Annotated in this window: 61 protein-coding genes and 1 pseudogene (1 of these 62 only partly in view); 28 read left to right on the forward strand and 34 right to left on the reverse strand. The window is 50.7% G+C overall.

The window, feature by feature from the left end:
- Positions 1–134 precede the first annotated feature (134 nt).
- On the reverse strand, positions 135–305 hold the full coding sequence (locus REH51_RS18080) for a hypothetical protein (RefSeq protein WP_009724357.1): 171 nt from the start codon (positions 303–305) through the stop codon (positions 135–137).
- A 91-nt stretch (positions 306–396) separates the two neighbouring features.
- Between REH51_RS18080 and REH51_RS18085 the strand changes: the two genes are divergently transcribed.
- A complete protein-coding gene (locus tag REH51_RS18085; RefSeq protein WP_143759774.1) occupies positions 397–693 on the forward strand; it encodes a hypothetical protein in 297 nt (98 codons plus the stop codon).
- Here REH51_RS18085 and REH51_RS18090 read toward each other — a convergent pair.
- From REH51_RS18090 to REH51_RS18115, 6 genes are all read right to left on the reverse strand, one after another.
- Complete coding sequence (locus REH51_RS18090; protein ID WP_009724358.1) at positions 668–1,168, reverse strand: hypothetical protein; 501 nt, start codon at positions 1,166–1,168, stop codon at positions 668–670. The genes REH51_RS18085 and REH51_RS18090 overlap by 26 nt on opposite strands.
- Before the next feature lie 249 nt (positions 1,169–1,417).
- Positions 1,418–1,969, reverse strand: a complete 552-nt coding sequence (gene ssb / locus REH51_RS18095; protein WP_009724359.1) for a single-stranded DNA-binding protein — start codon at positions 1,967–1,969, stop codon at positions 1,418–1,420.
- Between the two features lie 52 nt (positions 1,970–2,021).
- Positions 2,022–2,816 carry a DUF2303 family protein gene (locus REH51_RS18100; RefSeq protein WP_009724360.1) on the reverse strand — a complete coding sequence of 265 codons (795 nt, stop codon included), beginning with the start codon at positions 2,814–2,816 and terminating at the stop codon, positions 2,022–2,024.
- On the reverse strand, positions 2,816–3,181 hold the full coding sequence (locus REH51_RS18105; RefSeq protein WP_009724361.1) for a YfdP family phage-associated protein: 366 nt from the start codon (positions 3,179–3,181) through the stop codon (positions 2,816–2,818). The genes REH51_RS18100 and REH51_RS18105 overlap by 1 nt, the downstream gene beginning before the upstream one ends.
- 60 nt (positions 3,182–3,241) lie before the next feature.
- Positions 3,242–3,835, reverse strand: coding sequence for a 3'-5' exonuclease (locus REH51_RS18110; RefSeq protein ID WP_009724362.1), 594 nt, complete (start codon positions 3,833–3,835; stop codon positions 3,242–3,244).
- Between the two features lie 57 nt (positions 3,836–3,892).
- Positions 3,893–4,552, reverse strand: a complete 660-nt coding sequence (locus REH51_RS18115) for a hypothetical protein (protein WP_009724363.1) — start codon at positions 4,550–4,552, stop codon at positions 3,893–3,895.
- A 220-nt stretch (positions 4,553–4,772) separates the two neighbouring features.
- On the opposite strand from REH51_RS18115, the gene REH51_RS18120 reads away from it, so the two are divergent.
- The 6 genes from REH51_RS18120 to REH51_RS18145 all read left to right on the forward strand — a co-directional run bounded on the left by REH51_RS18120 (position 4,773) and on the right by REH51_RS18145 (position 7,213).
- Positions 4,773–5,114 (forward strand): type II toxin-antitoxin system RelE/ParE family toxin, encoded by a 342-nt coding sequence (locus REH51_RS18120; RefSeq protein ID WP_009724364.1) that lies wholly within the window; start codon positions 4,773–4,775, stop codon positions 5,112–5,114.
- A complete protein-coding gene (locus tag REH51_RS18125) occupies positions 5,101–5,412 on the forward strand; it encodes an addiction module antidote protein (RefSeq protein WP_009724365.1) in 312 nt (103 codons plus the stop codon). The genes REH51_RS18120 and REH51_RS18125 overlap by 14 nt, the downstream gene beginning before the upstream one ends.
- A 327-nt stretch (positions 5,413–5,739) precedes the next feature.
- Positions 5,740–5,982, forward strand: coding sequence for a hypothetical protein (locus tag REH51_RS18130; RefSeq protein WP_009724366.1), 243 nt, complete (start codon positions 5,740–5,742; stop codon positions 5,980–5,982).
- A gap of 169 nt (positions 5,983–6,151) precedes the next feature.
- On the forward strand, positions 6,152–6,370 hold the full coding sequence (locus REH51_RS18135) for a hypothetical protein (protein WP_009724368.1): 219 nt from the start codon (positions 6,152–6,154) through the stop codon (positions 6,368–6,370).
- 99 nt (positions 6,371–6,469) lie between these two features.
- Positions 6,470–6,727 carry a hypothetical protein gene (locus REH51_RS18140; RefSeq protein ID WP_009724369.1) on the forward strand — a complete coding sequence of 86 codons (258 nt, stop codon included), beginning with the start codon at positions 6,470–6,472 and terminating at the stop codon, positions 6,725–6,727.
- 99 nt (positions 6,728–6,826) lie between these two features.
- On the forward strand, positions 6,827–7,213 hold the full coding sequence (locus REH51_RS18145; RefSeq protein WP_498932447.1) for an abortive infection family protein: 387 nt from the start codon (positions 6,827–6,829) through the stop codon (positions 7,211–7,213).
- Here REH51_RS18145 and REH51_RS18150 read toward each other — a convergent pair.
- A complete protein-coding gene (locus REH51_RS18150) occupies positions 7,185–8,072 on the reverse strand; it encodes an FRG domain-containing protein (RefSeq protein ID WP_009724371.1) in 888 nt (295 codons plus the stop codon). The genes REH51_RS18145 and REH51_RS18150 overlap by 29 nt on opposite strands.
- A gap of 431 nt (positions 8,073–8,503) precedes the next feature.
- Here REH51_RS18150 and REH51_RS18155 point away from each other — a divergent pair, with 431 nt between their 5' ends.
- Entirely contained in the window at positions 8,504–8,941 is a 438-nt protein-coding gene (locus REH51_RS18155) for a LysR substrate-binding domain-containing protein (RefSeq protein WP_009724372.1), read from the forward strand.
- Positions 8,942–9,328: 387 nt separating this feature from the next.
- Complete coding sequence (locus tag REH51_RS18160; RefSeq protein WP_498936506.1) at positions 9,329–9,502, forward strand: YHYH domain-containing protein; 174 nt, start codon at positions 9,329–9,331, stop codon at positions 9,500–9,502.
- A gap of 165 nt (positions 9,503–9,667) precedes the next feature.
- Here the strand turns inward: REH51_RS18160 and REH51_RS18165 are convergent, their stop codons facing one another.
- Positions 9,668–10,447 (reverse strand): transporter substrate-binding domain-containing protein, encoded by a 780-nt coding sequence (locus tag REH51_RS18165; RefSeq protein WP_009724373.1) that lies wholly within the window; start codon positions 10,445–10,447, stop codon positions 9,668–9,670.
- Between the two features lie 124 nt (positions 10,448–10,571).
- Positions 10,572–10,919 carry a hypothetical protein gene (locus tag REH51_RS18170; RefSeq protein ID WP_009724374.1) on the reverse strand — a complete coding sequence of 116 codons (348 nt, stop codon included), beginning with the start codon at positions 10,917–10,919 and terminating at the stop codon, positions 10,572–10,574.
- Positions 10,920–11,066: 147 nt separating this feature from the next.
- On the opposite strand from REH51_RS18170, the gene REH51_RS18175 reads away from it, so the two are divergent.
- Entirely contained in the window at positions 11,067–12,413 is a 1,347-nt protein-coding gene (locus tag REH51_RS18175) for a type II toxin-antitoxin system HipA family toxin (RefSeq protein WP_039869607.1), read from the forward strand.
- A complete protein-coding gene (locus tag REH51_RS18180) occupies positions 12,410–12,715 on the forward strand; it encodes a helix-turn-helix domain-containing protein (protein WP_009724376.1) in 306 nt (101 codons plus the stop codon). Before REH51_RS18175 ends, REH51_RS18180 begins: the two co-directional genes overlap by 4 nt.
- Positions 12,716–12,745: 30 nt before the next feature.
- On the opposite strand, the gene REH51_RS18185 is transcribed toward REH51_RS18180, so the two are convergent.
- From REH51_RS18185 to REH51_RS18200, 4 genes are all read right to left on the reverse strand, one after another.
- Positions 12,746–14,479 carry a PilZ domain-containing protein gene (locus REH51_RS18185; RefSeq protein WP_009724377.1) on the reverse strand — a complete coding sequence of 578 codons (1,734 nt, stop codon included), beginning with the start codon at positions 14,477–14,479 and terminating at the stop codon, positions 12,746–12,748.
- Positions 14,480–14,770: 291 nt separating this feature from the next.
- The gene (locus tag REH51_RS18190) at positions 14,771–15,979 is read right to left on the reverse strand and encodes a lipocalin-like domain-containing protein (protein ID WP_009724378.1); all 1,209 of its coding nucleotides are present in this window, start codon (positions 15,977–15,979) and stop codon (positions 14,771–14,773) included.
- Entirely contained in the window at positions 15,976–18,504 is a 2,529-nt protein-coding gene (locus REH51_RS18195; RefSeq protein ID WP_009724379.1) for an ABC transporter permease, read from the reverse strand. The genes REH51_RS18190 and REH51_RS18195 overlap by 4 nt, the downstream gene beginning before the upstream one ends.
- The gene (locus tag REH51_RS18200) at positions 18,501–19,166 is read right to left on the reverse strand and encodes an ABC transporter ATP-binding protein (RefSeq protein ID WP_009724380.1); all 666 of its coding nucleotides are present in this window, start codon (positions 19,164–19,166) and stop codon (positions 18,501–18,503) included. Before REH51_RS18200 ends, REH51_RS18195 begins: the two co-directional genes overlap by 4 nt.
- Before the next feature lie 279 nt (positions 19,167–19,445).
- Between REH51_RS18200 and REH51_RS18205 the strand changes: the two genes are divergently transcribed.
- A complete protein-coding gene (locus REH51_RS18205) occupies positions 19,446–20,615 on the forward strand; it encodes an alpha-hydroxy acid oxidase (RefSeq protein WP_498936508.1) in 1,170 nt (389 codons plus the stop codon).
- A 102-nt stretch (positions 20,616–20,717) separates the two neighbouring features.
- Here REH51_RS18205 and cydB read toward each other — a convergent pair whose 3' ends face one another.
- Both cydB and REH51_RS18215 read right to left on the reverse strand, forming a co-directional pair.
- The gene (gene cydB / locus REH51_RS18210) at positions 20,718–21,716 is read right to left on the reverse strand and encodes a cytochrome d ubiquinol oxidase subunit II (RefSeq protein WP_498936510.1); all 999 of its coding nucleotides are present in this window, start codon (positions 21,714–21,716) and stop codon (positions 20,718–20,720) included.
- Positions 21,713–23,122, reverse strand: coding sequence for a cytochrome ubiquinol oxidase subunit I (locus tag REH51_RS18215; protein WP_009724383.1), 1,410 nt, complete (start codon positions 23,120–23,122; stop codon positions 21,713–21,715). Before REH51_RS18215 ends, cydB begins: the two co-directional genes overlap by 4 nt.
- A gap of 316 nt (positions 23,123–23,438) precedes the next feature.
- On the opposite strand from REH51_RS18215, the gene REH51_RS18220 reads away from it, so the two are divergent.
- The 4 genes from REH51_RS18220 to REH51_RS18235 all read left to right on the forward strand — a co-directional run bounded on the left by REH51_RS18220 (position 23,439) and on the right by REH51_RS18235 (position 26,335).
- The gene (locus REH51_RS18220) at positions 23,439–23,813 is read left to right on the forward strand and encodes a DUF6746 family protein (RefSeq protein ID WP_009724384.1); all 375 of its coding nucleotides are present in this window, start codon (positions 23,439–23,441) and stop codon (positions 23,811–23,813) included.
- Positions 23,814–23,978: 165 nt separating this feature from the next.
- Positions 23,979–25,037, forward strand: coding sequence for a hydrolase (locus tag REH51_RS18225; RefSeq protein WP_050801108.1), 1,059 nt, complete (start codon positions 23,979–23,981; stop codon positions 25,035–25,037).
- A gap of 26 nt (positions 25,038–25,063) precedes the next feature.
- Positions 25,064–26,068, forward strand: a complete 1,005-nt coding sequence (locus REH51_RS18230) for an aldo/keto reductase (protein WP_039869611.1) — start codon at positions 25,064–25,066, stop codon at positions 26,066–26,068.
- A gap of 102 nt (positions 26,069–26,170) precedes the next feature.
- Entirely contained in the window at positions 26,171–26,335 is a 165-nt protein-coding gene (locus tag REH51_RS18235; protein WP_009724387.1) for a hypothetical protein, read from the forward strand.
- 55 nt (positions 26,336–26,390) lie between these two features.
- On the opposite strand, the gene REH51_RS18240 is transcribed toward REH51_RS18235, so the two are convergent.
- On the reverse strand, positions 26,391–27,152 hold the full coding sequence (locus tag REH51_RS18240) for a dienelactone hydrolase family protein (RefSeq protein ID WP_009724388.1): 762 nt from the start codon (positions 27,150–27,152) through the stop codon (positions 26,391–26,393).
- A gap of 160 nt (positions 27,153–27,312) precedes the next feature.
- On the opposite strand from REH51_RS18240, the gene REH51_RS18245 reads away from it, so the two are divergent.
- The 5 genes from REH51_RS18245 to REH51_RS18265 all read left to right on the forward strand — a co-directional run bounded on the left by REH51_RS18245 (position 27,313) and on the right by REH51_RS18265 (position 29,541).
- On the forward strand, positions 27,313–27,993 hold the full coding sequence (locus REH51_RS18245; protein WP_009724389.1) for a Bax inhibitor-1/YccA family protein: 681 nt from the start codon (positions 27,313–27,315) through the stop codon (positions 27,991–27,993).
- An 80-nt stretch (positions 27,994–28,073) separates the two neighbouring features.
- Positions 28,074–28,463 carry a sulfurtransferase complex subunit TusD gene (gene tusD / locus REH51_RS18250; RefSeq protein WP_009724390.1) on the forward strand — a complete coding sequence of 130 codons (390 nt, stop codon included), beginning with the start codon at positions 28,074–28,076 and terminating at the stop codon, positions 28,461–28,463.
- 56 nt (positions 28,464–28,519) lie between these two features.
- On the forward strand, positions 28,520–28,885 hold the full coding sequence (gene tusC / locus REH51_RS18255) for a sulfurtransferase complex subunit TusC (RefSeq protein WP_009724391.1): 366 nt from the start codon (positions 28,520–28,522) through the stop codon (positions 28,883–28,885).
- A gap of 15 nt (positions 28,886–28,900) precedes the next feature.
- Positions 28,901–29,188 (forward strand): sulfurtransferase complex subunit TusB, encoded by a 288-nt coding sequence (gene tusB, locus REH51_RS18260; protein ID WP_009724392.1) that lies wholly within the window; start codon positions 28,901–28,903, stop codon positions 29,186–29,188.
- Between the two features lie 2 nt (positions 29,189–29,190).
- A complete protein-coding gene (locus REH51_RS18265; RefSeq protein ID WP_009724393.1) occupies positions 29,191–29,541 on the forward strand; it encodes a TusE/DsrC/DsvC family sulfur relay protein in 351 nt (116 codons plus the stop codon).
- Positions 29,542–29,581: 40 nt separating this feature from the next.
- On the opposite strand, the gene REH51_RS18270 is transcribed toward REH51_RS18265, so the two are convergent.
- On the reverse strand, positions 29,582–30,214 hold the full coding sequence (locus tag REH51_RS18270; protein WP_009724394.1) for a helix-turn-helix domain-containing protein: 633 nt from the start codon (positions 30,212–30,214) through the stop codon (positions 29,582–29,584).
- Between the two features lie 89 nt (positions 30,215–30,303).
- Positions 30,304–31,245: pseudogene (locus tag REH51_RS18275) on the reverse strand (histone deacetylase family protein).
- Between the two features lie 106 nt (positions 31,246–31,351).
- On the opposite strand from REH51_RS18275, the gene REH51_RS18280 reads away from it, so the two are divergent.
- Positions 31,352–34,099, forward strand: a complete 2,748-nt coding sequence (locus REH51_RS18280) for a bifunctional acetate--CoA ligase family protein/GNAT family N-acetyltransferase (RefSeq protein ID WP_498936512.1) — start codon at positions 31,352–31,354, stop codon at positions 34,097–34,099.
- Between the two features lie 117 nt (positions 34,100–34,216).
- Here the strand turns inward: REH51_RS18280 and pdxH are convergent, their stop codons facing one another.
- Positions 34,217–34,861 (reverse strand): pyridoxamine 5'-phosphate oxidase, encoded by a 645-nt coding sequence (gene pdxH / locus REH51_RS18285; protein ID WP_009724397.1) that lies wholly within the window; start codon positions 34,859–34,861, stop codon positions 34,217–34,219.
- 237 nt (positions 34,862–35,098) lie between these two features.
- Here pdxH and REH51_RS18290 point away from each other — a divergent pair, with 237 nt between their 5' ends.
- Positions 35,099–35,791 (forward strand): cytochrome b/b6 domain-containing protein, encoded by a 693-nt coding sequence (locus REH51_RS18290; protein ID WP_009724398.1) that lies wholly within the window; start codon positions 35,099–35,101, stop codon positions 35,789–35,791.
- Between the two features lie 22 nt (positions 35,792–35,813).
- On the opposite strand, the gene REH51_RS18295 is transcribed toward REH51_RS18290, so the two are convergent.
- From REH51_RS18295 to REH51_RS18305, 3 genes are read right to left on the reverse strand one after another with little or no spacing between them, the layout of a single operon-like run.
- Positions 35,814–36,206, reverse strand: coding sequence for a DUF2069 domain-containing protein (locus REH51_RS18295; protein ID WP_009724399.1), 393 nt, complete (start codon positions 36,204–36,206; stop codon positions 35,814–35,816).
- Positions 36,203–36,829, reverse strand: a complete 627-nt coding sequence (gene wrbA / locus REH51_RS18300; protein ID WP_498936514.1) for an NAD(P)H:quinone oxidoreductase — start codon at positions 36,827–36,829, stop codon at positions 36,203–36,205. The genes REH51_RS18295 and wrbA overlap by 4 nt, the downstream gene beginning before the upstream one ends.
- Positions 36,830–36,876: 47 nt before the next feature.
- Positions 36,877–37,347, reverse strand: coding sequence for a gamma-glutamylcyclotransferase family protein (locus tag REH51_RS18305; protein WP_009724401.1), 471 nt, complete (start codon positions 37,345–37,347; stop codon positions 36,877–36,879).
- A gap of 135 nt (positions 37,348–37,482) precedes the next feature.
- Between REH51_RS18305 and smrA the strand changes: the two genes are divergently transcribed.
- Complete coding sequence (gene smrA, locus REH51_RS18310) at positions 37,483–38,073, forward strand: DNA endonuclease SmrA (protein ID WP_009724402.1); 591 nt, start codon at positions 37,483–37,485, stop codon at positions 38,071–38,073.
- A gap of 84 nt (positions 38,074–38,157) precedes the next feature.
- Here smrA and REH51_RS18315 read toward each other — a convergent pair whose 3' ends face one another.
- The 4 genes from REH51_RS18315 to metH all read right to left on the reverse strand — a co-directional run bounded on the left by REH51_RS18315 (position 38,158) and on the right by metH (position 45,498).
- On the reverse strand, positions 38,158–38,703 hold the full coding sequence (locus REH51_RS18315; RefSeq protein ID WP_009724403.1) for a DUF934 domain-containing protein: 546 nt from the start codon (positions 38,701–38,703) through the stop codon (positions 38,158–38,160).
- Positions 38,690–40,348, reverse strand: coding sequence for a nitrite/sulfite reductase (locus REH51_RS18320; RefSeq protein WP_498936517.1), 1,659 nt, complete (start codon positions 40,346–40,348; stop codon positions 38,690–38,692). The genes REH51_RS18315 and REH51_RS18320 overlap by 14 nt, the downstream gene beginning before the upstream one ends.
- Positions 40,349–40,486: 138 nt before the next feature.
- Positions 40,487–41,803, reverse strand: coding sequence for an MATE family efflux transporter (locus REH51_RS18325; RefSeq protein ID WP_009724405.1), 1,317 nt, complete (start codon positions 41,801–41,803; stop codon positions 40,487–40,489).
- Positions 41,803–45,498 carry a methionine synthase gene (gene metH / locus REH51_RS18330; protein WP_009724406.1) on the reverse strand — a complete coding sequence of 1,232 codons (3,696 nt, stop codon included), beginning with the start codon at positions 45,496–45,498 and terminating at the stop codon, positions 41,803–41,805. The genes REH51_RS18325 and metH overlap by 1 nt, the downstream gene beginning before the upstream one ends.
- Before the next feature lie 286 nt (positions 45,499–45,784).
- On the opposite strand from metH, the gene nfuA reads away from it, so the two are divergent.
- On the forward strand, positions 45,785–46,396 hold the full coding sequence (nfuA, locus tag REH51_RS18335) for a Fe-S biogenesis protein NfuA (protein ID WP_009724407.1): 612 nt from the start codon (positions 45,785–45,787) through the stop codon (positions 46,394–46,396).
- A 74-nt stretch (positions 46,397–46,470) separates the two neighbouring features.
- Here nfuA and REH51_RS18340 read toward each other — a convergent pair whose 3' ends face one another.
- Complete coding sequence (locus REH51_RS18340; RefSeq protein WP_498936519.1) at positions 46,471–47,505, reverse strand: DNA-binding protein; 1,035 nt, start codon at positions 47,503–47,505, stop codon at positions 46,471–46,473.
- Positions 47,506–47,709: 204 nt separating this feature from the next.
- On the opposite strand from REH51_RS18340, the gene REH51_RS18345 reads away from it, so the two are divergent.
- Complete coding sequence (locus tag REH51_RS18345) at positions 47,710–48,906, forward strand: tyrosine-type recombinase/integrase (protein WP_498936521.1); 1,197 nt, start codon at positions 47,710–47,712, stop codon at positions 48,904–48,906.
- A 38-nt stretch (positions 48,907–48,944) separates the two neighbouring features.
- The gene (locus REH51_RS18350; RefSeq protein ID WP_498936522.1) at positions 48,945–49,361 is read left to right on the forward strand and encodes a SufE family protein; all 417 of its coding nucleotides are present in this window, start codon (positions 48,945–48,947) and stop codon (positions 49,359–49,361) included.
- 33 nt (positions 49,362–49,394) lie between these two features.
- Here REH51_RS18350 and yidD read toward each other — a convergent pair whose 3' ends face one another.
- From yidD to REH51_RS18380, 6 genes are read right to left on the reverse strand one after another with little or no spacing between them, the layout of a single operon-like run.
- A complete protein-coding gene (gene yidD, locus REH51_RS18355; protein WP_143759776.1) occupies positions 49,395–49,691 on the reverse strand; it encodes a membrane protein insertion efficiency factor YidD in 297 nt (98 codons plus the stop codon).
- Positions 49,692–49,726: 35 nt separating this feature from the next.
- On the reverse strand, positions 49,727–50,194 hold the full coding sequence (gene hisI, locus REH51_RS18360) for a phosphoribosyl-AMP cyclohydrolase (protein WP_009724413.1): 468 nt from the start codon (positions 50,192–50,194) through the stop codon (positions 49,727–49,729).
- Complete coding sequence (locus tag REH51_RS18365; RefSeq protein WP_009724414.1) at positions 50,194–50,643, reverse strand: transcriptional repressor; 450 nt, start codon at positions 50,641–50,643, stop codon at positions 50,194–50,196. Before REH51_RS18365 ends, hisI begins: the two co-directional genes overlap by 1 nt.
- 31 nt (positions 50,644–50,674) lie before the next feature.
- Entirely contained in the window at positions 50,675–51,673 is a 999-nt protein-coding gene (locus tag REH51_RS18370; protein ID WP_498936524.1) for an alpha-L-glutamate ligase-like protein, read from the reverse strand.
- The gene (locus REH51_RS18375) at positions 51,670–53,193 is read right to left on the reverse strand and encodes an inactive transglutaminase family protein (RefSeq protein WP_009724416.1); all 1,524 of its coding nucleotides are present in this window, start codon (positions 53,191–53,193) and stop codon (positions 51,670–51,672) included. The genes REH51_RS18370 and REH51_RS18375 overlap by 4 nt, the downstream gene beginning before the upstream one ends.
- Positions 53,194–53,231: 38 nt before the next feature.
- Positions 53,232–54,077, reverse strand: a complete 846-nt coding sequence (locus REH51_RS18380) for an ATP-dependent zinc protease family protein (protein ID WP_039869625.1) — start codon at positions 54,075–54,077, stop codon at positions 53,232–53,234.
- A gap of 862 nt (positions 54,078–54,939) precedes the next feature.
- On the opposite strand from REH51_RS18380, the gene REH51_RS18385 reads away from it, so the two are divergent.
- Positions 54,940–55,748 carry the start of a PgaA family protein gene (locus REH51_RS18385; RefSeq protein ID WP_039869627.1) on the forward strand. The gene runs 1,252 nt beyond the window's last position, so only the first 809 of its 2,061 coding nucleotides appear in the window; its start codon is at positions 54,940–54,942; the stop codon falls past the right edge of the window.

Here is a 55,748-nt window from a genome sequence, read left to right on the forward strand (position 1 = left end):
CAGCTGACGATAATGAGGTGTTTGCTTTTGCTCAGTATGGGCATGGTGGAAAAGGTTAGGTTGCCACAGTCGGCGATAACATGTCGGCAGGAGATGCACTCTGCGTGGGCTTTGGGTAATAGGTCATGTCTCTCCTAGGCCACCATCGACCAAGTTGCTTTGATTTTAGGTAAAGCGACGATACCGCTCAGACATTGGAATTTGGCTTCGATGTTGCCAGCACGGGCATAGCCTCGGTTGAAGCACAGAGCGCCGCCACCGAGGCCGCAGAATAGGTGAAAATGCTTAATATTTCGAAGTTTCATACACTTATCTCGATTAATATTTGTCTTGAATATGAAAAAAAGTTATTGACATTTGGGGCGTGTATTGATATTTGCGAAATATTGTGGTAATATGGGTTTAGCTGCTTTAGGGATGTGGGTGGGTCTTATCTCCACTTGTCCTTGGCCTTTCCTCTTGCTGATTTTTATCTGCTTCTTGCTCCACTTGGTTAAAAATTGGCTACTAAGCAACACTGGTTCGGGCAAACATCCCGATGAGGAGGGTACCGTCATGCTTAAAAATTTCGGCATCACAATTGCTACATTTTGTGAAGTATCAGCAAACGTCGGTTGGGCCAGTTTGGGTGCGATGCTCGGCTCCATCCCTAAAGCAGCTTCAGAAGTTAATCATTACTACTCAACGCCTTAATGTCCTCATCACTCAGGCCCGCCGCCTTAGCGCGCCCCAGTGCGTCATGCTTTTTCTTTTCCGCAGCCCGCTGATGCTGTAGCTCCCTTTCTGCCGCTCTGTCTTCGGCGTTAGGTTCATAAATCCGGCACGGTGCCAGCCAAGAGCAGGGGGTGGCATAGGCTTGGTTGCCGATCCGAATAGCTACTGTCGGCACAATGCCGCAATCAGAGCCTTGAACGTCTTTGCCTTTACCCAAGCGGCGAGCTGTTGATTCAGCTTCGCATACCGCCATCACATAATTTGGCCCACGTCCTTCTGTACCATCGGCGTTTTGGATGACGGCAAACACTTGCTTGGTGTCAATGATGGCGGGATTCTCAAGCAGCTCTAGCACTGCCTCGCTAAGTTCGTGCACCTCAGACATGCTGAGGTGCTGGCATTTGCTGCCTGGCTCTGTCAGCCGTTCTGCTAACTCTTTCAGTCGCTCATTCATAGATGCCTCCTAAATTTGAAAGGCCCCGTATCGTGGGGCTTACGGCTTTGCCTATGCCTACTGATTAACAGTCAGCTCGGCCCGCGCAGGCTGACCCCATGCCAGCAGTTGCAGGTTAGAGCTAAGGAGGGGCGGCATATCTCCGCTGCACTGGCTTATTGGTACAAATAAACCACGCGCCTCCCGAACCGATGTGCAAGCGGTTAGGCGCGATGTGTGTATTCGGTATTTGAGCGCCCCGATAAGGCGTCAGTTAAAAGGTATTTCGTCGTCAAAGTCGTCGTACTGCGCAGAGTTGGGAGCGCCGTATGCCTGTTGCTGGTTATGTTGCGGTGGGTGTTGGCCCTGGGACTGCAGTGGAGCGCCATAGCCTGAGTTATTCGGCGGCGGCTGTTGATAGCCACTGCGCTGCTGATTCTGAGGCGGTTGCTGGTACCCGCTTTGTTGTGGCGCTTGCTGCTGCCCGACGCCATCCAGCATTTGCATATCGTTAGCGACGACTTCCGTGGTGTAGCGATCTTGCCCGCTTTGGTCTTGCCATTTGCGTGTCTGCAGTCGGCCTTCGATATAGACCTTTGAGCCTTTTTTCAAATACTGCTGGGCAATTTCTGCCGTTTTCTTGAACAAGATGACGCGATGCCACTCGGTTCGCTCTTGGCGTTGGCCGCTATTGCGATCCATCCAGCTGTCACTGGTGGCAATGTTGAGATTGGCGACGGCGGTGCTGCCTTTAGTGAAGCGTACTTCTGGGTCTTGGCCCAGGTTGCCAATCAATATGACTTTGTTAATGCCTCGGGCCATGTGACCTCCAAATGAAAAGGGCCCGAAGGCCCTGTGTGGTTGGGTGCTTCCGTTAAGGCTGAAAGGTACCCAGTAGGCACTCGCTTTCCGGCAGGCCGTCAGTGACTAGTGCAGCGAACTCGGCGGCGATCTCTTCTTTGGCGGCATCCAGCGCGATAGCGCGCAACCCAAACGATGGCCCGCCTTTGGTCTTGCTGGAAACGCGCATCGCCAGTGTGCGCTCTGTTAAGCCCTCGTAGGGTGTTAGCTTCCAGTAGATAACGGCAGGCAAGCGTTCGGCGTTCTTTACGGTGACGCTGTTCATGACGCCAACTCGGCTGGAATGCTCTTGCTTTTCGCTCTCAATGTTGGTGAGATCTTCTAGGCTGACTTTCCGGAAAGCGTGAATTACCTTGGTACGCTCCAGAGGTTCGCCTTTGCTGTTTTCAAACTCCAATAGATGGCCCCAATCTTCTACCAGCTCGACCATTTCCTCCTGATCGAAGGTGCTGCCGTCGGCGTGCAGGTAAGCTGTGAACTCTGGCGTTTTGGGTAGGTTCAGGGTGGCGGAATGATCGCAGTGGCCAGGGCGCTCTGGAATGCCGATATCCAGATATGAGCATGCCGCCATAGCGTCGCGGTCGATGAATACGGGCGCTTCGCTCTTGCGGCCCGCCACGTAGGAAATAAAATCTTTCAGCCCTTTGGTTCTGAATTGCCCACGAAAGCGGCGGCGCTGGTCTTGGTACTTCTCCATATCCACCAGTTTGAAATTATCACCGACGATCAACGCGTGACCTTCGGCGGCTTCGGTGCCAGTTTTGTGGCTGGCTTCAATGTGCTGCAGGGCTTCTTTGGTCAATGACATTAGTGCTGTTCTCCTTGTTGTTGAATGGTGCCTTTACGATGCGGGTGGCCAAGCATGTCGAACTGGTTCTTGGGCTCCAGCGTCATTTCGCCGCCCGTGTTCACACACATGACCGTTTCGGTGGTGTGTTCTTCCGACTGCGTGCCGTGCTCGGTCGGGATCTTGAAGGCCAGCTTATGAGTAACGCCGACCCGGGCGCCGGATCCGATATTCTCGATAGTGAGATCTATCGAAACCTTGCCTTTCTTCTTTGGGTTGTCCGTTGCGGCTGCTGCTGCATGGCTAAGGACTTTACCCAGGCGTTCAGCCAATACGCCGCCGTCCAGGTCTTCAAGGAACCTGGTCACATCGGTGGGATGAGACATTGCGAGTTACCTCATTGAGGTGTGGTGAGTAGGGCCAGAGGCCCAAGGGTGGGGAATGAGTTAAGCGGCTTTCGCTTCGTGATCGAGCAGGTGCCAGTAAACCTCCATGCAGGCGCGGGTATCGGCCATAGCGCTGTGCGCATTTTCCAACTGCTTACCGGTGAAGAACTCGTAGGCTTCAGATAGCTTTGGTGACTTGTAGCCATACCGGCCTTTGGGTGGCATCTGCATAATGGGTTTGGCCAGAAGCATAGTGTCGGCAAACTCTTCTTTATCGGCCCACGCCTCTGCGTCGCCTTCGCTCATATAGCGTTTGGCGGCGATGCGGATAATGCGCTGATCAAAGGTGCGGTTGTGAGCGACCCGTGGGTACCGGCCCCAAAGCTGAAAGAAGAGGTTGAGGGCTAGTGATTCATCTACACCGACAGCGGCAGCATGCTCATGTGTGATGCCGTGAATATCAGATACCTCGGTAGGAATTTCCCAGCCGTCAGGAGCAATGATCAAATCTAGTGTGGCGATTTCCTTACGTGCATCGGTGTCAGCCAGAATGGCGGCTAGTTGCACCAGGTGCGGTTGGTGTTCGCTTTCGCTGGGAGATTTCCAGTCAGGAAGACCAGTGGTTTCAGTGTCGAAGAAAAGAACAGGGTTCATAGTAGGCTCCAAAGAAAAGGGGCCTTGCGGCCCCTGATGGTGGGAAGTATTAATCGGTTAGGCGGCTAGTTGATCCATCGCAGCGGAATAGCCAGACCAGTTATCGACGCCCATGGCTTCCAAGGCGTGTAGCTTGGCTTGGTCGGCTAGCAGCTGGTCATACTCGCCGCGGCTGATGGTGACTGTTTCAGGTTTTGGAGCCGGTACCGTGGCCTTGGTGAAGGAGTCAGCGGCGGCACTCAAGCGGCTAGTGTTCAGCGGCTTATGCTCAGCAGCGGCGGGCATTGGCTCAGGTTCAGGCGCTGGCTCTGGCTCTGGTTGAGCCTTACGCTTCTCTGCCGCTTCGCGTTCAGCTTTCTCACGGCGCAATTCTTCAAGCTCACGTTGATCAGCTGCGCGCTTCTCTTCTTCTTCACGCAGGCGCTTACGATCTGCTTCCACCTGGGCTTGCTCTGCCGCAAGCCGTTCACGTTCCAACGTTTGTCCGTGTTGTTCGCTGATGCGCTTTAGCACTTCGGCTTTGGCGTCTTCGGCTTCCGCAGTCACATCAAAGTAGCCGTCTACGTCGATGGCCACGACGGCATCGTGAAGGTCTGCAAGGCCGCTTGAATCGAGCCCTACAGCGGTATCCAGAAAGCTCCAGATTTCCACGTTAATACGTTCGCGCAGCTTGGCGATACGAGCTTGTTTCGCCCGCTCGGCGCGCTCATTTCCCACTATTGCACCGGTAACTTGAGAGGGTAGGGGCTATTCCAATCCCTCCACAGTTCACTTGAACGGACACCGTCCCTCCAATGAAATTCTCATACCCGCGAAATTGAAAAATCAGCTACTAAGAATTCGTTGGTAAAAAAGGCCATTGTCGCTTGAGTTTTTTTCAATCGCTTAAAGTCACGCTATCTCTTTTAATTTGTAGCTTTTAAGCTACAATAGCCATATGACTGAACTTACCCACTACCTTACCGCTGATGGCTATGACCCTTTTCAAGCTTGGCTGGATGCTACTAAGGCTAAAGATCGTCAAGCCGCTATGCGGGTACTAACACGCCTTAACAGGCTGGCAGCGGGTAATGCAGGCGACACCAAGACAGTAGGTGATGGAGTATGGGAGCTACGCATTACCTATGGCCCTGGCTACCGCGTTTACTACGCCAAGGTAGGGGCGCGCTTGGTAATGTTGTTAATAGGTGGTACCAAACAGCGTCAGCAGTCTGACATCGAACAGGCAAAAGCGTTTTTGGCCGACCACAAAAGGAGAATACGTCATGAAAAGTCATGATGAAGCAGTTATTGAGATGCTGCGCACTGACCCCAGTATGGCTCTGGACTACCTGCGAACAGCGTTTGATGAGCTGGACGAAGAGGGGGGAGAGTCAGCCTTCCTAATGGCGCTGCGTCATGTCGTTGAAGCTCAAGGCGGAATGGCGCTGGTAGCAGAGCGTGCCAAAGTATCACGCGAAAGCCTTTACCGGGCTTTATCCCCCAAAGGCAATCCAACACTTCGAACTATGACCGCGGTGATTAAAGCCACAGGTGTTAACTTCCACGATCTTACCCATCAAGCGCCAGCAAGCTGACACCACCAAAAAGCCTTGCATAGTGTCGCATCGAAGCGCACACAAGCGCCTGTATTTATGTTGGGTGGGATGTTGGGTAAAAAATAAAACCACATAATAAGTTATTGAATTTAAAATACCGTTGGCGGACTTTCCCTCTGTCACTGCATATCTAAATGCATGTTTTATTGGCTTTTTAATAGCTTATGGAACATGCTTTTTTGCTTATTTACCACATGTGTTTACCACATCCTTTCAGCCGCAATCTTTGACCCTTTATTATTGATGTACTGCATGTAACGATGCTTTACACTTGATGCCTCTCACTAGAATTAGGTAGAGGTGAGTATGGGACTTGATAATCTGTACCGTGACAAAGTATCGATTGAGAAACCGAGTGGCGAAACTCTTGGGCCAGTGAAAGCTTCTGTCCAGAAAGGACGTAAAATCCATCTAGCAGCCGAGCATCCTCTAGAGCCAGGTGATGTCTTAATCAGGGAAATGCCCTTCAGTAAGCCAGAACGCTGTGTAGTGGATGAGCCTAACTTCTATCAAGGTATGGGGCAGGTATTCCCCCTCACTTCCAGGTAGAAGTAACTCGCGAGGGCAAGGTGGTCGTACGAGGCGAAAGTGTTGTTCGGGATATTGTACGGCAGGAAGCACCAGCGCAAATCACTTACAACGTCTACGGTGGGCATGCTCGCTTCACCAGAACTCTACTGACAACTCCGTAAACGTCACTGTAGAGGCTGGCGAATCATTGTTTGAGGACTTGAAGAGTGAGCTTCGTTCCAACGTCACTGACCTGCAACGTTTAGATGATCTGCTGTCTCTTGTCAGTGATATGCAAGCTTCGCAGCATGACAGTAAGAATTTGAGTGAGAAGCTGGGGCTGTTCATCAGTAAGAGCGCGGATATTATGACGATTATTGCGCCGTTCGTCCCAGCACTAACAGGTCTTGCAGCAGGGGCTGGTTAGCCTTAACTCCTACCTACTATTATTTTGCTTGCCTAAGGCAGAGACTGTTTGGTCTTCAGAATTAGTGAGATGAACATAGAAGTTTGAAGGAAAAAATGTATGGATAGACAGTTTCTGTTAGAACAAGCTGAATCAATGCAGAACATGATGGTGGACTGCGCAACAGGCGGTGCTATCTCTGAGTTCGATTATGGCACGATTCAAACAAATCTATTGTCCGATGCTGGTATAGCGCAGCTTGTACCACAGATGGTGAAGACCTGTCGGTCACCGAGTCAGTTCTGGGCCTTTATCAAAAAAACAACCAGTACGAACCGCGAAGACAATACATCTGGAGTGAATTTAGGCCGCTTCTAGACAAGTTAGAAGAGGTGTGGGTCACCTTCAGATTCAGCTATCGGGGAAACCCTGGAGAAGTTCGATTCCACCCATGTTCATGCTGCGTGGCAGAAAACTTTGGATCGAAGAACTTCAGACTTTGAAGGCGCTATCACCATGGCAAAAACCTTGGTTGAGAGTGTCTGCAAGCACGTCATTGAGCAAGTTGAAGGTCAGGAGTACACGGGTAAAAGCGATGATCTTCCCGCCTTGTACCGAAAAGCATCCTTTACACTTAACCTGTCGCCAGAACAACACATGGAAGAAACCTTCAAGCGTATCCTTGGTGGTTGTTCCAATATCGTGACTGGTCTTGGAGAGTTGCGTAACAAAGTTGGAGACGCCCACGGCCAAGGCTCCCGTCCGATCAAACCGAAACCTCGACATGCTGAATTGGCTGTTAACCTCGCTGGGACAATGGCAGCTTTCCTGATAGCTACCCTTGAGGCTCGATCCCATCCCTGATCTCATGGTCTAAATCGTCAAGCATCATGGCTACAGTCGCGTGTTTCGCCGCACCATCATAGCCAGGAAAAAGGGTCGCAATTGTTACTCCCAATCTTTCAAGATGCTGCATCAATGCCTTTGCTTCTGAAAGAGGGAGAAGATGCCGTTTAAGATAAGTACGGGATAATTCGTGGTTATTTATATCGAGGCTATCTAATTCAAACCCTTTTATGAACGTGAACATGCCCTTTTGGGCTGCAAGGTTCTTACTGGTTGAGCCAGGAGCTTTTCTGATTCTGAACGTGTCCTCAAAGGAACCTGCTGCATTGCAGTCAAGCTCAACAATGCTCACCATCCAGTTTGACAGGTCTGCTTTGTCGCCTTGTTTGGCTCGTTCGTTTAAAGCCTGAGAGACAGCGAAGTAGCAAGCAACCAAAGGAGAGCTAGTCCAATCTAAAAGCCGCGTAGGTACACCGTGATGTTGGGCTTGTGCCAGAAAACGAAATACCGAATCTTGATCTGTAGGCCATAAACTTGGGAATTTAAATAAATCAACGTTTCGGCCTTGGCTGTATTGACCTGTTGGCTCCTTAAGGAAGCCCCTAAGCTCGCTACTATCTCCAGCAACTTGAAGCCCAGCATCATCACAGGCATTTACGAACCAGTGCAGGTATGTAAGCTCTTTGAAAGTTTGTGAGTCTCCACCATGGATAGCTTCTAGTTTTCTAGAGATTTTGGCTCTAACTATGGACGGACTAAGTGTATGCTGATGGTAGCCAAGTCCCCTATAAATAAGCCTAGAACGTTGATCAGAAACAAAATGCTGAAGAAGGCTCGATACGGTAGGGTACACATCGTCATTTGATTTGTCCCACATAGTTTATGTCAGCCTATTCAAAGTTTACCTTCCAGCTTTCCTAATGATCTAAAAAAATCACCCCACTATAAAGACAAGCATAATAAATACATATCATCATGCACAACTATCTGATTAATTTTAGTTATTACCTTCTGGGCTTCCACTAACTGTCCGACATGCTCGCTCTCGTATGCCGGCGATAGGTTATACACTGAAGCACAGAACATTCTGCTAGCGTTGTTGAGTCTAGAGCAAGCAGTCCAAGAGGATTCGCCTTACGAAGGGATGGTTCGTATGATGTCTCCCGGTAGTGTTGGACTCAAGCTATATCTATATCCACGCTTATTGGCACTGCAGAGCAAGTATCCAAAGCTCATAATCGATTACCGCTTGCATCCAATTCCGACGTAGAAACCGCCATCGCCGAATCCACTGTGGATATTGGCTTCATGACGTCAAAATCTACCTTGGCCGAGGTCAGTTGTACGTCTGTCGCGGCAGAGTCACTGTTATTGGTGACCCCTGAGACCGTTAAAGATCCTGATTGGGAGACTTTGATGGCCCTCAGTTTTATTGACCACACTGATGGATGTCACCACGCTAACCTGTTGCTTGGTGAAAATTATCCTGAGTTCCAGCACAGTCATCAATTTCCAAAGAAGGGATACTCGAACCAAATTGGGCTGATGCTGGAGCCTGTCAGCATCGGGCTGGGTTTTACGGTATTACCGGCCCATGCGGTTGAGGCATTTCACAAGCCCGAGCATATTAAAGCTCGCCAACTTCCCAATCCGGTGAGTGAGACGCTATATCTTTGCAGCCGCCGCCACAGGGGGTGTCAGAAAAGAATGGAAACGGTAATAACGGAAGCCAGGCGATGGCTCTGAACCTAATTGAAATTTAACAAAACATGGCAGCGGACAAGCTACTGAATGTGGCGTTAAATCAAGAGCATCCGAACAACTGCTTCTGGCTGTTTTCTGCTGTTAATAGTTGATGGGAATCGTCTCTAAAGAGAAGTTCACAATTACTGACTGAGTAGGGGGCGATTCATTCAAGGGCTAATGGGAAGCAGTTGTCAGCTTGGCAAGCTACATCCAAACGGCCATTCCCGCATTGATTCAATCGGAAAAGGGGGGGGATTAAACTTCGTATTTGTTGCTATCTGGCCTAGCTTACTAAATAAGCTTTTGACTTAAGTCAGCTTTGTTCAGACACCATAAATGTTAATCTCATGGGGCTGGCAATTGGCTAGCAATTACTGAGAATCGATCATGAAAATGGTATTGGTAGGTCTAGTGATAGTAGGCGTAGGCATGTTCCTGAGTGTTGGTAGCGTATCAGCTGCCACAGTTTTTCATAGCGGGGATGTTGTCGAACATGGTGGGCGTACAGACAGTAATGGCTGGCACAGAGATACCAAGCAAGGCACTCGCCACTGCCATTAAGCTAGCAAATGTAACGTCTTTAAGCGTTGCATTAACCGCTCAAGCCTAAGCCCCAAAAAAAGAAATCAGCTGCCAGAGGATGACCGTTGCCTCAATACCCAGTAACCCCAGGGGTAATCGTAGTGCGTTATCCCTGGGGTTATAGTTGGCGAGATAGTGGCAGGCTCAGATCTTGATGTCGTAGTCGACGTATTTGTTCATTAACTCGTCGTAGGTACCGTCTTGTTTGATCTCTCGCAGTGCCTCATTGAACTGCTCCGCCAGGGCTTCGTTACGAGGGTGGAAGGCTGCCGCTACGCCGTGCCCGAAATAGTGCTTTGGCTCGCGGATTAGCGGCGAGCTGGTGACAATTCCACTGCCTTCAGCGTTAACTTCGAGCGATGACAGTGCCAGTGGGTAATACATAAAAGCTGCGTCTAAGCGACCTGTTCTAATGTCCACTGCGAGATCTTCGCCCGTTGCATAGCGCCGTACGTCAACGAGATCGCCATAGGTGTCGGTAATGTACTCATCACGGATGGTGCCACGCTGAACGCCTACTGATAGGCTTTCAAGGGCGTCATGATCCTCAATGTCGACCTCGTTGCCTTCCTGAGTCACCCATACACTAGGGTTGCTGTAGTAGGGTTCTGAGAACAGCACTTGTTCGCGTCGTGCATCGGTGATTGCCATTGAGGACATGATGGCGTCGTATTTTCGTGCCAATAAGCCGGGGATGATGCCATCCCAGCCTTGTTCTACCCATTCGCACTCACGCTCGATACGTCGACATACTTCTTCACCCAGTTCCACTTCAAAGCCTGTCAGGGTGCCATCGGGTAGGCGATACTCAAAAGGCTCAAAGGGAACATCAACAGCGAGGCGAAGCGGGTCATCGGAGTAGGCCGGAACGGCAAACAGCAGTGATGTAAGCGCAGTTGCTATTCCTGCTTGGGTACGGCGCATAGTACTTTCCTTTTTTCGTTTTTATATAAGGTGTTGGTTAATTAATTTTGCATGATTCGCGTAATAGGTAAAGTGCTTGTTAAATAGATGTGCCCAATACCCATTATGAAAAGCCCCTGATGAATCAGGGGCTTTTATCGTTCCTAGACGTTTCGCTTTCGCAATTTAGCCGTTTCGGCTTTATGAGCTTGATCGCAATGGCCACCGCTGTGCATGCCAGAGCAGGGAAAGCAACGTCTAACACCGAATCCAGCGTCCAGCCACGCCAGACGCCTTCAAGCATGCCCACCGGTAATGTTTCCCCCCATTCCCAACCACGTTGAACGCCAAGCCTGTATTCATGTTGTGCAATCTCACGCCCTAACAAGAGCGCAACCGCGATGGCACCGGTGACTCTGGCGTTAGCAAAAGGAAGCAGGGCCATTTGAATAAGCAGCGCGATAAACACATGTTCTAAGTGGGTAATATTCACATTAGGCTCCAATGTGGCGCTCGTGGTGAAAATCAGTTGTGCGCTATAATGCTCATTAATTCTTTTTTGCGGTAATTATGTGCGCTAAACTGCTCATAAATGATCATTAGAAGAATTTTTGAGTACTCTGCTGCGCATAGGTGATTCTTGAAATTGACGATACAGGTTCATTTTGATCAAGCTTGGCATGATGCGGCTGAATTGTCGTTGCCTAACCCTGAGCAGGGTACTCGTGGGGAGTCTCGGCTGCGTTATGCGACTGACTATGCCGTTGAGTGGCTATTTCAAGACGATCTACGCGCCTGCAGTATGCGGTTACCTATCGAGTTGATGCTGACCCACGAATCGCCACACTGGTTCGGCTTCTTAGAAGACATTATGCCGGCGGGAGCTAGTCGCCGCTTTTGGGTAGATTATCTGGGGCTTCATGATTTGCCAGTTGGTCGTCAGGATGCTGAATTACTGGCGCGTGGCACTATCGCACCGGTCGGTAACTTACGTATCAAGGAATCAGTGCCTGATCTCTCGGCAAAGAAAGCCTTAGAGGAACGGCGCTTTCCCGTGCAAAGCGTTGTAGAGCGTCAGGTGGACTTTCTAGAGTACGCCCAGCAGATGGGGGCGGCTAGTGGCGGTGCCACTGGGGCTGGCGGTGAAGCGCCAAAATTGCTGCTCAGGATGACGAACGACGACCACGTTTGGATTGATACTTGGCAGGATGAAAACCACCGACCTGATCTACCGATGTTGGTGAAATTTCCGCGCGGTAAACGTTCCGCTGACGATTGCGATATCTTGCGCGCTGAATATCATTATTATCAGGAGCTTGCATCGCTAGGTGTCGCCACGATTGATACTGAACGAATGCGTCTGGAGGAGGGGGAACGTTACCCGTCCCTGTGGTTACCCCGTTTTGATATGCAGTACCTCGACGGTACTTGGGTTCGCTATGGCCTGGAGTCAGTCTACTCCTTAGTAGGTGCTGCGCCGGGCACCTTTCTGCATCACGGTGACACAATTCGGCAGCTGATTAGCTTGCTGGGAGCTCAATATCGCGTGCAAGAACAAGGCGCCGTGTTCGAGAGCGACTTGTTTGTTCTGGAATGGATTAAGCGTGATTTGTTGAATATCGCCTTCGGCAACTCTGATAATCATGGCCGGAATACGGCATTATTGAAGCGCCCCGAAGGCATTGGATTTGCCCCCGTGTATGACTTTGCGCCTATGAAGGCTGACCCCGAGGGGGTGACACGAACAACGCAATGGGGAACGCCCCTAGAAGTGGGCGGGGAGTACGATTGGCTAGCGATTGCCGACACACTGTCAGACATCGTTGAGCCAGAGCGAGTGATAGAGGAGCTTCGTGCGCTTGCATTGAAACTAAAGGGCGTAGATGAACGTCTGGCTGACCGTGGGGTTCCTCCCCGAATCCTTGATATGCCTGCAGTAGGCCTACGCACTATCAATACTCGACTCAAACGTTGGGGGTTGCTATGAAGCGAGGCTATTCTGATGATCGCGAAGAAGCCCTGGTAGCTCTGCTGAAACGTTTCTATGCGGGGGAGATCACCGACGGAGCGCTATTGCGCGCGCTACGCCGCGATGTGCTGGGTTTGAACCAGACTCGTTATGCCGCCTTGGTTGGCATTAGTCGACGAACTTTGTCGGATCTGGAAGGCGATAAAAATAATGTCACCCTAGAGGTTAAGAACCGCGTTTTCCGGCCGCTAGGGTTAGAAGTGAGTTTGTTGCCGCGTAAGCGTGCTCTGTTGGAACAGATACTGACATTTACCGAGTAACTCGCGTCGAAGGTGGATGGATCAGTACCGTTAAATTTTGATTACCTTCACCCCGTAATCAAAGGGATTGACGATGCCTTCTAGCTTGCCAATCTGGGATATATCGCTTTGGGAGATAACACTACTGATGTTGGTCTCTGGGAAACGCAGGTTTTTAACGATGTGAACCTGATTTGGCATGCCTTTGGCGTCGACATCCATGACCCAGGCAAGAAAGCTGCCCGAATATTTAGCCAAGCAGCCAATCGGATAAAGGCCGTACACTTGGATGTACTCGACTAACACTGTCTTGTCATAGGCCGCGTCTGCGTTACTGACAATGCGGTAGGCATCAAGTGGCGAGTGCGCGGGTTCGCCATTACGCGAATGTAAGAGCTTGTTGACTACTTTGATGACCGATATCAGCCGAATTAGCTTCGATAGTTGATTACCCTGCTTCGATGCTGGATAGCCAGAGCCATCTAGGCGTTCATTAGCATTCTCAATGACATCGCGGCAGATAGGGCTTGGCTCCCAGGCTAATTTTTTTAGCTTCTCGCGCAGAGCTGACACATGACCGCTGAGAATTAACTTCTGGTCCGGGTTCATATTTACCTTGAGTGAAGGCAATTTTTCGCTTATTAGCAGCGGCTTGCCAACGGTATGTAGCAAGGCACCCAGCATTGCTTCACGCACTTGTGGGTCGTGCGGGTCGCGAGAGAGGAGCAAGTCGGCCAGCAGGCCTGCAACCTGAACAGCATGCCTGACCCAGTCTGGTTCTTCTCTAAGGAACGCCAGGGCATACAGAAACGCTTTGCGATCTTGTTCGACAAGATAGCGAAGCGTATCGACGCAATCGTATAAAATCTCGCTAGGGAACAAGTCACGGTTTTTCATATACATCACCGCTACTTGAAGCTGATGGGCGACATCCATCACTCCGCGTTCCATCGGCGGTTGGCGGCCTTGCTTTTCACGCTCTTGTGCTTCTCGCTGCAAAATTTTCTTCTCTTTTAGGCCAGGAATGAAAAGGGAAGAGTGATACGTCAGCTTATCGTTGGATCCTGTGCGGTAGGCAGCTTCTCTCTCGGACTCATTAACGAATTGAAATAAGGTCTCGGCTTGTGACGTCGACAAGTTAATAAACTGAATGCCCACCGCCGCATAGCCATGATTACCAAAAGGGCGCATATGACAGATTTTACCCTCGGCAAAAAAACTCTCTCCATTAGGAAATTCGAGAGTCACCCCGGGGATCTTCTGGTTGACCCCGATTGCTATGCTGTCCGCCAGGTCGATATCGACCATACAGCCACCGATCGATAAGTTACGCAATCGACCCGACACATTAAGATTATTTGAGTAAACTTCCAGGCTGACACGGGCTAGCATGCCAAGGATGAAAGGGATGCGAACCGCGCCTCTATTTTCTTGGACAAATACCGATTCTGGAAGCTGGCACTCCAGGTGATAGTGAGTACTATCCGACTTCTGTAGTTTGGCAGCGACGTTGCTGAGGCTATAGGTTTCGCGCTCTATGGCGTGAGCGCCTTTCAGTGCTTCTAGGTCGAAGCTGACGCTGCCATTATAAAAATAGCGCTCAATATCCGAACCTAGATATTCGATCTCCAGCACCATATGCCCAGTGCTCAGGTTTAGCTCTATCACCTCTGCTGTTAAAGCATAGGGCATGTCTTTGGAGTAAACGGACAGCTCATTCGTATGCTTCAGTAGCGAACGAATTATATTAGCTGAAGGGTTTTGGTGCTGGGCGAGGGAGGCCATCTGAAATACCTGCGTATGTGAGTAGCTTTTATTTGCCCAGGTTAAGGCACTAATTCTAGTTCTTATGAGTGCAAACTCTACACATTAATTAGCAGTGAGATCACTGAAACGAATCTTTTTTTGCTGTGAAATTGCTTAGAAATATCATGAATATAAGATTATTTTACTAATGATCAGGCTAGCAGCCTGAGGGGCTAACCGCCAGCGCTACCACTTTTATATGATAAATTTCTTGAATAGCGCGATACCCCTTGCGAGCAGTTGGCTGCCAATGCTGCTGTCGGGCCTTGATTAATACCCTGTCATTTCCAAGTAGCCCACGCCGATCTGTTCCTGGGTTGGCGTGTTTCGTACCACCACATCCCCTTCCCAATAGGGCACGGTAGTTGGCATCCAGCGGTTGGGGTGTCGTGCTTCTATGATGAGCTCAAGATTGGCGTCTTGGAGTGTAAGCTGCCATCGGGTAGGAATGTCTCTTTCTGCTACACGCTCTGTGGCGAGAGGTGTGAGTACAACGCTATCTGGGCCTATCAGTTCAGTTTGACCATCCGCGTTAAACAAGTGGGCAAAGCGGTAGTCTGTACCGTTTTCGCCGCCGCCGCGTAACCGGTAAGCCATCAGCTTACGTCCATCATTCAAGTGCAATGAAAACCAATCCCAGCCCGTTTGTTCGGCGGTTAGTAACTGGCTGCTCCACTCCCGATCTAGCCAACCGCTGCCTTGCACTGCACGGGATTCACCATTGAGCGTCACGCTTCCCTCAATACGTAAAAACGGCTGGCTGTAGTAGTGAGACCCTTGGCCTTGAATAGTTTTGGCGTTAAAACCGTTTTCACCGTGCCACACCAGCGGGCCTTCTGCGCGAAGAGTGAGGTCGTAGCCAATCCGCGCGTCGGCCTCACCGCTGTAAGCCCTTAAAGTAAAGCTTTCAAAGTTGGCGTCTGGCGGGCTTCTGAAAGACCAGTCGTCAATCCACGCATGAAAAGGAGCTGCCACCACGCCTGCTTGTCCCTGTTGCTGATCTTGTTGTTGAAATCGCTGTTGAGAACGCTGTTGAGAATACTGCTGAGCACTATGGCTGCGGGCAAAGCGTTCGGCGGCAACGTGCGTTGCGTGCTGAGAGATGCCTAGATGAGCCATCCAAACTTGATCGGTGCTCCAGGGTTCAGGGGGCGGGCGTTTCTGTGGTGGCATAAGGGCTTGTCGGAACAGTGTCCACTGAAGGCCTAGCGGTTCACCTTGGCTATCTTCAAGGTTGGCCGTGAGATACCACCATTCAATGCGGTAGTTAGGATGAGGCCCGTGGTCGTCTGGAAACACCAACGATACGGAAGCATCTGCTTGAACGAACCCTTCCGTATGCGCGCCTAGGCCCGCAAAGCCGTCTTGTGGCGGTGGTTGAGGCTGTGGGCTTTCGTTGGAAGGCGCGTCACCACAGGCCGTTAGCATTAGGCAGAAGGTTAAAACTGCGAGTGTTTGAAACCGGCGTGGAAAGCTCATTGGGTGCCCTCGTTAAGCAGTGCACAAGGCGATGTTCGCCAAAGCTGCAGGGAGGGAAAAGCGGCAGCAAAAAGGGCAACGCTAAAGGCGGTGAGTAGCATGACCGCAATATCCAGAGGGAATAGCTGAAGCGGTAGCCGCCAACCGAAGGCTGCTACATTAATGACGGCTACCAGCAGCCAAGTAATTGCTATACCAAGGGGAATCGCCAGTAGGCCAGTGATTAATGCCAGCCCGCCTAACTGAACCAGCGGCAGCAGCGAAAGGGTGCCACGTGGCACGCCTAGCGCCCACAGCGTGGCAAGTTGCCGTTGTCGGTGTTGTGCTTGGGCCAGTAGTGTCGCCAGCAGTGCGAGTGCCGCTACTCCTAGCGTTAGGCCATTCAATGCTCGTGTGATACTGAAGGTGCGTTCAAAAATCTGCGTGGCTACCTTCTTAACCTCTTGTTGGTTCACTAGGGCACCTGGGGAAAGGTCAAATTCCGCAATTAACGCTTGGCGAAATGTATCTGTATCGGCCTCATCACGTAATGCGACGCCTGTCGACGCCAGTTCACCCTCAAAGCGCTGTATAAGCGTATCAACAGTAACTAATAGCTGCTGCTGTGGGTTGCCGTAATCAGGGTAAATAGCAGCCACCGTATACCATTCAGCGCCTTGCAATGTTTCAAGCAGAACGCTATCGCCTGGTTGAAGCGCTCGGGCCACCGCCATTTGCTCATTAATAAAAATGCTTTGGCGGCCCAGTGCTTCCCAGGCACTTGGGATTCCATCAAGCGTCTCAAGTAATGGCCACTGTGAGGTCAGCGTTGGCACCGTGCTAATACCAAAAACAGCAATGGTGTCGAGCGGGGCTGCTTGGTTAGAAACGTGTTCGTTAGACGTGGGAGAACTGATAGCCCGTAGCTCGGCGTTGCCGCGTGCGGTAGGTAAGGTTTCCAGCACCTCTGGCTGTGAGATCAGCCACTCGTTGAGAGTGGCGAGCGTCGATGGGGTGGCATTGATGTACAGCGGCGCAGCTAGTCGCTGGTCTAGCCAATCTAAAAACGTTAGCCGAAATCCACCTACCATGCTGCTAACGCCCAAATTAGTCGCTAGGGCAATTAATAGGGCCATCATGGCGAGAGATAAACGAGGCAGCTGCAGTTGCATATCGGCGGCCGACCACTGGCCCAGCGGGTGTCGCCGCAGTAGCCGTTGCAACAGACGCAGTAAGGCGTTAAGAGTCGGTGGTAGGCACACTGCACAGCTGAAAAGTAATGCAGCGACTAGACTGAAGCTGACCATTAGCCCCTTACCCGCAGGAAGCATACTCAGCCAAGTAGCTAGCCCTAACGTCAACAACCCGGCTAATCCGCCAGCTTGCAGCATGCGCACTAGCTGGTGCTGATAGCTGTGGCGCCATGCATAAGACTGCCCAAGGGCTAAGACTTGTAGCTTGGTAGCACGCCACAGCACGCCACTGCCTGCTAACAGTAAGCCACCTAAGGTGATCGCCACGCTGCCAAGCCAGTAATGCCAGGGCAGTGCTAGCGAGCGTTGTACGTCAGTTTGGTAAAGCGAAGCAAGTGTGCTGGCTACATCTGGAAGTAGTTTGCCAGCCAGCCATAGGCCGCTTATTAGCCCCAAAGCGGCCCCCGTCAGACCAAAGAGCAGAAGTTCAACGAGAATTGCAAGGGTGATTGTTGTGCCTGGTACGCCGAGGGCACGTAGCGTGCGTAGGGTTGCCATGCGCTGTTCCATGGCTAGCCCCAAGGCGGCTTGGACTATAAACAGTCCAACCACTAGCGCGAGTAATGCTAACGCCGTTAAATTGAGATGAAAGCTATCGGTTAGCTGTTCCGGTGAAGCGAGGCTGGCTGCACGGGTGAGGCGGTAACCCTCCGGCGGCTGAGTCAATGCTCCAGTCGCGGTGACTAAACTCAGAGTGGCCTGCTCGCCAAAAAGCGTCGAGACAGCGGCAATATCCATCACCAGCGTGTTAGGAGGAAGGTCATTTCGTAGTGCCAGCGGTGGGAGGCGCTGATCGCCAATAGAGGGAGTTGCGCCAGGAGCCTGTTGGCGGTCAAGGCCAAAGACTGCCAACGTATCGGGGGCGAGCTGGGTTTGCCAAGGTGGTGATAAAAACTCAGTCAGCGAACCGCCGTTACCCTCTACGCTGTTGCTTTTATTCGAAGAGGCAAGGTCTGAAAAGGTGAGTGTGAGCGGGTCGATGCCTAACACCGTCACCGGTGTATTCTCTATCGTCAGCGAGCTTTCCAATAACGGCGATACAGGTAGGCCAGCTTGGCGTAGTAATAAGTAATCATCGATGCCAAGGGCAATGCCATCGCGGCGGGCGAGTTGATCGGTTTCTACGCTAAATAGCGCGTTGGCACGAGCATAGCTCTCTTTAGCCGTGGCGTTAATCGCTTGAACGCTACTCCACAGAGCACTGGCAACCCACAGGCCTACCAACAGCATGGCGAGTTGACCAGGGTGACGCCGGTAGTGGCTCAATAGAGTGAGTACCACCCGCAGGATCATTGCTTCGTTTCCTTTAAGCGACCTAAGTGAAGACGAAACGTACGATTAAGTGGAGCTGCTACTCGTGCGCTATGAGTGACCATCAACAGTGCGCACTGTGTCTCTTTGACCAAGTCCAAAAGTAGTGCCAGCACCGTATCGGCACTCTGCTCGTCAAGGTTGCCGGTAGGTTCGTCAGCCAGCAGCAAGGTAGGGCGAACCGCCAAGGCACGACCAATCGCCAGGCGCTGTTGCTGGCCACCTGATAATTGCTCAGGGTAATGGTGTTCACGGCCAGAAAGCCCGAGTCGATCAAGTAGATAAGCACTCCATTCAGTGTCGGCTCTGCGCGCAAGCTTGGCTTGAAGCGTGAGGTTATCAATAACGTCGAGACTTGGCACAAGATGAAACTGTTGAAAGACAAGCCCTAATTGCTGGCGGCGAAGCTTTGCTCGGGCTGGCTCATTAAGCGATGAAAGTATTTGCCCATCGATAACAACACGCCCTTGGTCTGGCACTTCCAATCCGGCAGCAATGTGTAGCAATGTTGATTTGCCGCTGCCCGACTCGCCCATTAGTGCAAGGCTTTCTCCCCGGGCAAGGGTAAGGTCTATCTCATCGAGCACGTGTAGCGCGCCCTGCGGGGTGCTGAACGCTTTACTTATCTGCTGCAGGGCTAACATACGTATCTCCCGTTGCTGAGGCTTACTGCTATATATGGTCTCTTAACCACTGTCACTAACGACTGCTTCCCATCTTTCCCAGCACCGTATGGAATAGCTTTACGTAAATTATAACAGCTTATTTTTTTGTATAGCTATTGGCGGCTATATCAGGGGGTGTCGCATATTTTGTTGATTAAAAAGAGCGGTGAAGCACATTTACTTGTGCCGTATTGAAGAACAACATAGAAGTTGTCAGCTATAGATGTTAATGAGAACAATATCTATTGAGGATGCGCTATGCCGATCTATACCAACATCGAAGACCTTCGTCGCCATTACGTCCGCCGTACGCCAAAAATGTTCTATGACTACGCTGAGTCGGGCAGTTGGACAGAGCAAACCTTCCGCGAAAATACCAGCGACTTCCAGCATATTCATTTAAAGCAGCGCGTGGCGGTTGATATGTCAGGGCGCTCTACGCGAAGTTCTATGATTGGCGAAGATGTGGCTATGCCAGTGGCGCTGGCGCCCGTGGGGCTAACAGGAATGCAATCGGCGGATGGTGAAATTAAAGCAGCGCGGGCGGCTGAAAAATTTGGTGTGCCGTTCACGCTTTCAACCATGTCGATTTGCTCGATTGAAGATGTCGCGGAACACACTACGCAACCGTTCTGGTTCCAGGTGTATACCTTAAAAGACGATGATTTTATGCGCCGCTTGTTTGAGCGTGCCAAGGCGGCCAATTGTTCTGCTGTTGTGGTCACTGTCGATTTGCAAGTGTTGGGGCAGCGCCACAAAGATCTTAAAAACGGGCTCTCAGCGCCGCCTAAATTGACCGCCAAATCGATTGCCAATATGGCGACGAAAATTCCTTGGGGTTTGGAAATGCTGAAAACCAAACGTCGATCATTTGGCAACATTGTGGGGCATGCCAGGGGGGTTACCGACCCTTCTTCATTGTCAGCATGGACAGCTGAGGCGTTTGATGTATCGCTGGACTGGAAACGTATTGCTCAATTTAAAGAGTGGTGGGGCGGCAAGCTGATTGTGAAAGGTATTATGACCCCTGAGGATGCGCGCTGTGCCGTGGAAATAGGCGCGGATGCCATTATTGTTTCTAATCATGGTGGTCGTCAGCTAGATGGTGCAATGAGTTCAATTCGGATGCTGACAAGCATTATGGATGAAGTAGGTGATGAGATAGAAGTGCATCTCGACTCTGGTATTCGTTCGGGCCAGGACGTACTGAAAGCGCTGGCGTTGGGTGCTAAGGGAACCTACATTGGGCGTGCCTTCACCTATGGTTTAGGGGCTGCCGGTGAAGAGGGGGTAACCAGGGCGCTACAGATTATTCATAAAGAGCTTGATACCACCATGGCGCTATGTGGCGAAACAGACGTTAGCCGATTAGGGCCTCATAACCTTTATGTGCCAAATGGCTTTGCTGATCCCACTGTCAAACTTTAGGCCTCATTTGTTTAGGCCTACTTTATATTCAATGTATTAAAAAAGGGTGCCCAAGTGGCACCCTTTTTTCTTGTGAAAAGCAGTCATCTGGACAGGAAAGCCTCAGTGATACCCTTCGCCCACTTTTACCTTTCCACGGAACACCCAGTAGGTCCAGGCGGTGTATGCCAACACGATAGGAATAACAAACAACACGCCGATCAGCAAAAACAACTGAGACTCCGGTGCAGAAGCGGCGTCCCAAATTGTATAGTTAGGCGGTACGATAACCGGCCACTTGCTGGCGATTAGGCCTAGGTAGGTAAAGATGAATAGGCCCAGCGTTGCGATAAACGGTAAACCTTCCTGCTGGCGCTTTACCGACCGATAAAGAATGCCTGCGCACGCCAAAGCAAGAAGCGGGAAGATACCAATAATGTGTATATTGTTTAGCCAGCGTTCCATTACTTCAGGGCTGATGATCGGTGTCCAAAGGCTGACAATGCCGAAAACCACCAACACAGCTAAGAGCAATTTTGGTGTTATGCGATAGGCCCACTGCTGTACATGGCCCTCTGATTTCAAAATCAACCAAGTAGAGCCAAGCAGTGCGTAGCCTGCCATCAGTCCGAGACCAGTGATTACCGTGAAGGGTGTTAGCCAATCAAACGCACCGCCCACATAACGAAAGTCTTCGACAGCGAACCCCTGAATATAGGCACCCACCACGGCACCTTGAGCGAAGGCAGCAATAGCGGAACCCCAACAGAACGCACGATTCCACCAACGGCGGGTTTTCTTAGACTTGAAACGAAACTCAAACGAGATGCCGCGAAAAATCAAGCCAGCCAACATCAGGAAAACACCGATGTAAAGAGCGGGCAAAAACACGGAATAGACTAGCGGGAAAGCTCCTAGCAGGCCTGCACCGCCTAATACCAGCCATGTTTCGTTGCCATCCCACACGGGGGCAACAGAGTTCATCATCACATCTCGGGACTCTTCATCGGGCGCAAAGGGAAACAAAATACCCAGCCCTAGATCAAAGCCGTCCATTAAAACGTACATGATAACGCCAAAGCCGATTATGACGGCCCAGACTAGCGAGAGATCAATACTCATGGGTTTGCTCCTTCCAGATCGTCATCAAAGGGAGTTTGTGCCGCGGAAAGGGGGCGCTTTGGACGTTGAACTTCACCTTCAACCTCCGCGGGTAATTCCTTCATGCCGTTGCGTACCACTCGAGTTAGATAATAAATACCGGTTAAAAACACCACGCTGTAGACAGCGATATAGCCAATCAAGGTAAACAGCGCCATACCGCCTGTAAGTGAAGGTGTTAGCCCTTCGGCATGGGTCATGACGCCATACACCAACCAAGGCGCACGTCCTGATTCGGTAACAATCCAACCACCCAGAACCGCCAGGAAAGGCGATACAATCATGACGGTAAGCGTTTTTAAGAAAAGCGGGTTTTCATAGACACGCCCCTTGCGACGCAGAAATAACCCAGTCAGAGCAACAGCGATCATCAGTAAGCCAATGCCTACCATGACGCGGAATGCCCAAAATACAATAATGACCGGAGGCTGCTCTTCTATTGGCACTGCGTTAAGCCCAGGAACTTCGCCATCTACATGGTGCGTCAGGATTAAGCTGGCAAGGTTAGGAATGCCGATTTCAAAATGGTTGGTCTGAGATTCTTTATCGGGAATAGCAAAGAGCAGAAGTGGCACGTTGGTTTGCGTTTCCCAGTTACCTTCCATCGCTGCTACTTTAGTCGGCTGGTGTTCCAGGGTGTTCAAACCGTGAAAATCCCCGACTACCGCTTGTGCAGGCGCTAAAATCAGCAGTAACCATAAGCACATGGACAGCGCTTTTTTGTTGGCTTCAACATCACGCTTGCGCAGCAAGAACCAGGCGCTAACCCCCGCAACGACAAATCCACCGGTGAGGAAAGAAGCCATGCCCATGTGAACGAAGCGGTACCAGAAGGAGGGATTAAAAAGCGCTTCCATCCAAGAGGTGATATGGAACCGGCCGTCGATCAGCTCATAACCTGCCGGGGTTTGCATCCAGCTGTTAGCAGAAAGTATCCAGAAAGAAGATATGAACGTGCCTACGGCAACCATTATGGCAGCAAATAAATGCACACCTTCAGGTACTTTATTGCGGCCAAATAACAGTACACCCAGAAATGCAGCTTCTAAGAAAAAGGCTGTTACTACCTCATAGCTGAGGACAGGGCCTAAGAAGTTAGACGTCGCGTAGGCAAAGTTGCTCCAGTTGGTACCAAACTGAAACGACATAACAATGCCCGATACCACACCCATGCCAAACACGACCGCAAACACTTTTGTCCAGAAAAGCGCCAAGCGATCCCAAGCGGGGTTTTCTGTCTTGTAAAACAGGCCATGCAGCAGCGCAATGTAGGAAGCTAGGCCGATAGTGAACACCGGGAAAATGGCATGAAAAGAAACAACAAAGGCGAACTGCAGCCTTGAAAGCAACAGGGGATCTAATTCCATGGCGACCTCCTAGATCGTGTTACATGAAAATATTGAAAATCAGTAGTTGTCGCAGGAGCTATATTCTTAATGGCTATGGTTATATTTCTTTAATTATTAATAGTAGTTGAAACCACTCTGCGACGTAAGTTGAAAGTACCCAATGACGCATGACGTATTGTCGCATCTCCTTGTTAGTAAATATTCTCATTTCTATACGCTTATGCTTCTATTTTAGATTTGAGGGTGCTAAATTTACTGACACTAGATTTGCTGGCGCAATCTAGCGAAGGCTGAAAGATTGATAAATTCGCTAACGTTTAAAAAGGAACTTTCGATGAAACGAACTGCTTCACTCTTACTAGCGGGCCTGCTAAGCAGTGGACTTGTGGTTGCTAGCGACAATGAGCGGCCTGATCACTTTGAAGGGCAATCTTCCGACACCTTGGAACAAGCGATTGAAAATTTAACTGAAGGGAATCAGCAGCTAGCTGAATTACTTTCGCAGGATGAGATCACGGATACACAAATGGGCGAGATCCACATGCTCACCTACACGCTGGAAAACGCATTGCAGAAAGTTGATGAAGAAGTAGATGCAATGGCTGTCTTACTGGAAGAGGTACACCTAGGTTCGGAAACGCTGGATCAAGAGCGCGTAGCAAGCAATGGTGAACGTTATTTGGAAGCGTCTTCACTGCTAACAGAATAAAGCCCTTGAGCAAGCACCTGAAAAAAGCACTGCTAACGACGCAAATAAGGCTCGTCTGCTTTAGGCGGGCCGGTGCCACCCCAAGTCTGTATTTTTGCCACAAGCCAATCTGCTGACAAATTTTGCTAAGCTAAACGACTGTTTTTATGCTGGCACTTTTCCTCTATGTCTTCACTTCCGTCTTCACTACCGTCTTCACATCTGCCTCGATTTCGATCTTCGCGCTGGTTGCCTGGCGGACATTTGCAGACGCTTTATAGCCCACTATTGCGGACGCCGCCTCGATTACATCGTCAGCGAGAGAGGATGATGCTCCAAGATGGTGATTTTATCGATGTGGATTGGTATGGGCCTGAGGAGGCGTCGGCACATTGCGTGCTACTGCTTCATGGCTTAACCGGCAGCTCTTCTTCACTGTATATTCTGGGGCAACAGCAAGCGTTAGCGGCGCGTGGCTGGCAGAGCGTGGCCGTGAATTGGCGTGGCTGTTCTGGTGAGCCAAACCATCGCGCCAGGGGATATCACTCTGGGGCGAGTGAGGACTTGGCTGATGTGGTTAATCAACTGGCATCACGTTATCCAACCAAACTGTTTACCGCGGTTGGCTACTCACTGGGCGGCAATGTGTTGCTCAAGTACTTGGGCGAGCAGGGCAGCAATACTCCGTTGAGGGCGGCTGTAGCGGTATCAGTACCCTTTCGGCTAGACCACTGCGCGGACCGAATAAGCAAAGGCTTTTCCAAAATTTACCAGGCACGTTTTCTACGCGATCTGCGTCAGTATGTTGAGCGTAAACAGCGTGCGTTCTTACGCCAAGGGCGTCGTGAGGAATTGGCGCGTTTGGCGGCGCTTGAAACGCTGGAAGGTATGAAGACGTTTTGGGACTTCGATGGGCGTGTTACTGCGCCATTGCATGGCTTTGAAAGTGCCGATGACTATTACCGCCGCTGCAGCAGTGCTTTCTTTGTAGAGTACCTTCGTGTTCCAACGCTCATTGTGCATGCGCAAGATGACCCTTTTATCTATCCGCAGAGCGTTCCTCTCGCTGAAACCCTGCCAAGCTGTGTCACCCTGGAACTTCATGCCTCGGGTGGCCATGTGGGCTTTATCGCAGGTTCTCTTTGGCGACCGCGGTATTATCTTGAGCACCGATTGCCTGACTGGTTGCAGTCGCAGGTTCCTAATCTGAATGTGTCGGATAACGCCGAAGTACTACTATCCTAATTAACGTCAATCACTCAGAGGTTGCTATGTCTGCGTTCTTCGACCGCTTAAACGGTGTTTCGTCTCCTCGTGTTGGGTTGGGATGCATGAATCTATCCCACGGCTATGGACAGCATGTGCCAGAGACAGAGGCGTTTCAGGTACTGGAAGAGGCATTCGAAATGGGATATCGCCATTTCGATACGGCGACTCTTTATGGTGGAACGGCAAATGAGCGGCTGTTGGGGCTCGCCTTGAAGACTAAAAGACATCAACTGTTGCTCGCCAGTAAGTGTGGAATGGCATTGGATGCTGAAACGGGCAAGCGCGTGATCGATGGTCGCCCTGAAACGTTGCGCCACCAATGCGAGGAGAGCCTGAAACGACTGAAAACGGACTATTTGGATATTTACTACCTGCATCGCCTAGATCGCAGTGTTCCTATTGAAGAGAGTGTCGGGGCGCTTGGCCGACTTGTGGAAGAAGGCAAAATTGGCGCGGTTGGTTTATCTGAGATATCGGCGGAGACACTTCGCAAAGGCAACGCGGAATATCCTGTGGACGCAGTGCAGTCAGAGTACTCACTTTGGACACGCAATCCCGACATTGCTTTAAAGAATGTATGCGTGGAACTCGATATAGCCTTGGTGGCGTTTAGCCCTCTAGGGCGTGGCTTTTTGGCGGGTTCAGTAGAAGAAAATACACTATTTGCATCTGGCGACATGCGAGCTGGAATGCCCAGGTTTAGCAAAGACAACCTACCTCATAACCTTTATTTGTTGTCAGATTTTAAGGCGTTAGCTACCCGTCTCGAGATAACACCCGCACAGCTGGCGCTGGCATGGTTAAAAGCTCAGGGGCGTCATATCATTCCTATTCCTGGCTCCTGCTCAGTGGCGCATGTACGTGAGAATTTACTCGCTGAAACGGTCGTGTTGGATGCTGCAACGGTGACTCAGCTCAATGGCATGATGCTACCGGATCAAGTTGCCGGCGCTCGTTACAGTGATGCGCAACAAGCCGATATTGATACCGAAGAATTTGCGGGCTAATAAGGTAGATAAATTATTTACCAAACCCCGTTGCTTTCTTTCCGCCCAGAGCTATTATTCGCTACCAACGACGATGTTGTTAGCCCACTAAGGAGCACTGCCATGTTGAAAGGTCTTATTATCTGTTTCGCAGTGCTATTTGCACAGCTGGCGGTGCTGAACGTGATTGATGCACGACTCTACAACGCTCAGGATGCACGTCAGACAGGGACAACGCAGCATTTGCCTCATAAGGAAGAAGACGACGATAACATTTCGCCGGCGTAGAAAAAAAGCGGCAATGGACAGCTATTTGCCCATCGCCGCTGCTTTTATAAACGTTTTACAACATCTCATTTAGCCACTGCTTGAATGTTTCCCAAGAGCGCTTGTCTGCTCGCTCATGGTAACGATCACTGCCAAATACACTAAATGCGTGAGGTGCTCCAGAATAAATGCCTACCTCGTAGGTAATGTTGGCTTGTTCCAACTCTGTTGCCAGTGTTGCGACATCTTCTAAGCTAACCGACGTATCAGCACCACCATGGGCGATATAAATGGGCGGTGTCGCGCTGGTGTACGCTTGGCCCTCGGGAGTACCTAGCCCACCATGGAAGCTGGTATACGCTGCGATATTATTAGCTTCTCCTGAACGGGCTATCTCTAATGCCACTGCACCACCAAAGCAGTAGCCCATTATAACGGTTTGCAAAGCCGCACCCTCTTTCCTTGCTTGATCCAGGCCTGCCAGCGTTAAATGGCGCATTCGTTCACGATCTTCGTAAAGTGCGCGTGTTGCCGCTTGTTTAGCTTCTATTGCCTGAGGTCGGTTGCCTGCACCGAATAAATCAACGGCAAACGCATCATAGCCTTCAGCCGCTAACATATCGGCACGTTGGCGCTCATAGTCGTCAATACCATCCCAGTCGTGAATGATTAGCACGCTGCCTTTTGTATTGTCGCCAGCGGATATAAAGTAGCCTTCGTAGGCTTCACCATCTACTTCGTAACGAATGTCTTCACCACCCGCAGTGAAGCCGTAAGCAGAAGAGGTGAGGGCAATAACGCCAAATGTGGCGACGGTTAGGGGAATTTTATTGAGCATTTCTATGTCCAAAACGGTGTGGAATGTTAAGCATAGTCAACGCTGGAGGAGAGAGAGCCCCAAAACGCAGTTGTTTGCGTGGAAGACAAATACTTGCGTCTGGAACTTGGTAACGGCATCCTTGTCCGTTGTTAGTATTACCATTAGGGAGCATAGATAAATGGCTTTTAACGATTCGAACACGGCGAGAGCGCAAACGCGCAGCGAAGTAAGTAGTGTTAGCGCCAACAAAGTGCTACGCAACACCTACGCGCTATTGGCCATGACATTGCTATTCTCTGCAGTCACCGCTGGTGCCTCCGTAGCAATGGGCATCCAACAAATGAACATCTTTGTGTTCTTTATCGGTGCGTATGGGCTAATGTTCCTGGTACACAAGACGGCCAATTCAGCCGCTGGCTTGCTGGCTACTTTCGCATTCACTGGATTTATGGGCTTCACCCTCGGCCCCATCATTTCCGCTTATCTAACGTTGCCTAACGGCGGCGCGTTGATAATGAATGCATTGGCAATGACTGGTCTGACGTTCATAGGCCTTTCTGCGGTTGCATTAACCACTAAGAAAGACTTCAGCTTTTTAGGTAATTTCCTAATGGCGGGCGCCATCGTGCTGATATTGGCCATGGTAGCCGGGCTGATCTTCAACATCCCTGCGCTTTCTTTGATGGTTTCCGCTGGCTTTGTACTGTTTGCATCAGCCGCAATCCTCTACCAAACCAGTGAAATTGTTCACCGGGCGGGAGAGACTAACTATATCCTAGCAACCGTTACGCTTTATGTTTCCATCTATAATCTGTTCATCAGTCTTCTCTCGATACTAGGTATTATGAGCAACGACTGATCATCCCCGTAGTATTATCGCGACAGACCCTACTTGCTAGGGTCTGTTTTTTTTAGGGCGGACTGTGTCGAGATAACCCGATGGAGTATGGCTTATTGGTCATGGGGGCACCGTATAGTAGTGCAGCCCCTCATTCCGCGCTGCGATTTGCCCAAGCAGTGCTAGATAAAGGGCATCACATCAAGGGCGTTTTTTTCTATCAGGATGGCGTCCATAATGCCTCCCAACTGATGGCTCCTCCCCAGGATGAGCTCAATATGCGGGAAGCCTGGGTTGAACTGCATCGTCAACACGGTGTGGCATTGGATGTATGCATAGCGGCAGCGTTACGCCGTGGCGTGATGAGTGAGGCAGAAGCAAAGCGGCACGGGCGAGTGAATTTCAACCTTGCAGCACCCTTTGAATTAACTGGGCTAGGGCAACTGCTTGAGCTACAGCAGCGCTGTGATCGATTGATTACGTTTGCTTAGCACTGTGGCAGGGCATAGACGAACTGGTCGACAGGGCCTATAGGTGGAACTGAGAGATGGCTGAAGCAAATGAGCGACTCGTTGTTATACGACATGCACCCTATAGCTCAAGTGAGTTGCGGGAAGGCTTGGATGTAGCGCTAGTGGCTGCGGCCTTTGGGCAAGCGGTTAGTCTTCTGTTTTTAGGGCAGGGTGTGTTCGCGCTACTCAAGGAACAGCGGGTTGGTGCACCTGGTCAAAAAGCAACGCTGCCGACGATTGATATGTTAGAAATGTACGATATAGAAAACATATTAATCCCTACTGAGACTCTACAAGCCTTCAATATAACCGCTGACCAGTTGGTTGAGGGAGTTACCTTAGTACCGACTTCAGAAATGCCAGACCTATTTCAGCGTTACACTTATGTACTCAATTTTTAGCAGAGTAGCCAACACATGCTGCATATTCTGAATAAACCTCCTCATAGTGATGCTGCAGTGCAAATGCTCAACGCGCTGAGCAATGGTGACTCCGTCGTGTTAATTGAAGACGGTGTGCAGGCGGCGCTTTACCCTGAATGGCAAGGCTGGGCAACAAGTGCAGCTTCGATTTTTATGTTAGCCGAAGATGCTATCTCTAGAGGGATCCACTCTATTGCCATTACCCACGGGCTGCCCCTGATAGAGATGGATGGCTTTGTTGCGCTGACAGAGCAACATGAACAGATCATTTCCTGGTATTAAACATGAGTAATCAAAACTTATACCGTTATCTTGATTCGTCGCAAAATATCCAACTTGACCCTGAAGGATACCTAGTTGAGCAGCGGCAGTGGAGCCTTGAGGTTGCCAATTTACTTGCTGAAGATGAAGGACTAACCCTTACAGAAAAACACTGGGAAATTATTCAGCTAGTGCGCGATTTTTACATCCGTTATGAAATGGCGCCCGCCATGCGTCCCTTAGTTAAAGCCACGAAACAGGCTCTGGGTGACGAAAAGGGTAATTCGATTTATTTAATGACGCTGTTTCCAGGTAGTCCGCCTAAACGTATTGCTCGTATTGCTGGCCTGCCTAAGCCCACAAACTGTCTGTAGTCATTTTTATAGCTATTTTTAGCAATACCTAGTCTTGATGTTATACCAAGTCGCCGCGCGTACAAACGGAAAGCACGACCGCATCTTCAGGACTGGTAGAGACAAGGGCATGCCCCATATCACTATCAAAATAGATACTATCGCCTTCGGCGAGCATGAGTGGAGCGTAAAACTCTGTGTAGAGTAAGATATCGCCTTCTAAGATCATCAAGAATTCTTCACCGTCATGTCGCACCCATTGATGATACTCATCAAAACTGCGTGCTCTGACAATGGTTTTGAATGGAATCATGCGTTTTTGTGCAAGCTGATGCCCCAGCAGCTCATGCTCGTAAGTGGGAGTAGGGTGCAATTGACCTTTGCCTTTGCGGGTAAGGTCTCTACGCCCCATGGTATAGCGTTCTCGCTTTGGCGGCGTAAATAACTGGGGCAGGTCGATGTTCAGGCCGGTAATCAGCTTTTGAACCACACTGAACGTTGGCGACACTTGGTCATTTTCGATCTTGGAGAGCGTTGACCGTGCTAAGCCTGTGCGCTGACTAACGTCTTCCAGTGTCCACTGGTTAGCCAGGCGAATCTGTTTTAATCGTTCACCCAGGCGTAAAGGTTCCACAAAGGGCTTTCGCCCTGAGGCGATGCGCAGCGCAGCATGCTCTTCAGAAGTAGCGGTCATAAAAAATCACGTGAGTAAACGTCAATGAGACCGCATGTTATCACAATCGCCGAGTACCGAAGTTGCACAGTATCAACATCACACGGTCACTACGGAACATCCGTAAAGGGCAACCCCAATAAGGCTTTTAAGTGAGCTTCTGCACCGCTAGCAAGGGTTTTCGGGTTATACCCTCCCTCAAGTACTGAAACCACGCGGTTTTCTGCATAAAGAGCTGCAATTTCCATTGCCAGGTGCGTTACCCAATAGAAGTCCTCATCTTCTAAACAGATGTCACCCATAGGGTCGTCGCGATGGGCATCGAAGCCAGCAGACAGCATGACTAAATCTGGTTTGAACGCATGCAGGGCGGGAAGCCACTGCCGCTCGATAATGCGTCTAAACTCAGTACTGTCAGTGCCTACTTCCAGCGGCGTGTTCACCACATTCTGCCATTCACTGCGTAAGTAGCGCCATGGGTAAAACGGGTACTGGAAACTAGTGCACACCAGCACCTCAGGATCATTTTTGAAGATATCAATAGTGCCATTGCATTGATGGACATCGAAATCGAGGATCGCGATACGCCTAGCACCATATTTGGCTTTTGCATGGGCAGCACCGACGGCAATATTGTTATAGAAACAAAACCCCATCGCATCAGCAGCTTCTGCATGATGCCCAGGTGGACGTACTGCACAAAATACGTTGTCTGCTTGGCGTTTAAACACTTGGTCAACCCCGCGGATGACTGCTCCTGCAGCCACTCTTGCCGCTTTTAAGCTATCGGGGTTCATCATTGTGTCGCTATCTAGTGTAACGATACCTTCTTTTGGCAGGCACTTTTCTAACGCATTGAGGTGCCTTGTTGGGTGCACTCTTGCCAATGCCTCGTTACACGCTTCTTTGGCATCCGCTTGCATGGTTTGTTGGAGAAGGCCAGCAAGAGAGAGACGCGCGCGTATCGCCTAAAGCCGTTGAGGGCTTTCAGGGTGCTCAGGACCCATGTGGTGCAATGCGCAGTCTGGGTGGGTAAGGTAGGCAGTAATCATGCAAGCACTCCGAGGACAATATCGACACCTTAATCGTCCCAGGGGCTTGCGCGACACTGTCAATAAGTCGTACACAGTGGTTATTAATTTCAGGGGAGACGCATTCGTGAGCACACGTTTTTTGCATCATTTTTTCGACCCGCGCACAGTGGCCGTGTTCGGTGCCTCTGAAAAGCCAGCCTCATTAGGTGGTTTGGTACTCAATAACCTTCAAGAGGGCGGTTTTAGGGGAAAAATGTGGGCAGTCAATCTTAAAGGGTATGACACAGTATTCGGCGTGGAGTGTGTGCGCACAGTTAACGAGCTGCCTGAAATTCCTGATCTAGCCGTTATTTGCTCCCCTATTGATGGTGTCCCTAGTCTTATTAAAAAACTTGGGCAGTTTGGTGTTAAGGCTGCTTTGGTGCTTTCCGGTGGTGCTTACCTTGACCGTGAGACGGGTAATAAGGGCTCTATCCGGCAACGTATGCTGCAGTCAGCGATAGAGTCGGGGATTCGAGTATTAGGGCCAGAGTGCATGGGCCTGATCGTGCCAGGCAAGAAACTGAATGCCTCCTATGCCAGCCAGCCAGTTCAAGCGGGTAAGGTAGCCTATCTAGGACAATCGGGCATGTTGGCAAATGCGATGATTGATTGGGCAGCTGGCCGCGACGTTGGCTTTTCACACTTGATCACGGTGGGTGACAGTGTCGATGTGCTGCTGCCAGATTTGATTGATTATGTGAATCAGTTCTCTCCAGCGCAAGCGATTCTGCTGCATCTTGAACGCGTGATGGATGCCCAGCACTTTATGACCTCCGTGCGTGATGCATCGCGTAACCGCTTGGTCGTCGCCATCAAGAGTGGGCGAACGCCGCAGTCAGATATTTCGGGTATGGCTCCCACGCCAGGTATTGCTAATCGTGATGTGGTTTTTGACGCGGCCTTCGCCCGAGCGGGCGTTGTTCGCGTCAATGATTATGATGAATTGCTGGATGCGCTTGAAACCTTATCGCGCATGAAGCCGCTTCGCGGCGACCGTTTGGCTATTGTGTCCAATGGCTTAGGGCCTGCCATGCTAGCGATCGACAAACTGATTAGTGCTGGCGGTAAACTAGCGGAGTTTACCGAAGAGACGCAACGTGTGTTGCATAAAAGCCAGGTAGACATGAGCAAGCCCGGTGAAAATCCAGTGGATTTAGGAGGCAACGCGACGCCAGAGCGTTTTGTTGAAGCACTAAAGATTGTCACTGCGGATCCGAATGTCGATGCAGTACTGGTGGTTCACGCGCCGACTCGCTTATCCCCGTCACTGGCCACCGCTCAGTCGCTGATTGATCATCGAAAAACGTTTAAGCGTAATTTGCTGACTAGCTGGATGGGGCTGAAAGAGGCTCTTAACGCTAGGCATGTGTGCAATTTGGCGGGGATACCCACCTATACATCGCCAGAAAAGGCAGTGAAAGCATTTATGCATATGGTGGACTATCAGCGTGTTCAGGCGCTGCTGCATGAAATTCCGCCTAGCTTGCCATTTTCTACCAGCGTAGAGATTCGCGCGGAGTGTCGCGCGCTAATTAAAAATGCCAAAGCGGAAGGGCGGCAAACATTGACCCATTCTGAAACGGCCCAGGTATTAGAAGCCTACGGTATTCCCGCCGCACCTAGTGTCTATTTGGCTAATCCTGAAGAGGCATTAGCAATGGCGGATCATTTTCCTGGGCCCAAGGCGCTAAAAGTCATCCACGAAGGCAATTGCCGACCTTATCGCTACCGCAAGCATCCCCATAAAATATCCGCGGGCTTACTGCAAGATTTAGAAACACCGGAACAAGTTGCCGAAGGGATCCGTCAGCTAGGCGATAAAGTGCGCGAGAAATTCCCCGAATATGCTATTCGCGAATACTGTTTGCAGCCAATGCAGCGGGGCAAACACTCAATGCAGATATGTGCCGGGATCACTCGTGATCCTGTGTTCGGTCCGCTGATTGTTTTCGGGATAGGCGGCTACAAAGTGAACGTGCTAGCGGATCGTCAGATTGCGCTCCCGCCGCTGAACATGAGTTTGGCCGCGGACGTGGTGGGTAGAACTCATGCGGCTTCATTGATTCGCGAGCATTCGGCCGACCCCGAACGAGATATCCAGCGGCTCTGCCAACTGTTGGTCAAGCTATCCCAAATGGCGTCTGACTTGGGCGACTTGAGGGGGCTTGAACTCAACCCTCTGCTGCTGAACCGTGATGGGATGTTAGCAGTGGATTTTGCCATGGACTTAGGCACGCCCGCGCGTTTTGCCATCATGCCTTATCCTGAAGAGCTACGTGAGTGGGTAACGCTGAAAAACGGCTGGCAGGTAGAGGTTCGTCCCATTCGAGCGGAAGATGCGCCGTTGATTACGACGTTCCACCGTCAGCTGTCAGAGGAGAGTATTCGATTTCGTTATTTCCACAATAAATCCAACTTAACCCAGCGTGATTTGTCGATTCTGTCGCATATTAACTACGATCGGCAGATGGCCTTTATTGCCGAACATCAGCACGATGACGGGAGTAAAGAGATGTTGGGCGTTGTGCGTGTATGGAATGATCCCGACAATATCCGTACGGAATTTTCTGTCATTATCCGTGACGACTTACAGGGTCTGGGTATCGGTAGTCTGTTGATGAAGAAGATGATCGATTACTGCACCAACATTGGCACGCTCGAAATGATCGGCAAAATTATGGTGGACAATCATCCCATGCGTGCCTTGATGAAGCACTTGGGCTTTAGGTGTCGCTACAATATGGAAGAGCAGGTGATAGATGCCGTACTCCGGTTAAATGAACCTGAAAGTGAATGGCAGCGCCACAGGCTGGAGAGCCAGCCTGACTAGGCTTTATGCACACAGGCTTAGCGAAACCAGCAGAAACCTAAATAATAGTAGGCCTGCCTTTTTCTGGGGCAGGCCTATTCATGAGCTTGGTAACAGCGGGTGATGATAAAGCCTACGTTACGGTGCTAGGCGGAAGCGGCTCCAGTCGCCGCCATCACGCCGTTCAAAGCGCAGGCGGTCATGAAGGCGACTAGGCTGTCCCTGCCAGAACTCAATCATTTCTGGTTTAACTCGATATCCGCCCCAATGATTCGGACGAGGAATATCTTGGCCTTCATAGGCCTGTTCAAAGCGTTTTTGGCGTTCTTCAATCCAGTTGCGGTCAGGAATCACGACGCTCTGGGTAGCAATCCAGGTACCCAGCTGGCTGCCACGCGGCCGGCTCGAAAAGTATTCATCAGACTCGGAATGAGCCACCCGTTCAACGGGCCCTTCGATACGGACTTGGCGCGACTGCGAAGGCCACCAAAAGGTAATGGCGGCGAAAGGTACATTGCTGAGTTCACTGCCTTTGTGGCTATGGTAATTGGTAAAAAACACCATACCTTTCTCGTCAAACCCTTTCAGCAGTACGACACGGGCATGGGGGCGTCCCTGGCTGTCTACTGTAGAAAGGGTCATTGCGTTACCGTCTTGTCCTTCTGTTTCCAGCGCTAGGCTAAACCACTCATCAAACAGCACAAAGGGGTCGTCGGGGGCCTGGGCTTCATCAAGGTGCCCACCTTCATAATCGCGCCTAATATCAGCTATATTGCGTGTCATTGAATACTGCTCCCTTTAAATTTTGTTCATGTTCGCTGGTCTGTTCGTAAAGCTCAAGCCCTGTCTCTCAGCCCTGCTTACACGCTCTATTCAGAAGCCCAGGCCAGAGGTTGATGGCGTTATGGCTAACTTAAAGTTGTTTGATTGTATAACGCGTCGACTACGTTCTGTAATGCGTTATATCAGAATCATTGAAGAAATGAGAAAATGTATGAATAGAAGATAAAGGGCAACGTGATGCAGAATGATAGAAAACAGCTGGCTGTTTGGGATGTGTTTATACGCTTATTTCATTGGTGTCTGTTGGCAGCGGTGATCATTTCGTTTTACACCACCAAAACCAACGGTGCACCATTTTTGTTTCCGATTGAGGTTCACGCCCAAGCTGGCTACATCATTATTGGTTTACTGGTATTTCGCGTGTTATGGGGCGTATCAGGCTCTGCTTATGCTCGCTTTAGTACGTTTATTTATGGGCCTAAGGACACGGCAATTTATGCCAAAGCGCTGCTAAAGCGGCGTGCACCACACTATGCAAGCCACAACCCCCTAGGCGGCTGGATGGTGGTACTTTTGTTGCTCTCACTGAGTTTTCAGGCAGCAAGTGGACTGTTCCTGAGTGACGATATCTTCTTTCAAGGGCCGCTTTACGGTTTGCTGGGCCGAGACGTGAGTAGCGGACTGGCCAGCTTGCATGCGCTAAACAGCGATGTGCTGCTTATACTCATAGGAATGCATCTTGTGGGCATCATTGTTCATGCTCTGCAAGGAGAGCACTTAGTGCCTGCAATGGTGACGGGCATCAAACGTTTCACTAGCGAACCGATAGATATAAAACCTGCCCACCGAACTAAGCATCGCTTATTTGCGCTAGGTGCTTTTTTAGTTGCGGTAGGCGTCTGTGGCTGGCTATGGTTTTACCCCTATTAGACAAACAGAGAACTAGTTAAGCTTACCCTTGGCGCTGCTGGCGACTGCGAAAACGTGCGTACGCCATACAGCCAGTGAATAGCATCAGTGAGATAACCGCTTCAAGCACGCCGCGTATACCTTGATCTGGCAAGGTCGCAAGCATGACGCCTTGGGTAAAGTAGAGCAAGCTGACAAATGCTAACCAGGCATGCCCTCTGGCACGCTGGCCAATGATGGATGGCAGAAAGAGCACGAGAGGCAGTACAAATGCGACCACTGGACGCCAGTTAAAGGTATCGCCCTGAATTAAAAAGCCACGGTAGATAACCAGAAGCAGCAAAATGACAAAGCTGACGAGCACCAGTTGCCTAGCTTGCTGTGTGAGCTTGTCCAGTCCATGACGAGTTTCGAGACCTTCTAGCCACTGCCTCATGCCGTTTCCTCCAGGCGCATTTTATGTAGCGCTCGCGTCAGCCTAGCCAACCGTTTGCCTTGAGCAAGACACAGTTCGCGCTCGTGTTCATTGACCGGGCGGTCGCTACGTGCGCCAGCGACATGGCTAGCCCCATAGGGAGTGCCGCCAGCCTGGGTTGCGAGCAAAGCTGTCTCATTATAAGGAATGCCTGCATAAACCATACCGTGGTGCAGTAATGGAATTAGCATGGTGAGCAGCGTGCTTTCTTGGCCACCGTGAAGGCTTGAAGTAGATGTAAATGCACAGGCAGGGTTATCAATTAACGCGCCATTCATCCATAAGCTGCTGGTGGTATCTAAAAAATATTTAAGTGGCGCAGCCATGTTGCCAAAACGTGTAGGGCTGCCCAATGCCAATGCGCTGCAGTGGCGTAAATCCTCAAGGTCTGCATAAACCGCTCCCTCGGCTGGAATCTCGGGGTCAACGGCTTCACACGTAGTGGAGACCGGGGGCACTGTACGAAGGCGTGCTTCAACACCCGTGATGCTTTCGACACCTGCTGCAATTTGGCGTGCCATATCCGCCGTGGCTCCGGAGCGCGAATAGTAAAGAATTAAAACAAACGGCGTGGAATCACTCATGAGGTATCCTAAAAATAACGACGTAAAGAGGGCACTGCGTTGTCTGCTTATGGTACCAGAGCAACCGGTTGTACAGGAGATGAGTTAAGCAATTGGCTAAGCGTAGGCAGTCGCACGTAAACCCATGCTGTTGAACCGTCAGAAAGCGTTTGTTTGACCCGCTCATAGCGAACGCCCAAGCGCTCATAGCGGTCCAGTCGCAATAACTGATCAGCGGTTACTTCTAACCGCAAGCCTTCTACATGACTATCGGCATCGGGAGCCAGGTCCAGGCCTTCTTTTGTAAAGCCCTCGAGCCGTGCTGCTTGCGGGTCGCCTGAACTGCCCATAACTATCCAGCGCACGGGAGAGTAGCGCAGCGTGCCGTACACGAAGACACTGTGGGTACGCTTTTCAATGACCGGCAAGTGGGAAGGGCGCTCGTAAAACCACGGGCTCAGCATTGTCAGCCAGAGCCAGCCTGCCATACCGATCATTAGTGCTATCCCGCAAGCGATAAAACGTTTTAACCAAACCATGCCCACTCCTTTCATTACGTCTGCTACACAGCGTGGCGTTAGATGTTAATGAAAACAAGTCTTAAGCAATGTCGGCGGGTTTGCTAGGATAGGTACTCTACGCTTAGGCATTAGCCCCTATCGGAGGAGCCTGTTATGAATCAATCACTTCGTGATGAGATGGATTTCAGTGCGTTGGTTGGCGATGTAAAGCCGCTACCCAAGCATAACCGCGCAGATACAGGCACCCAACGCCAGCGGCCAACAGAGGCCCAGCTGGCTCGACGTGAGAGTGCTGAAGAGCGGTTAGAAGAGCGTAACTTCTTATCCGATGATTTTGTTGATCTGTTACCGCCCTTTGACCCGATTGAATACCGCCGTGAGGGTATTCAGCAAGGTGTAGTCGATAAACTGAAGCATGGTGGTTACAGTGTTCAGGCGCAATTACATCTTTTACGGCGACCTTTGGCAGAGTGCCGCAGAATGCTGTTCCCGTTTATTCATGAAGCGTACGCCCACGACCTTCGCTCTGTGCTCATTGTGCATGGGAGAGGCCGAGAAATAGACAGCCCTGCGAATGTCCTGCGTTCCTATTTGGCTAAATGGCTTACTCAATTCGATGAAGTGCAAGCCTATGTTTCTGCGCAGCCTTCGGAGGGCGGCCTTGGTGCCACCTGGGTTATGTTGCGTAAAAGTGATCGTGCCAAGTCTAACAATCGTGAACGCCAGCAAAAACGTCGCGGTTAACATGCCATTCTTTATCAAGCAAAAGGGCAGCTGAGAAGCTGCCCTTTCTATTTCTATTTCTACTTCTATCTCTTTCGATCGCGGTTATTGCTTGCTGTCCGCTAGGCGGCGTTCGAACAATGCTTGGCGTTGCTCAACATCGGTTTGGTAGCGGACGCTAAACATGTTCAACGCGCGAATGGCATCGTCAGGATGCTGATCATCACGCAGGGCCATGGCGGTAAAGCCGCAGCGGCGCATGTAATCCAACTGGTCGACCAAAACATCACCGACTGCACGTACTTCGCCGGTATAGCCGTAGCGTTCGCGAAGCAAACGGGCCAGGGTATAGCCACGTCCATCCGTAAACGCTGGGAAATCAATGGCTATGGCACTGGTACTGCTCAGCTGCTGGCCAAGTTCCGTGGTTAACTCGGTGTCGCTTGAGAGCAGTGGCGCTAGCTCGGCATCGTCCTGGTTCGCTTGCCACAAGACCAGCGGTACAAAAGCGGGACGCTGTTCAGGAAGCGTTTCTGCGTCATAGGACACACACCACGCATTTTCTGCTGCCAGTTCACCATCAGCGATCAGATGGTCGACATGTACTGGCGTAAGCTCAACCGCATCAGTTTGAGTGTCATTGCTGGGCATAAACACGCTCCTTAAAGGGTTTTAAGCCAATACGGCGATAGGTGTCGAGGAATCGCTCGTCTTCGTGACGTTCGGCCACATAGACTTGGAGTACTTTATCGACAACGTCCGGCACGTCTTCGCGGTAGAAAGAGGGTCCAAGAATTTTACCTAACGACGCATCGTCAGTTGAGTTACCACCAATCGAGATCTGGTAATACTCTTCGCCTTTTTTATCAACGCCTAATATGCCGATGTGGCCAACATGGTGGTGCCCACAGGCGTTCATGCAGCCTGAGATATTGAGGTCCAGTGGACCGAGGTCGTATAGGAAATCCAGATCCTCAAACCGCTCCTGCAGTGCTTGAGCGATAGGGATGGAGACCGCATTGGCCAAACCGCAGTAGTCGCCGCCAGGGCAGCAGATAATGTCGTTCAGCGTACCCACTGTGGGGTTGGCCATGCCCAGTGCGTCGAGCTCTTTCCAGAGTGCTTCCAGCTCGTCGACGGGAACGTCAGATAGCACCAGATTCTGCTCGTGAGTAACGCGTACTTCACCGAAGCTATAGCGATCCGCCAGGTCGGCTACTGCTTCCATCTGGTCTGCAGTGACGTCGCCAGGCGCGTGTTCGCGGCGCTTAAGCGAGAGAGTCACGGCTTTATAGCCCGAAACTTTGTGGTCGGTGACGTTATTTGTCACAAAACGAGCTAGGCTGCGATTTTCGCTGCGCAGCTGTTCGAAGTCGGCTATGGCACTCTCAGCAACCGGACGACGCGCTGGCTCAGGGAAGTGGATCTTGGCCGCATCAACCGCTGCTTGGTTGAGTGTTTGCGGGCCATCTTTAAGATGCGCCCACTCTTCGTCAACGCGGCGACGAAACTCTTCAATGCCCAGTGCTTTGACCAGAATTTTAATACGTGCTTTAAACTTGTTATCGCGGCGACCAAACTGGTTATAAACGCGAACACACGCTTCCAAATACGTTAACAGGTGCTGCCAGGGAAGGTCTTCGCGCACCACATCGCCAATCATCGGCGTGCGGCCAAGACCACCACCTGCTAGCACTTTAATGCGTACTTCACCGTCTTCGTTGCGCCATAGCCGAAAGCCGATATCGTGCACTTGGATGGCGGCGCGATCCTGTGCGGCACCGCTGACGGCAATTTTAAATTTGCGCGGCAGATAGGCAAACTCAGGATGCAAAGTAGACCACTGGCGAATTAATTCACACCAAGGGCGTGGATCTTCCACTTCATCACCCGCGATACCGGCAAACTGATCGCTGGTGGTATTACGGATACAGTTGCCGCTGGTTTGAATAGCGTGCATTTGTACTTTGGCTAGATCTGCCAAAATATCGGGCACGTCTTCCAGTGCCGGCCAATTCAGCTGCAAGTTTTGCCGTGTTGTGAAGTGGCCATAGCCACGGTCATAGCGGCGAGTAATGTCCGCTAATGCACGAAGCTGCTCCCCCGCCAGCATGCCGTAAGGAATGGCAATTCGCAGCATAGGCGCATGCTTCTGAATATACAGGCCGTTTTGGAGTCGCAGCGGGCGAAACTCTTCTTCTCCCAAACGTCCGGCGCGGTAGCGGTCCATTTGGTCACGAAACTGAGCAACGCGCTCGTCAACCAACGTTTGGTCGTGAATATCATAACGGTACATGTGGCACGATCCTGCTAAAAGCGAAATGGTCACGTCGAGACGGACGGTAATGTGCCGTCACCTTAACGCGGGCGTCATATTCTACAAAAGAATATATAATTATCTTTTTATCGCTAAATGGTATTTGCGGTTTATAAGTCATAGCGCTTGAGCTAACCAGCGTCGACGCTGCCAAACCCATAAGAAGCTGCCGGAATTGAGTGAGCGGTAAAAGAGTTGCACTAACCACACACCGAGTAGCCCATATCCCATTTCAATGCCTACCCACCAAGCCAATGGTAAGAATACCAACCACTGTATACCCAAAGTAAGCAGCATCACTGTTCGCTGGGCGCCAGCGCCCATTAACGCCTGGGCCAACACAAGGGCGGCAGCATCCAGCACAATCATAAGGCCAGTAATTTGTAACGGTAGAGTACCCAGCTGAATGAGCGAAGGGTCTTCGAAGAAAATAGTCAGAACAGCTGCAGGGAACAAGAGCATGGGGAGTGCCAACACTGCCAGCATAACGCCTGCGACGCTTAGAGCATCGATTCCCCAGCGGTGTGCCGCCTGTTGATCATCCCGCCCTAACGCTTCTCCTACCAGACTCATTGCCGCTACGCCAACCCCAACCCCAGGTAAAATAAGTAGTAACGACAAATTCACTAGCACATGGCCGACGGCGACACTCTCCGTGCCCATCTTGGCTAATAGCCAGAACAGCACCACATAACCTGCGGCAAACCACACTTGTTGCATTGAATGAGGAAACGCAAGAAATAGCGTCGTGCGTATTGAGTGCAATGTTTGCTTCTGTTGGGCAAGTGCATGGGCGTTATAGGTCACTCCGGCCCAAATAATCAGCCCCAGCAGTATCGACAGTGTCGTGCCAATACCCGCGCCAATGGCACCTAGTTCTGGGAGGCCGCCAATGCCGTAAATTAACCCCGCACTAGCGATTACGTTAAGCACATGCACAATCACGATAATTCGTAGGTAAAGGTGCGTGTGTTGCCGCCCGTTCCAGTAGCCGCGAAAGCAAAGTGTCAGGGCAATCGCCGTTAACGAAACAACGCGCCAGCGGAAATACTCAACGGCAATCGCCATCACGTCATCTGCTGGCGTCATCAGCTGTATTAACCAGGGAGCCTGCCACCACGCGAGGAACGACAATGGAATGCCAACCATAACAGCGATGAGCAAGCCCGAGTGCAGTGAGCGTGTCAGCGGGAAGTGTCCTGCGCCCAGGTCTTGAGAGGTTTGCGACTGGACGCTGGAGGAGAGGCCAAAGACCAGCGCTGTCATCATAAACATGGCATAACCGCCGATACCAACGCCTGCTAATGCCTCTTGGCCTAAATGGCCAACTAGCGCAGCGTCAATAAGATTAAGCATGCTCTGTGAGAGCATGCCCAGCATGATGGGTAAGGCTAAGCGCATAACCTTACCTTGGCGGCGTACCACAGGTGACATTAGCTAGGGTCGTAAGAGAGCACCGGAGATAGCCAGCGCTCCATTTCCACTAACGGCATCTGCTTACGCTGCGCAATTGCTTCTACTTGATCTCGGGTAATTTTGCCGGTAGAGAAATATTTTGACTGTGGGTGTGCGAAGTACCAGCCAGAAACCGCCGCCGCAGGCCACATAGCAAAGTTCTCGGTTAGTGCCAAGCCGGTGTTTTCTGTCGCATCAAGCAGCCGGAACAGCGTGGCCTTTTCGGTATGGTCAGGGCAGGCTGGGTAACCAGGAGCAGGGCGGATACCCTGATATTTCTCGGCAATTAGCGCGTCATTATCCAGTGTCTCTTCAGGTACGTAGCCCCAAAACTCTTTGCGCACGCGCTCGTGCATGCGCTCGGCAAACGCTTCTGCCAAGCGGTCGGTTAACGCTTGCACCATAATAGCGTTGTAATCATCGCCGGCCGCTTCGTAGGCTTTGGAGAGCTCGTCAACGCCATGTCCAGTGGTGACGGCAAAACCGCCAATCCAGTCGGCTTTACCGCTTTCTTTGGGTGCAATAAAGTCCGCCAGGCTGTAGCAAATACCGTCACGCCCTTTGGTGGTCTGCTGCCGAATGTGGTGCAAGCGCTCAACTACCTCGGTACGGCTTTCATCGGCATACACTTCAATGACATCGTCATCGACGCTGTTAGCGGGCCACAGGCCAATGACGCCGCGCGCCTGAACACGCTTTTCGTCGATTAGTTTGCGCAGCATCACTTTAGCATCTGCAAACAAATTGCGCGCAGCTTCCCCGACTACCTTGTCTTCAAGGATTTTGGGGTACTTGCCGGCGAGCTGCCAACTCATAAAGAACGGTGTCCAATCGATTCGTTCAACCAGTTCTTCAAGATCGTAGTCATCGAAGGTTTTGAGGCCCAATACTTGAGGTTTAACCGGGGTAAGGCTGTTCCAATCCGTGCGGAAGCGCCGTTTACGGGCTTGGGTATAATCCAGGTCTGCGGCTTTAGGGCGGCGTTTGGCGTTACGCTCGCGCACTTTTTCGTACTCTTCGCGAATCTCGGCAACGTAGGCGGCTTTAAGATTCGGTGCCAGTAAACGGCCTGCAACGCCAACCGCCCGGGAGGCATCGGTCACATAAATCACTGGGTGATCGTATTGTGGCTCAATTTTTACGGCAGTATGGGCTTTGGAGGTAGTAGCACCACCAATGAGCAGCGGCAGATTCATGCCCCGGCGCTTCATTTCTTTAGCAACATGCACCATTTCATCGAGCGAAGGGGTAATCAGTCCTGAAAGCCCAATGATGTCAGCATTATGGTCTAGAGCGGCCTGGAGAATTTTTTCAGTGGGCACCATTACGCCAAGGTCGATGACTTCATAGTTATTACACTGCAGCACTACGCCGACAATGTTTTTACCAATGTCGTGAACATCGCCTTTGACCGTGGCCATTACGATCTTGCCTTTGGCCTTGGTCTCTTCGCTTTTTTCCGCTTCGATATAGGGTATCAGGTAAGCAACCGCCTGTTTCATGACGCGCGCCGACTTAACCACCTGGGGCAGGAACATTTTACCTGCACCAAACAGATCGCCGACCACGTTCATGCCATCCATCAACGGGCCTTCAATGACTTCGATGGGGCGGGCCGCTTCGGCGCGTGCCTGTTCGGTGTCATCTTCTATATACGCCGTTACGCCCTTAACCAACGCGTGCTCGATACGCTTATTGACTGGCCAGCTGCGCCACTCTAGATCCTCTTTTTTAGCCGCGCCGCTACCATCGCCCTTGTACTTGTCGGCAAGGTCAAGCAGCCGTTCGGTGCCATCGCTACGACGGTTAAGTACCACGTCTTCTACTGCATCACGCAGTTCGGCGGGTAGGTCGTCATAAACCGCCAATTGGCCCGCATTGACGATGCCCATGCTGAGGCCCGCACGAATGGCGTGGTAAAGGAACACCGAGTGAATGGCTTCACGTACTGGATTATTACCCCGAAATGAAAACGAGACGTTCGACACGCCGCCCGAGATCATCGCGTGGGGCAGGTGCTCACGAATCCACTGGGTGGCCTCAATGAAGTCAACGGCGTAGTTATTGTGCTCATCAATACCGGTAGCGATGGCAAAGATATTAGGGTCAAAAATAATATCTTCCGCCGGAAAGCCGATGTCATCGACCAGCAAGCGATAGGCGCGCTCACATATTTCAGTTTTACGCGCAAAGGTATCTGCTTGGCCTTCTTCATCAAACGCCATGACCACAATGGCGGCGCCAAAACGGCGACATTTGGTGGCTTGTTCTCGGAACGCGGCTTCGCCTTCTTTCAGCGAGATAGAGTTAACAACCGCTTTGCCTTGAACGCACTTAAGGCCCGCCTCGATGATGTCCCATTTAGAGGAGTCGATCATGATCGGAACGCGAGCGATATCGGGTTCGCCAGCGATTAAATTCAGGAAGCGAACCATTGCTTCCTGAGACTCCAACATGCCTTCATCCATGTTGATGTCGATAATTTGCGCGCCGTTTTCTACTTGCTCCAGGGCGACTTCCAGCGCAGTGGTGAAGTCTTCTTCGACGATTAACCGCTTAAAGCGCGCCGAGCCGGTCACGTTGGTGCGCTCACCTACGTTGACGAACAGCGAGTCGGCTTCAATATTGAAGGGTTCTAAGCCAGACAGGCGACACGCATGGCTGCGCCTAGCCACTTTGCGGGGCGCCATCGAACTGACTGCCTCGGCGATGGCTTGAATATGCTCAGGGGTTGAGCCACAGCACCCCCCAATAATATTGACCAGTCCACTTTCCGCGAACTCGCTGACAATGGCCGCCATTTCCTCTGGGGTTTGGTCATACTCACCAAACTCATTGGGTAGGCCCGCATTGGGGTGCGCAGAGACAAAGGTATCGGCTTTAGTGGAAAGTTCTTCGATGTAAGGGCGCAGCTCTTCCGCACCCAGAGCACAGTTCAAGCCAACTGAGAGCGGCTGAGCGTGGCGAACAGAATTCCAGAATGCCTCGGTGGTTTGGCCAGAAAGCGTACGCCCTGACGCATCGGTGATCGTGCCGGAAATCATCACCGGCAGCCGAGTGCCTAAATCATCAAACAACTCTTCAAGCGCATAGATGGCGGCTTTGGCATTCAGTGTGTCGAAGATAGTCTCGATCATAATAAGATCGGCACCGCCTTCGATTAATGCGCTTGCGGCTTCGTAATAGTTCTCGCGAAGCTCGTCAAAAGTGACATTGCGCTTAGAAGGGTCGTTGACATCCGGCGACAGAGACGCAGTGCGCGAAGTTGGCCCAAGTACACCAGCGACATACCGCGGGATATTGGTTTCAGCAGCCACGGCGTCGCAAACGTTGCGTGCCAGGCGTGCCGATTCGCGATTTAACTCGGGCACCAGATCTTCCATGCCGTAATCTGACTGGGAAAGACGCGTGCTGTTAAACGTATTGGTTTCGATAATATCCGCGCCAGCTTCTAGATAGTCGCGGTGAATACGCACCACCAGATCTGGACAGGTAAGCGCTAATAAATCGTTATTACCTTTAAGATCCGACGGCCAGTCACGAAAGCGGTCACTACGGAAATCGTCCTCGCTGAGTTCGGCGTTCTGCAACATGGTACCCATGCCGCCATCCAAAATCAGGATACGTTGGGCAAGGCGTTGGGTGAGGGAAGCAGTCAAATCACTAGCAGCCATGGCAGGGGGGAATCTCCAGCGTCTCAGTCGAAAAGGATATTTTTATAGTCGTCGTCATAGTGTGAGCGGCGCCTATCATAACAAAGGGCACACCATAGGGCAGCAAGTGCGGACGTGAAGTTATTGCAGTATCTTAATTAGGCGCGCTCATATACATAAGCAATAGCCTACTAAAATAGTCGGGATTGTGCTGGCGAGCAGTTTTGCTTACCATAGGCGTTAATGAAATAGTTATAAATGACATGTGATGTGGCCACGCCACTACCACGGGAGGATAACATCCCTTATGACCGCGACTATTGAAACTGATACCCAAGGTATTGATATTACTGACAGTGCTCAGGAATACCTTGCTGAACTGTTGGAAAAGCAGAACGTTGAAGGCATTGCCGTACGTATTTTTATCACTCAGCCCGGCACGCCTTACGCGGAAACATGTTTAGCCTATTGCCGTCCAGGTGAGGAAGAGCCGACGGACGTTAAGCTCGAGCTTGAAAAAATTAACGTATTTCTCGATAAAAACAGCTTGGCGTTTTTAGATGAAGCGGTTGTCGATTTTAATGCGGATCGTATGGGTGGCCAGTTAACCATTAAGGCCCCTAACGCTAAAATGCCCAAAGTGAATGCGGACAGCCCGTTGGAAGATCGCATTAACTACACGCTTTACAGTGAGATTAACCCGGGGCTGGCGGCTCACGGTGGTGAAATCAAGCTGGTCGAGCTTACCGAAGACAAGATGGCAATTCTTGCCTTTGGCGGCGGTTGCCAAGGCTGTGCAGCGGTAGATTTAACGCTTAAAGACGGCGTAGAAAAAACACTGATGGAGCGCATCCCTGAGCTAGCCGGTATCCGGGATGTTACCGATCATACGGATACAACGAACGCCTATTACCGCTAATGAAATATTAGTTGCGTCGTGTTCGCTTCGAAAAGCCCAGCAGAGTATTGCTGGGCTTTTTTATGCGCAATGGATCACTCGTCAGATGAGTTGACGTCTTTTTCCTGTGAGGAAAGCGTCTCAGGCAGGGCCGTTAACTGCGCCTGAAGGGCTTCCATTCGTTGCCAAAGCTGTTGCTGCCAGTTTTCATCTTTAAGGGCCGCTTGGTGCTGCTGTTCTAGTGACTGGTAGGCTTTATCAACCTCACTCTGTAGGCTGAATTGTTGCTCCTTTAGCGATACGTTGATGCGCTCAAGCTCATCAATACGCTGTTGCAAACTGCCGTTGTCTAACTGGTAGTGCTGCAGTGTCTCTTTTTTTAGCTGAAGCTCTTTCGCCAAGCTGTCTGACCGTTGCTCCATCTGTTGAAGACGCTTCTGCAGAGCTTTTTCTTCTTGGGCGCGCTCTTGCCTAAGTGTATCTAGCAGCGCCATCAGCTTTCCTTCAGCTGCTTCGTTACGCTGTTCTTCCTGGGCTAACCGCTGTTCCCATGTGATTTGTCGTTGCTGCTGCTCTTCAGCAAAGTGCTCTTTTAGCGCGGCTATATCATGTTCGGCTTTGGTAAAACGTTGTTGATACTGCTTGGCGTCATGAGTGGCTTGCGCTGCCTGCTGTTGCCATTGATGTTCGCTTGCTTGGCTGGCAGCCAGCTCACGGTTCAGTGTTTCCAGGCGTTGTTCTGTATGCCGCAAATGTTCTGCAAGGGCGCTTTCTCGTTGTTCCGCATTCGCTGTCTGCTGAAGTGCTTCGGCGGCTTCCTGCTGGGCGCTCTCTCCCTGCCGATTAGCATCTTCACGATAGTGGATGAGCGCTTGATTGGCGGCCTCTTGCGCTTCTCGCCATAGCTCGCTTGCCACGTTAACGATAACTTCTGGAACGCCTTTAGGGGGCGGAACGTCACGGTTTTGCTCACGTTCAACGCGCCAACTTCGGAAATGTTCACTGATCGTCGTGAAGCTGCCCGTTCCCAGTACTTCGCGAATACGTTGAACGCTTGGGGTGTCGCCGCGAGCGAGCAGGGTATCGATTGCTTGTTGAACATCACTGTATTGAATGCCGCTGCGAGCCATGGCGCATATTCCTATCAGATTGATAACGCTATTTTCATAGGGTTTGATTAAAATTACAATAATTACGTAATACATAAAACGTAATATTATTTACATTGATGCCTATTAATTCAAGATTACTGCCATAACCTTGAATTTTAGTGCTGATAAGGTCACACTTAACCCATTGAAAAAGAATGCAATGTATATGGGGGAAGCAAAGAGATGCCCAGAGAGGTGGCAAAGCAGCAAGTGCCAGCAAGCAAAGGCCTGGAAAAGGGCAACTGGTCTGATTTGCTGGCTAGGTTTTCTGTACCCGATACTCAGCGAATTGACGCTCAGTTAATTGATGCCAAAAACGACGTTGAGGCTGTAGCTGCGTGGCTCCGTGAGTATCAAGACAGTCATCAAACATTGAAAAGTTACCGCCGAGAGGCCGAGCGCCTGTTGTTTTGGCTGGCCAGCCAAAACAATTCGTTATGTGACATGAACCGTGAAATGTTGCGTCACTATGAGGCTTTTTTAGAAGACCCTCAGCCAGCTGAACAGTGGGTAGGGCCAACTAAGCCTCGCCATCATGCGCAATGGAGGCCTTTTCGGGGCGGGCTTTCGCCAGCAAGTCGACGACAAAGTCTGATTATTCTGCAGGGCTTATATAGCTGGCTGGTGGAAGCAGGGTGGGTGAGCCACAACCCGTTCGTATTAATGCGTGACAAGGCGAGGCGACTGAATAATCAGACACAGACAATTGAGCGCTACTTAGAGCGCGATCTTTGGGTATGGTTTTGGCAGTGGCTGAATGCAACAATGAACCCCGCCACTGAACGCGAAGCTTATGAGCAGGCGCGGTGCCGGTTTATATTTAGTTTCGCTTATTTGTTAGCGCCGCGTATTAGTGAAATGGCCAACGCGCGGATGGATGACTTTCAGGAAAACGAGGGCCGTTGGTGGTGGGTGGTGGTGGGTAAGGGGAACAAGCTTGCGCGTATTCCAGTACCCGATGACATGCTTGAATGTTTAATCGAATGGCGAGAGGCGCTTAAGCTGGAGGGGCTACCTAGTTACCATGAGCCTACCCCGCTAATGCGAGCGCTGGATAAGCAGCGCGGAATTACTGACAACCAGCTTTATCGGTTGATTAAAGGTGTATTTACACAGGCGGCTGATGCGCTAGAGGCGCAAAACGGCAAGCCTGCCTATGTGAGTGCGCTACGCCGTGCAACCCCCCACTGGTTGCGGCATACGGCGATCACGCATCAAGCGCAATCGGGAGTAAGCCTGCGCTATCTAGCGGAGAGTGCCCGCCATTCTAAGCTGGATACGACTAGTCGTTACTTACATACCGAAGATAATGAGTGGCATCAAGAACAGCAGCGCCATCGTTTGAAAACAGCCCCCAAAACGCCTTCTGACCCGTTATAATGGGCATGATATTGAGACACCAACCTAAAGGAAACGCCATGGCAACTTCAGGCGCTGAGCTGGCCCAGCAGGAACTGGTCGAAGAGTTTGAAATATTTGATAACTGGATGGATCGTTATCAATACATTATCGATATGGGGAAGCAGTTGCCTGACTTTCCGGAGGATCAGCGAACTGAAGAGTTTAAGATTCAGGGCTGCCAATCTAACGTATGGATGTGTCACGAAGAGCAGGGCGACAGGCTTATCTTCAAAGCAACATCGGATGCGGCCATCGTTTCAGGACTGATTGCGTTGCTGCTTAGAATCTATAGCGATCGCACACCTGATGAAATTAGCCAAACCGAACCTCACTTCTTGAAAGATTTAGGTTTGGATAAGCACTTATCTCCTACCCGTAGTAACGGCTTTCATGCCATGTTAGAGCGTATTTACCAAGTGGCAAAGCAGCCGTAATAGGCGGTCGTAGTAGGGAGTGGATGCGCATTATCAGCGTCGATGATTGCATTTGGAGTGCGGCGGCGCTGTTAAATCGGGGTCTTCTCGACACAATTGTTCGCTTCTACCGCCAGGCACCGGGTCGATACCGCCGGTGCTGCCTGGATGGCATCTTATAATGCGCTTTAACGCCATCCATCCTCCTTTGAAAGGGCCGTGCACTTGAATGGCTTCAACGGTATAGGACGAACAGCTTGGCCAAAATCGACAGCGCGGCCCCAGAAGAGGGCTGATTGTGTATTGATAAACCTTAATGCAGCCAATCATAACGATGGCAAGTGCTTTCATGCTCCAGCGCTTTGCTAGGGCTAGCAGCCGTAACACTATTTCTTGCCGTAAAGTGCCGCTGGGTCGATAAGCGGCTCGCTCGTAATCGCCGCACGCGCCTCGTTGACCGATAAGTAAAAACAGCTGCGTCGACCGGTGTGGCAAGCAGGCCCCGTTTGGTCAACCTGTAGCAATAGCGTATCGCCATCGCAGTCGAGTGCGGCAGTTTTTAGCTGCTGCTGTTGACCAGAGGTTTCGCCTTTGCGCCACAGCTTTTGACGCGAGCGTGAATAGTAGCAAACACGCTGTGTTGATAGCGTTTCTTCAAGTGCCTCCCGGTTCATCCACGCCATCATTAATACTTCACCCGAATCAAACTGCTGGGCGATGGCCGGAAGCAAACCATCTTCGTTAAAGCGCACTGCATCAAGTAGAGTTTCCGTCCCGGGCAAGGTATCGGAAGGGCTAGCAGACTCTAGGGCTTTGAATAGGTCGCGTGGGGCTAATTGGTCAAAACGGGACATTACTCATTACTCGCAGGTCGGCAATTTTGGCACAAGCCTTGAAGCTCAATCGTTTGGCGCTCAACGTTAAATCCTTGACGCTTAGCTAAGGCTGCCAGTTGGTCACTTATTTCATCTAAGTGAAGTTCTTCAACATAGCCACATTGGCGACAAATCAACAGCTGAAAGCCGTGGATATGTTCGGGGCATGCGCAGGCCACATAAGCGTTCTGGGACTCGATGCGATGAACCAGGCCTTGCTCGATAAGAAAGTCGAGAGCACGGTATACCGTAGGCGGTCTTGCGGCGGCATGTTCAGTGGATAGCTGGTCTAACAAATCATACGCTTTAAGGCCGCCACCATTCTCCGCAATCAGTTCTAATACCCGGCGGCGAATAGGTGTAAATCTAACGCCACGGGTATGACACTGGGACTCCGCTTGTTGTAATAGCGTATTAGCTTCTGTCATTAGGGCACTCGTTGAACGGAATATGCGTAGTCTACGCCGTCGTCGAAGAGGTGTCAGGCGTTTCTACGAGTTCACTTTGTCGGGCAAAGTGGTGCTGCGCAAACGCTACCCGCTTAGCGACAGGAACACCGTCAGGCTGTTGTTCGATCAGGTCAAGCCTGCGGCGAAGTCCTTCTCCGTTAGTCATTTGTATAGCAAGCCCTGGGCGGGCATTAAGCTCAAGTAGCATGGGGCCATGCTTTCGATCTAGCACCATGTCGGTGCCAAGATAGCCAAGCCCGGTCATCTCGTAGCAGCCTGCTGCTAGGTGGAGCAGGGTGTCCCACTGGGGGACAACCAGACTTGCCAAGTCGTGACCTGTATCAGGGTGGCTAAAGCACGGCCGATCAAACTGCACCCCACGTAGGGCCGCACCTGTGGCAATGTTCAGGCCAACACCAACGGCGCCTTGGTGAAGATTGGCTTTGCCGTCCGACGCCGCGGTGGAAAGCCGCATCATGGCCATCACTGGATACCCTTTAAAAACGATGACACGGATATCCGGTACGCCTTCATAGGTATAGGCCATCAAGCTTTCATCAAAATTGATCAGCGTTTCGATAACAGCGACATCCGGTGAGCCGCCTAGCGAATACAGTCCAGAAAGTATGTTCGAAACGTGGCGCTCAATATCTTCAATCACTAAGCTAACGCCGCTTGGCTTGATAAAGGTATTTTCTTGTACCTTTTCAATGACGAGTATTCCTTTTCCGCCACTGCCTTTGGCTGGGTTGATTACAAAGCCGGAATGGCCGCTCAGCATTTCATCGATGTGCTTGACGCCAAACTGAGTCGTTACCGTGCCAATGAGTTCTGGCGTTGTAATGCCATAGCGTTGGGCGAGAAGCTTGGTTTTCAGCTTATCGTCAACAAGCGGGTATAGGCGACGTGAATTATAGCGGCCAATGTAGCGAATGTTTCGCCGGTTCATGCCGATAATTCCCTTGTCTCTAAGTCGTGTGGGCCACGTCCAATTCTTTAGCCAGCTCATGAGGATTTCTCTTCATCTGTAATTGGCTTAAAGCGGCGCAGCTCCAGTAAGCGGTAGCCTGTGTAATTACCCAGCAATAAGATGAGCGCCATCAGAATGAACTGAACACCAAGGAAGTTGAAGGTAATGTGGCGAACCCAAGGATTGTTCATAGCCAGGAAAGCCAATACAGCCGTTAATAGACTGCCCCCGCCTTGAATCAATACCTGCTTTGGCCCTTCCTCTTCCCAAAGAATCGACATCCGCTCAATCGTCCACGCCAGAATAATCATCGGGAAAAACGTGACGGTTAACCCCGAGCTCAGGCCCATACGGTAAGCAATGACGGTGAAAATTGAGATGATCGCAATCACGGTGATGATCACCGCCGAGACCCTCGCTACCAGCAATAGATTGAGGTATGACAGATAATTACGAATGATCAAACCCATGGCTACAATCAACAGGAAGCCAATTAAGCCCGTCAACAGTGTGGTTTGAATAAACGCTAATGCAATAAGTACCGGCATAAAAGTGCCCGACGTTTTCACGCCGACCAGCACTCGCAAGAACACTACTACTAATGCGCCAATAGGAATCAGCAGAATCGTTTGGAAAAGCGCCTGCTCTTCCAAAGGAAGGCTGTGGATCGAGAAGTTCAGTAATGTGTCATCAGAATAGTGATTACGAACCGCCGCAGATGCAGGCTGATAATGCGTTAACATAGAAAAGGTAACGCGCGAGTTGGTGCCGCCCTGAACCTCTAGCACCGCGCGACCACCTGTTTCCCAGAGGAGAAGGTTATCGGGTTTTCCCTGTTCGCCGGTGGCCGGGTTGAAAAGTGTCCATGTTTCGGCAGATTCGTCGAACACTTGAATCCAACTGCTGAGGGTTTGTCGACGACGACCATCTTCCATCAATAGACCGCTTACTTCCCTTGCATGAACACCCGCTTGGCTTAATAAGCGAACAATCAGTGGTGATGGCTGTTCTTGGGTTAAGAGTAGTCGCGCATTTTCTCCTTGGCGTTCGCCATTAATATCTAAAATCAACTCTCTTGCAAAGGTGGCGTTATTGGCGCTACGTGCCCAGGCACGATCAATTAATTGACTAGCGGCTGTGTCGTAGGGGCTTTCCCAGGGAGGAATAGACGATAACTCTGGAGGCGTTTGTACCGGCGAACGTGCGTCCGGCGAAACAAGCATCTGCACAGAGTAGTATAGCTGCTGGCTACCGGCAGCACTCCGAATAGTCCACTCTGCCTGGCGTCCTAGTTCATCCGCTTTATAGGCAAGTCCGTAACCAGAAGATGCCGTATTTTCCGTCAAAACCCGATAGCCGGCCTGATGAGAGGGCAACGCTAAATCAACCTGAACAGGACCGTTCTGGGCATTAAAATTGATAACAGCTTCAATTTCCCACACTTGGCGCTGTTCACCGGGTAGCCAGGGGATTTCAAACTGAACATGCCGATGCACACTGGCGGCAATACCAACCAGCAGCAGTAATCCAACGATCAAATAAAACGGCAACCGTGACATCATGATTCCTTTCGGCGAAAAACGGCGGGGGGGAGCTACTACTCTTCGGTATCGTCTTGATCTACTGCTTCATCTTCAGCAGCTTGATCGGCGGGTTCGCCGCCAGGAAATTCTGGGCGTTCGTAAAGATAGGTTTGAGCAACATCAATGGTGGCAATATCCATCATGAACCGCCGCCCCAGAAGCACTGGATAATCCAGATGGGTGCGGTCATTGAGCGTGAACTCAACGTTTTCGCGGATTGGTCCTAGGGTCATTAAAAGTGAGATCACTGGACGAGAATCTTCACCTGACGCCTGAACAATACGTACCCGACGTACAATCGGCGCTTCGATCCATTCATCTCGCACACGATCTACGACCACGTCATCGTCATTTAGTGCCAACTTAAAGCGCACCCAGTTTTCGCCATCACGTTCAAAGCGAGTAATTTCGGATGCTGATAGTGAAGAAGTGTTGGCTCCTGAATCAACGCGTGCTTTCAGATAAGTGCCAACGCTGGGCAAGCCAACCCATTCACTGCGGCCCAGCAGCGTTTTGTTGTCTTGAGTGGTATCAATATCGCACTCCTCACGAACAATAACGGGCTCTTCACCACGTGCTTGCAAACCAGCGACATCTTGACGCAAATAGCGCAGCAGACTGCCGACTTCGCGAACATCAGCCGTCAATACTTGCTGCTGGTGTTGCTGGCTACGTTGTTGTTCATGTAGCTCAGATGCGGAAACGCACTGCTGAGCAAGAGAGGTTTCAAGCTCAAGGATACGGCTGTTAAACGACGCTTCGCTTAATGGCGGTGGTTCATTCGTTTCTGGCGGTGCCACAGCACAGCCTGCAAACGAAAACGACAAACCGGCCATTAGACACAATACACCTGAGCGCATAACGTGAGGTACCCTTAAACAAGAAGAGGATGAATGATAAGGAGAAAGGCAGCACGCTGTCCAACCTGCGCATCATATTATGCGTCTTTATTCATACAATTTTACAGTCATATCTATTGGCTGGGTCAACAATACCCATCTAGCAATGGGTTGTCCTCGCTCTGGGTTCAGCTCCCCCTCTGTAAGATGATGGACTGACGAGAAAATCGGATACGACCTATGCGTGATCTGTGCAGGTGTTCGTCACAGAGATATCTGTTGGAAAATGCGTTGTTAGAATTTCGAATAGCTTTTCTAGCTGAGTCCAAAAAACGCTGTATAGATTATGCCCTTATAAATATATCCTGTCATCGGATTGCTTGGTAAGTACAAACCCATTGGCTGGATTTAGAGTCTCTTATGGCTAAGCCAATAGCGCACTTTATTTCATTCAGCTCACTTCTTAAAGAGCATGTTTGTTAACGGCTTGTTAACAAATGCTCTAAGTATTGTCCGTTTACAATTGTTCATTAAAAAAACAATATAATTAGATCTATTTAAACTAAACTAGCGATAGCTTAATTTTTTATGGCTAAATAAGATATAGCCTTATTTTCTATTATTTTCAGTAGCTTGCTTGTTTATTTAGGGCTTTATTTAACATATATCAACATTAGCATGAGGCTCGTTACTAAAATACCGAGGCGATTCTTATTTCTCATTTTATATTACCCGCACCTCTGTGTGGGTTAAGGCTTTTCTATCTTCTAAACCGGTTTTTATTAATTAACAATTTAGTGTCGATAAGCCTGTAATTGCTATAGCTATTAGCGTGAAGTTGATAAAGCAGGCTGATCAAATGCACAAGGATGTGACTGTAAAAATGGAAATAACCCTGCAAGGAGGTGGCAGCTTTGCCCGGCCTTTTAGGTTGGCTGCTTTAGTAATTGGACTAACGTTTTTTACTACAGATGCCACCATAGCAAACGATCAACAGCGATTGGCTGACTTGTTGGAGCAAGCGACTGTCGAGCGCCAGAAACACCAATGGCGCTCGGCATTGGGGCTCTATGAGCGAGTTCTTCGCTTAGAGCCAGCCAATGACACTGCATATCGCGAGCGCACCATCACCTTATCCTTACAAGGGAGCGCTGGCTTGGCCTGGCGCTATTATCAGCAACGTCCAGACCTCTTCAACGCCGATGAGGCGAGTGGGTTCGAGCAGGACTATATCGCGCGACTTGCTGTGTGGGGGACGCTGCCTAGCCTACCTTCTCAACCCTCTAATGACGACATGCTGCGTGCCTTAACGGCACAGGACAAATTTTTAACGCTTCAGGACGGTGAAGCACCACTGCGACAACGCTTTGATCGTCTCTACATTCTTAATGGCTTGCAACGCCATCAGGCGGTAGTGGATGACTATCAGATTTTAGTGTCAGAGGGCGTCGATCTTCCTCCTTATGTTTTGCGCACCATTGCAGATTCTTTTTTGGCCATTCAAAAGCCTAGAGAAGCTTCTGTGCTGATGGAGCAAATAGCAGAAGCCGGCGCAGCAGGGGCTAACGATCACATGACGCGGGCATATGCCTATCTGGAATCTGGCCGTTGGCAGGAGGCGATTGAAATTCTTGAAATTGAAGCCGAACTGCAGCGTGCTTGGTTGTGGGAAGACAATGCTGCGCAGCCACA

This window comes from Halomonas bluephagenesis, from assembly GCF_054790765.1.

Bases quoted from the DNA above. Each gene is read 5' to 3' on its own strand.
- REH51_RS18230 (WP_039869611.1), top strand. From the start codon at position 25,064: ATGTCTGCGTTCTTCGACCGCTTAAACGGTGTTTCGTCTCCTCGTGTT.
- REH51_RS18315 (WP_009724403.1), bottom strand. From the start codon at position 38,703: ATGCCCAGCAATGACACTCAAACTGATGCGGTTGAGCTTACGCCAGTA.
- REH51_RS18190 (WP_009724378.1), bottom strand. From the start codon at position 15,979: ATGAGCTTTCCACGCCGGTTTCAAACACTCGCAGTTTTAACCTTCTGC.
- REH51_RS18225 (WP_050801108.1), top strand. From the start codon at position 23,979: ATGTCTTCACTTCCGTCTTCACTACCGTCTTCACATCTGCCTCGATTT.
- REH51_RS18110 (WP_009724362.1), bottom strand. From the start codon at position 3,835: ATGAACCCTGTTCTTTTCTTCGACACTGAAACCACTGGTCTTCCTGAC.
- REH51_RS18325 (WP_009724405.1), bottom strand. From the start codon at position 41,803: ATGTCACCTGTGGTACGCCGCCAAGGTAAGGTTATGCGCTTAGCCTTA.
- tusC (WP_009724391.1), top strand. From the start codon at position 28,520: ATGGCTGAAGCAAATGAGCGACTCGTTGTTATACGACATGCACCCTAT.
- REH51_RS18380 (WP_039869625.1), bottom strand. From the start codon at position 54,077: ATGCGCTCAGGTGTATTGTGTCTAATGGCCGGTTTGTCGTTTTCGTTT.
- REH51_RS18375 (WP_009724416.1), bottom strand. From the start codon at position 53,193: ATGTCACGGTTGCCGTTTTATTTGATCGTTGGATTACTGCTGCTGGTT.
- REH51_RS18130 (WP_009724366.1), top strand. From the start codon at position 5,740: ATGGGACTTGATAATCTGTACCGTGACAAAGTATCGATTGAGAAACCG.
- REH51_RS18180 (WP_009724376.1), top strand. From the start codon at position 12,410: ATGAAGCGAGGCTATTCTGATGATCGCGAAGAAGCCCTGGTAGCTCTG.
- REH51_RS18215 (WP_009724383.1), bottom strand. From the start codon at position 23,122: ATGGAATTAGATCCCCTGTTGCTTTCAAGGCTGCAGTTCGCCTTTGTT.
- REH51_RS18295 (WP_009724399.1), bottom strand. From the start codon at position 36,206: ATGAGGCAGTGGCTAGAAGGTCTCGAAACTCGTCATGGACTGGACAAG.
- yidD (WP_143759776.1), bottom strand. From the start codon at position 49,691: ATGAAAGCACTTGCCATCGTTATGATTGGCTGCATTAAGGTTTATCAA.
- REH51_RS18155 (WP_009724372.1), top strand. From the start codon at position 8,504: ATGACGTCAAAATCTACCTTGGCCGAGGTCAGTTGTACGTCTGTCGCG.
- REH51_RS18265 (WP_009724393.1), top strand. From the start codon at position 29,191: ATGAGTAATCAAAACTTATACCGTTATCTTGATTCGTCGCAAAATATC.
- REH51_RS18200 (WP_009724380.1), bottom strand. From the start codon at position 19,166: ATGTTAGCCCTGCAGCAGATAAGTAAAGCGTTCAGCACCCCGCAGGGC.
- REH51_RS18090 (WP_009724358.1), bottom strand. From the start codon at position 1,168: ATGAATGAGCGACTGAAAGAGTTAGCAGAACGGCTGACAGAGCCAGGC.
- REH51_RS18120 (WP_009724364.1), top strand. From the start codon at position 4,773: ATGACTGAACTTACCCACTACCTTACCGCTGATGGCTATGACCCTTTT.
- REH51_RS18270 (WP_009724394.1), bottom strand. From the start codon at position 30,214: ATGACCGCTACTTCTGAAGAGCATGCTGCGCTGCGCATCGCCTCAGGG.
- ssb (WP_009724359.1), bottom strand. From the start codon at position 1,969: ATGGCCCGAGGCATTAACAAAGTCATATTGATTGGCAACCTGGGCCAA.
- REH51_RS18160 (WP_498936506.1), top strand. From the start codon at position 9,329: ATGAAAATGGTATTGGTAGGTCTAGTGATAGTAGGCGTAGGCATGTTC.
- REH51_RS18240 (WP_009724388.1), bottom strand. From the start codon at position 27,152: ATGCTCAATAAAATTCCCCTAACCGTCGCCACATTTGGCGTTATTGCC.
- REH51_RS18340 (WP_498936519.1), bottom strand. From the start codon at position 47,505: ATGGCTCGCAGCGGCATTCAATACAGTGATGTTCAACAAGCAATCGAT.
- REH51_RS18140 (WP_009724369.1), top strand. From the start codon at position 6,470: ATGGATAGACAGTTTCTGTTAGAACAAGCTGAATCAATGCAGAACATG.
- REH51_RS18290 (WP_009724398.1), top strand. From the start codon at position 35,099: ATGCAGAATGATAGAAAACAGCTGGCTGTTTGGGATGTGTTTATACGC.
- REH51_RS18125 (WP_009724365.1), top strand. From the start codon at position 5,101: ATGAAAAGTCATGATGAAGCAGTTATTGAGATGCTGCGCACTGACCCC.
- REH51_RS18370 (WP_498936524.1), bottom strand. From the start codon at position 51,673: ATGAGCTGGCTAAAGAATTGGACGTGGCCCACACGACTTAGAGACAAG.
- REH51_RS18085 (WP_143759774.1), top strand. From the start codon at position 397: ATGGGTTTAGCTGCTTTAGGGATGTGGGTGGGTCTTATCTCCACTTGT.
- nfuA (WP_009724407.1), top strand. From the start codon at position 45,785: ATGACCGCGACTATTGAAACTGATACCCAAGGTATTGATATTACTGAC.
- REH51_RS18080 (WP_009724357.1), bottom strand. From the start codon at position 305: ATGAAACTTCGAAATATTAAGCATTTTCACCTATTCTGCGGCCTCGGT.
- REH51_RS18320 (WP_498936517.1), bottom strand. From the start codon at position 40,348: ATGTACCGTTATGATATTCACGACCAAACGTTGGTTGACGAGCGCGTT.
- REH51_RS18100 (WP_009724360.1), bottom strand. From the start codon at position 2,816: ATGTCATTGACCAAAGAAGCCCTGCAGCACATTGAAGCCAGCCACAAA.
- REH51_RS18185 (WP_009724377.1), bottom strand. From the start codon at position 14,479: ATGGCCTCCCTCGCCCAGCACCAAAACCCTTCAGCTAATATAATTCGT.
- wrbA (WP_498936514.1), bottom strand. From the start codon at position 36,829: ATGAGTGATTCCACGCCGTTTGTTTTAATTCTTTACTATTCGCGCTCC.
- hisI (WP_009724413.1), bottom strand. From the start codon at position 50,194: ATGTCCCGTTTTGACCAATTAGCCCCACGCGACCTATTCAAAGCCCTA.
- REH51_RS18345 (WP_498936521.1), top strand. From the start codon at position 47,710: ATGCCCAGAGAGGTGGCAAAGCAGCAAGTGCCAGCAAGCAAAGGCCTG.
- pdxH (WP_009724397.1), bottom strand. From the start codon at position 34,861: ATGACACGCAATATAGCTGATATTAGGCGCGATTATGAAGGTGGGCAC.
- REH51_RS18105 (WP_009724361.1), bottom strand. From the start codon at position 3,181: ATGTCTCATCCCACCGATGTGACCAGGTTCCTTGAAGACCTGGACGGC.
- REH51_RS18150 (WP_009724371.1), bottom strand. From the start codon at position 8,072: ATGTGGGACAAATCAAATGACGATGTGTACCCTACCGTATCGAGCCTT.
- REH51_RS18350 (WP_498936522.1), top strand. From the start codon at position 48,945: ATGGCAACTTCAGGCGCTGAGCTGGCCCAGCAGGAACTGGTCGAAGAG.
- smrA (WP_009724402.1), top strand. From the start codon at position 37,483: ATGAATCAATCACTTCGTGATGAGATGGATTTCAGTGCGTTGGTTGGC.
- metH (WP_009724406.1), bottom strand. From the start codon at position 45,498: ATGGCTGCTAGTGATTTGACTGCTTCCCTCACCCAACGCCTTGCCCAA.
- REH51_RS18165 (WP_009724373.1), bottom strand. From the start codon at position 10,447: ATGCGCCGTACCCAAGCAGGAATAGCAACTGCGCTTACATCACTGCTG.
- REH51_RS18245 (WP_009724389.1), top strand. From the start codon at position 27,313: ATGGCTTTTAACGATTCGAACACGGCGAGAGCGCAAACGCGCAGCGAA.
- REH51_RS18195 (WP_009724379.1), bottom strand. From the start codon at position 18,504: ATGATCCTGCGGGTGGTACTCACTCTATTGAGCCACTACCGGCGTCAC.
- REH51_RS18220 (WP_009724384.1), top strand. From the start codon at position 23,439: ATGAAACGAACTGCTTCACTCTTACTAGCGGGCCTGCTAAGCAGTGGA.
- REH51_RS18365 (WP_009724414.1), bottom strand. From the start codon at position 50,643: ATGACAGAAGCTAATACGCTATTACAACAAGCGGAGTCCCAGTGTCAT.
- tusD (WP_009724390.1), top strand. From the start codon at position 28,074: ATGGAGTATGGCTTATTGGTCATGGGGGCACCGTATAGTAGTGCAGCC.
- REH51_RS18205 (WP_498936508.1), top strand. From the start codon at position 19,446: ATGCCGATCTATACCAACATCGAAGACCTTCGTCGCCATTACGTCCGC.
- REH51_RS18235 (WP_009724387.1), top strand. From the start codon at position 26,171: ATGTTGAAAGGTCTTATTATCTGTTTCGCAGTGCTATTTGCACAGCTG.
- REH51_RS18305 (WP_009724401.1), bottom strand. From the start codon at position 37,347: ATGGTTTGGTTAAAACGTTTTATCGCTTGCGGGATAGCACTAATGATC.
- tusB (WP_009724392.1), top strand. From the start codon at position 28,901: ATGCTGCATATTCTGAATAAACCTCCTCATAGTGATGCTGCAGTGCAA.
- cydB (WP_498936510.1), bottom strand. From the start codon at position 21,716: ATGAGTATTGATCTCTCGCTAGTCTGGGCCGTCATAATCGGCTTTGGC.